Here is a 53,629-nt window from a genome sequence, read left to right on the forward strand (position 1 = left end):
CAGACAGTGGACATTCCGGAACCGGGCGAGGGCCAGGTGCTCCTGCGGCTCGAAGGCTCGGGCGTGTGCGCCTCCAGCCTGCCGCTATGGGAGGGCCGCAGCTGGTTCGAGTATCCGCAGCAGCCCGGCGCTCCGGGGCACGAGGGCTGGGGCCGCGTCGAGGCCGTGGGCGCCGGTGTCGCCGGCCTGGCGCGCGGCGACCGGGTGGCCGCCCTCAGTTATCGGGCCCACGCCGAATACGACCTCGCCGACGCCGACGCCGTGGTGCCGCTGCCTGCCTCGCTGGACGGCACGGCCGTTCCGGGCGAGGCGCTGGGCTGCGCCGCCAACATCTTCCAGCGCAGCCAGATCGAGCGCGGCCAGACGGTCGCGATCGTCGGCATCGGTTTTCTCGGCGCGCTGCTCACGCAGATGGCCGTGCACGCCGGAGCGCGCGTGATCGCGCTGTCGCGCCGGCCATTTCCGCTGGAGATCGCCCGCAGCTGCGGCGCGCAGCACGTGGTGCCGCTGGACGACCACTACAAGGTCATCGAGCAGGTCAAGGCCCTCACCGAGGGGCGCTGGTGCGAGCGCGTGATCGAGGCCACCGGCCTCGAATGGCCGCTGCAGGTGGCCAGCGAACTCACCGCGGAGCGCGGACGCCTCGTGATCGCCGGCTACCACCAGGACGGCATGCGCCAGGTGAACGTGCAACTGTGGAACTGGCGCGGCATCGACGTCATCAACGCGCACGAGCGCGATCCACGCCGGTACGTGCAGGGCATTCGCGAGGCCGTGCACATGATGCAGGACGGCGTCATCGACCCGCGCCCGCTCTACACGCACCGCCTGCCGCTCGACCGGCTGGGCGAGGCACTGGAGCTCACGCGCACGCGGCCCGACGGCTTCCTCAAGGCGCTGGTGACCGCATGACGCATGCACAACGTCTCCCCCGACTCGGTTTCCTGGGGCTGGGCTGGATCGGACAGAACCGGCTGCAGGCGCTGCTCGATGCGCGCGCCTGCGAGGTGGTCGTCGTAGCGGACCCGTCCGACGCGGTGCGCCAGCGCGCCGGTGAGCTCGCGCCCGGCGCGGCGCTGGTCAGCTCGCTCGACGAGATGCTGAAGCACCCCATCGACGGCGCGGTGATCGCCACGCCCAGTGCGCTGCATGCGGTGCAGTCGATGCGCCTGCTCGAACGCGGCATCGCGGTGTTCTGCCAGAAGCCGCTGGCGCGCACGGCCGACGAGACCACGCGCATGGTGGAGGCGGCGCGCCGTGCCGACCGGCTGCTCGGCTGCGACTTCTCCTACCGCCACACCGAGGCCATGCGCCGCGTTCGCAACTGCGTGGTCGAGGGCGAGATCGGCACGGTCTACGCCGCCGACCTGGTCTTCCACAATGCCTGGGGCCCCGACAAGTCCTGGGCGCGCGACGCCACGCTCTCGGGCGGGGGCTGCGCCATCGACCTCGGCGTGCACCTGGTCGATCTCGCCCTGTGGGTGCTGGGCTTTCCCGCCGTGCGGCGGGTGAGCAGCCGGCGCTATGCGCAAGGGCGCCTGCTCGCGCCCGGCGACAACGCCGTCGAAGACTACGCCGTGGCCCAGTTCGATGTGGATGGGGGCGCCACCGTGCGCATCGCGTGCTCCTGGAACTTCTCCGCAGGCTGCGACGCAGTCATCGAAGCGCATTTCCACGGCAGCCGCGGCGGCGCGTCGATGCGCAACCGCGGCGGCTCCTTCTACGACTTCGCCGCCGAACGCTACGCCGGCATTCACCGCACGCTGCTGGCCGAGCCGCCGGACGCCTGGGGCGGCCGCGCCATTGTCGATTGGGCGCGCCGCCTGCAGGCCGGTGCCGGCTTCGAGCCCGCGATCGAGCCGGCGGTGCAGGTGGCTTCGGTGCTCGACCAGATCTATGGCCGGTAGAAACGCGCGCTCCGTGCTGATGACTGCCGACACGGTCGGTGGTGTCTGGACCTACGCCCTCGAGTTGTCCCGCTGCCTTGCCCGTCATGGCTGGCAGGTCCACCTGGCGACCATGGGCGCACCGCTCGGTGCGCACCAGCGCGCCGAGGCACGCGCGGTGCCCCAACTGCGGGTGCACGAAAGCGCGTTCCGGCTCGAGTGGATGCCCGAGCCCTGGGAGGACCTCGAGCGCGCGGCGCGCTGGCTGCTCGCCCTCGAAGCGGAACTGTGCCCTACGGTGGTCCACCTCAACCAGTTCGTCTTCGGCGTGCTGCCCTTCAACGCACCCACGCTGCTGGTCGCGCATTCGTGCGTGCTGTCATGGTGGCGCGCCGTCCACGGCGAGCCGGCGCCGGCCACGTGGGACCGCTATCGCGACTGCGTCAGCCGCGGCCTGGCCGGCGCCGACCGCGTCGCAGCGCCCAGCCACGCCATGCTGCGCGCCCTGCAGCGCGAATACGGCTGGGACGCAGACGGCGTCGTGCTGCCGAACGGGCGCGACCCCGACGCGTTCGCGCCGGCCGCCAAGCAACCCTTCGTGCTGGCCGCCGGCCGGCTATGGGACGAAGCCAAGAACCTTGCGGCGCTGGAGGCGGTCGCACCGGGGCTGCCCTGGCCGGTGCGCGTTGCCGGTGCCTGCACGGGCCCCGACGGCTGCGTGCGCCACCCGACCTGGGTGCAGGCCCTCGGGCAGCTGCCCACGCGGGACCTGGCGCGCGAGATGGCGCGCGCCGCCATCTACGCGCTGCCCGCGCGCTACGAGCCCTTCGGCCTCTCGGTGCTGGAAGCGGCCTTGAGCGGCTGCGCCCTGGTGCTGGGAGACATCGACAGCCTGCGTGAAATCTGGGGCGACGCAGCCTGCTACGTGCCGCCGGACGACCACCAGGCCCTGCGCCGCACCCTTGCGCAGCTGATCGCCAAGCCGGCGCTGCGCGAGGGGCTGGCTGCCGCCGCCCACGCGCGCGCACTCGAGCTCACGCCGCAGCGCACCGCGCGAGCCACGCTCGCGGCCTACGCCAGCCTGCCGGCGCGCCGACCGCGTACCCCGCGCGAGGAGGAGGCATCGTGCACGTCGTGATGTTCTGCCACTCGCTGGTGTCCGACTGGAACCACGGTAACGCCCACTTCCTGCGCGGCGTGTGCAGCGAACTGCTGGCGCGCGGCCACACCCTCGCCGTCTACGAACCCCAGGACGCGTGGAGTGTGTCCAACCTCGTCGCCGAGCACGGCCAGGCGCCCCTGCGCGACGTCGCCCGCGCCTACCCGCAACTCGCGAGCCGCCGCTACGAGCTGGCCACGCTCGATCTGCACGTCGCGCTCGAAGGCGCCGATCTGGTGCTGGTGCACGAATGGAACGACCACGCGCTGGTGCGCCGCATCGGCCAGCACCGCCGCGACAACCCGCACTACCGCCTGCTGTTCCACGACACGCACCACCGCAGCGTCACCGAGCCGCAGGCCATGGCCGCCTACGACCTGCGCCACTACGACGGCGTGCTGGCCTTCGGCCGCGTCATCCGCGATCTCTACCAGCGCCACGGGTGGGCGCGCCAGGCCTGGACCTGGCACGAGGCGGCCGACACGCGCGTGTTCACGCCGCTCGCGCACGAGCCGCGCGAGGGCGACCTCGTGTGGATCGGCAACTGGGGCGACGACGAACGCACCGCCGAGCTGCACGAGTTCCTGCTCGAGCCGGTGCGCGCGCTCGGGCTGCGCGCGCGGGTGCACGGCGTGCGCTACCCCGAGCACGCCCGCGCCGCCCTGCAGGAGGCCGGCATCTCGTACGCCGGCTGGCTGCCCAACTACGAGGCGCCGCGCGTATTCGCCCGCCATGCCGTCACCGTGCACGTGCCGCGACGTCCGTATGTGCGCGCCCTGCCCGGCATCCCGACCATTCGCATGTTCGAGGCGCTGGCCTGCGGCATACCGCTGGTGTCGGCGCCCTGGAACGACTGCGAAGGGCTGTTCGAGCCGGGCGCCGACTTCCTCGTGGCGACCGACGGCGCGCACATGCGCGAGCACCTGCGCGCGCTGCTGGCCAACCCCGACCTGGCTGCGCAGCTCGCCGCCCACGGACGGCGCACCATCCTCGCGCGCCACAGCTGCGCGCACCGTGTCGATGAACTGATGGCGATCTTCGCCGAGATGGGGGCACCGCATCGCGCGGCGCAGCAGCAGACCGAAAAGGCACACAGACCATGAACATCGCATTCTTCGCGTCGAGCCTCGTCTCGGCTTACTGGAACGGTGCAGCCACCTACTACCGCGGCATCGTGCGGGCCCTGCACGAGCGCGGCCACCACGTCACCTTCTACGAACCGGACGCGTTCGGGCGCCAGCAGCACCGCGACATCGACGACCCGCCCTGGGCGCAGGTCGTGGTGTACGGCGCCGGCACCGAAGCCGAGGTGCTGCGGACGGTCGAGCAGGCGCGCGGCGCCGACCTCGTGGTCAAGGCGAGCGGCGTCGGGGTGCACGACGCGCTGCTGGAGGCGGCCGTGCTGCAGCTGCAGGGGCCGAACACGCTGGTGGCGTTCTGGGACGTCGATGCCCCGGCCACGCTCGACCGCCTGCACGGCGACGCCGCGGATCCGTTGCGGGCGCTCGTGCCGCGCTACGACCTGGTGCTGACTTACGGCGGTGGCGAGCCGGTGCGCAGCGCCTACCTGGAGCTGGGCGCGCGCGAGTGCACGCCGATCTACAACGCGCTCGACCCGAGCACGCACTTCCCCGTGGCGGCCGATGCGCGCTTCGAAGGCGCGCTGGGCTTCCTCGGCAACCGGCTGCCAGACCGCGAGGCGCGCGTCGAGGAGTTCTTCCTCGACGCGGCGCAGCGCCTGCCGCAGGCGCGCATGCTGCTGGGCGGCAGCGGCTGGCAGGACAAGGCCCTGCCGGCCAACGTGCACTACCTCGGCCACGTCTACACCGCCGACCACAACGCCTTCAACTGCACGCCGCGCGCGGTCCTCAACATCAGCCGCGAGAGCATGGCCCGCTACGGCTTCTCGCCGGCCACGCGTGTCTTCGAGGCCGCCGGCGCGGCCGCCTGCCTGATCACCGACGCCTGGGAGGGCCTGGAACAGTTCTTCGAGCCGCAGCGCGAGATGCTGGTGGCGCGCAGCGGCGAGGAAGTCGCGGCGCACGTGGCCGCGCTCGACGCCGACGCCGCACGTCGCATCGGCCAGGCCGCCTACGCGCGCGTGCTGGCCGAGCACACCTACGCACACCGCGCGGCACAGCTCGACGCACTGCTCGAAGGTCGCTCCCAGCCGCAGGAGGTGGCCGCATGAACATCGTCGTCCTGGGCCTGACCATCACCTCGTCGTGGGGCAACGGCCACGCGACCACCTACCGCGGGCTGGCGCGCGAGCTGGCCGCGCGCGGGCACCAGCTGCTGTTCCTCGAGCGCGACCAGCCGTGGTATGCACAGCACCGCGACATGCCGCGTCCGCCCTTTGGCCGCACCGAGCTGTACCAGGGGCTGGACGACCTGCAGGCGCGCTTCGCCGATGCGGTGGGCGACGCCGATCTGGTGGTGGTCGGCTCCTTCGTGCCCGAGGGCGTGCCCGTGGGCGACTGGGTCCAGCGCACGGCGCGCGGGGTCACGGCCTTCTACGACATCGACACGCCGGTCACGCTGGCGCGCCTCGCTCGTGGGGAGCACGACTACCTCGCGCCGCGCCAGATCCCCGGCTATCAGCTCTATCTGTCTTTCACCGGTGGCCCCACGCTGCAGCGGCTGGAGCGTGAGTGGGGTTCCCCGCGCGCGCGGGTCTTCGCATGCTCGGTCGATCCGACGATGTACTACCCCGAGCCGCAGGCGCCGCGCTGGGACCTGGGCTACATGGGCACCTACAGCGACGACCGCCAACCGGGCGTCGAGCGCCTGTTGCTGGAGCCGGCTCGCGCCCACCCGGACGGCCGCTTCGTGGTCGCCGGTCCGCAGTATCCGGACAGCATCGCCTGGCCTGCCAACGTCCTGTGGCAGTCGCACCTGCCGCCCAGCGAGCACCGCGACTTCTACAACCGCCAGCGCTGGACGCTGAACATCACGCGGGCCGACATGATCCAGGCCGGCTGGTCGCCGAGCGTGCGGCTGTTCGAGGCGGCGGCCTGCGGCACGCCGATCGTGAGCGACCGCTGGCGCGGCATCGAGGAGCTGCTGGAGCCGGGCCGCGAGATCGTGCTGGCCGACTCCACCGAAGACGTGCTGCGCCTGCTGCGCGATGGCCGCGAGGACGAGCGGCTGCGCATGGCCGAGCGCGCCCGCCAACGTATCCTGGCGGGGCACACGGCCGCGCACCGCGCACAGGAGCTGGAGGCGCATGCGCGCGAGCTGCTCGATGCCGGCGGACGAGGCGCGCCGGCCGACATGCATGCCGTCCACGAGGAGACCGCGCCGTGACGACCCCCTTGGGCACCCTGCGCGCCGACTCCGACGCCGCACGCGAACCCGACGTCGATGCGCTGCGCCGCGAGGTCGAGGCACGCGGCCCCTGGTTCCACAACCTGCATCTGCCGGGCGGCGTGCAGACCGCGCCCGTGCACTTCCTGCGCGGCGACTTCCCCCGCTTCAAGTGGCTGCAGATCGCCCCGCACCTGCCGCAGGAACTGCACGGCTGGCGCGTGCTCGACGTCGGCTGCAACGCGGGCTTCTACAGCTTTGAACTCGCGCGCCGTGGCGCCCAGGTGATCGCCGTCGATCACGACCCCCACTACCTCGCGCAGGCGCGCTGGGCGGCGCAGCAGTTCGGACTGAGCGAGCGCATCGAGTTCCGCCAGCAGGGCGTCTTCGAGGCCGCTGCGTCCGACGAGCAGTACGACCTCGTCTGGTTCATGGGCGTCTTCTATCACCTGCGCTATCCGCTGCTCGCGCTCGACCTGCTGGCTCGGCGTACCCGGCGGCTGCTGATGTTCCAGACCCTGACGATGCCGGGCGACAGCGTTTTCGCAGACACGCTCGACCACGACATCGAAGACCGTGAACCGCTGCTCGATGCCGGCTGGCCGAAGATGGCCTTCATCGAACACCGCTTCGCCGGCGACCCCACCAACTGGTGGGTCGCGAACCACGCGGGCTGCGAGGCCATGCTGCGCTCGGCCGGACTGCGCGTGGTGAGCCGCCCGGCCGACGAGATGTACCTGTGCGAACCTGCACCGCAGCAGTGGACCGACCGCACGCAGCTCGACGCCGTGCTGCGGGCGCTGAAAGGCGCGCAGTGAACCTGGCGCTGTGCGTCGGCCCTTTCGACATCCCCAGCGATGCCGATCTCGCGCTGCTGCGACGCGCGCTCGCGCTGGCGCCGCAGTGCGTCGTGGCGATCGCCGGCGCCTGCCTGCCGCGTTCGCCGCGGCACCCCTTCACGTGGCAAGAACGCGCAGAGCTGCTGCTGCAAGCGCTGTCCTCCGAGGAGCGCGCACGCGTCCGCATGCGGCCGCTGCGACAGTGGTGGGACCCTGCCCGTACGGCGGCCGACCTCGCGCAGTCCATCCCGGCGCAGGCGCCGGTGCTGCTGCTGCGCGGGCCGGAGGCGCCTGCACTCGAGGCCCCGCCGCACTGGCAGGAATATCCGGTCGGCGCCGACGCCGCAGCACCGAGTCCGCAGCGCCTGCGTGAACTCCTGTTCGGCGCCGGCGCGCCGGCCGCAGCGGCCGAGGGCTTGCGCGGACAGGTCCCAGCCAACGTGCATGCGTTCCTCGAACGCTGGACGCACGAGCCGGCGTTCCGGACGCTGCGTGCCGAGCATGCGCAGATCGCCGCCGAACAGGCGGCGTGGTCGGTGGCGCCCTACCCTGTGGTGCTGGTCACGGTCGACGTGGTGCTGCGCTGCGCCGGGCACGTGCTGCTGGTGCGGCGCGGGCGCTCTCCGGGCAAGGGCCTGTACGCCCTGCCGGGAGGCTTTCTCGACCCGGGCGAGACGTTGCGCGACGGCGCGCTGCGCGAACTGCTGGAGGAAACACGCTTGCCGCTGCCGCCGCATGAGCTGCACGCGGCGCTGCGCTGCGTCCGGGTGTTCGATGCCCCCGAGCGCAGCCAGCGCGGGCGCGTGATCACGCACGCGCACTACCTCGACCTCGGCGACGCTCCCCTGCCCCCGGTGAGCGGCGCCGACGATGCGGCTGCCGCCGAGTGGGTGCCGAACGACTCCTTGCCGGCGCTGGAAGACCGTTTCCTCGACGACCACTTCCACGTGCTGGAGCAGTTCCTGCCTCTGAGCCGCGTGCCGCTGCCGACCTGAGCCGCAGGCGCCGCAGCAGGTGCTCGGCTGCCGAGGCGAAGTTCTCCTACACGCCCCTGCTCCAGCGGCGCATGTCCAACGCTGAGGCTGGCCTCCAACATCCGGGTACGACTGTCACGCATCAAAGGAAGTACCCATGTTCGAGGGAGCAAAAAAGTCGCGCCTGCACACTGCCGCCGTCCTGGCCGCGCTGGTGCTCAGTGCCTGCGGAGGAGGAGGAGGAGGAGACGACGAGCCGGCAGCACCGGCGCCGCCTCCCATCGGCGGCACACCCGGCGGCACCCCGCCGCCGCCGCCACCGCCTGCTCCGGCCCCCCCGCCGCAGTCCGGCGCCGTCGCCGTCGCGGGCGACACGCAGACCGAGGCGAACCGACAGTACGAGGTGCGCGCCGCGGCCGGCACGCCCCTGGTGGCGCTCACCTTGCCGCCTGCCCCGGCGCCGGGCGACACGATCACCGTCACCGGTGTGAGCGACACCCCCTGGGAGATCGTGCAGCAGCCGGGCCAGACCATCGTCACCACCGACCTGCCGGGGGACACGGCACGCGGCGAGGTGTGGTCCGCTCCACTCGCGCCCCGGGCATGGTGGTGGCTCGCATCGAATGCCGCGGGCGACGTGCTCACGGCCGGCGAGAACCGCGGCGGACTGTTCGTCTCGGAGGATGGCGGCCAGACCTGGGCGGAACGTGTGACCGGCCAGCGCATCTGGATCAGCACCGACATGACGCCCAGCGGCGACACGATGGTGGCGCTGGCGTTCCAGGGCGACATGTTCATCTCCCGCGACTACGGTCGTACGTGGACGGTCGTGCAGCAACCCGGGTTCAGCGGCCTCGACTGGGAGTCGGTCGCCATCTCGAGCGATGGTCGCCGCATTCTTGCGAGCGCGCTGAGAAACCGGCTGTTCCTGTCGGAGGACGGCGGCACCACCTGGACCCAGCAGGCGATCGTGGGTGAGTGGCGGAGCGTAGCGATGTCGGCCGACGGCATGCGTGCGGTTGCCGTCAACCAGGGCGGATCGATCTACACCTCGGAAGACGGCGGGGTCACCTGGACCCCGCGCACCACGACAGCGGGCGACTGGTACCGCGTCGGCATGTCGGACGACGGCATGGTGCTGGCGGCTGCCGAGCGCTTCAGCGGCGGCCTGCAGATCTCGCGCGACGGCGGCCGCACCTGGACACCGGCTCTCACCGCCGATGGCAGCCGCCTGAGCGGCGCATGGACCACGACCGCAGTCTCTGGCGACGGCAGCACGATCGCGGTCTCGTCCACCGGCGGCACGCTCTACCTCTCCGAGGACGGCGGCCAGACCTTCCGCGCCCTGGACATGCCGGGCACCGACACGAACTGGCGCAGCGTGGCGTTGTCGGCGGACGGCAACTTCATGACGGCAGCCACCGGCGGCGCCGTGGAGTCGCGCGTGGAGGGCACCCTCTACACCTCGCGCAGCCACCGCACCAGCGTCGGCGAACTCGGCGCGATCGCGGGAGGGGCCGGCGATTCGGTCGAACTCGAGTACCTCGGTTCGGACCGCTTCCGGGTGCGCAGCTCCAGCGGCGGGCCGTTCACGATCCGCTGAGGCGCGGCCCGGTGCGCAGGGCGCGGGCGACGCAGGTCGCGCGCGCCCTGCAGCACGGCAGCGCTGCAGCACCACAGCATCGGGCGGCGTGTGCGAGCGATCGGGCGCCGGCTGTCTAATGGCGCCATGCTGCATCGCCGCCACGCCCTCGCCCTGATCGCGACGCCGCTCGCCGCCCTGCCGCACGCGCGAGCGACCCCGCCGCCGCCGTCACCATCACCCGGCGCCGCGCCACCTGCCTTCGAGTTGCTGGGCCATCGCGGCGCGCGAGGCCTTTTGCCCGAGAACACCCTGCCGGGCTTTGCCAAGGCGCTGGAGCTCGGCGTCAGCACGCTCGAACTCGACGCGGCAGTGACCCGCGATGGCGTGGTCGTGGTGTCGCACGACGCCCGCCTGAACCCCGACATCACGCGGGGGCCGGATGGCGCGTTCCTGGCGACGCGCGGCCCCGCCATCGCCGAGCTCACGGCCGCCGAACTCGCCCGCTACGACGTCGGTCGCATCCGCCCCGGCAGCGCCTACGCACGTGAGTTCGCACACCAGCAGCCGGTGGACGGCGCGCGCATCCCGCGCTTCGAGGAGGTGGCGGCGCTGGTGCGGCGGCAGGGCCCGGCCGACGTGCGCCTGTCGGTGGAAACGAAGGTGCATCCCCAACGGCCCCAGGACACCGTCGATGCCGAGCGCTTCACGCGGCTGGTGATCGCCGACATCCAGCGCAGCGGCCTGCAGGCGCGCTGCTCGCTGCAGTCCTTCGACTGGCGCACCCTGCAGCTGGCACGGCGCGAGGCGCCGCAGCTCGAGCGGGTCTGCCTCAGCAGCCGGCGGCCGGGCTTCGACACCCTGCGCCCCGGCTCGCCCTGGACGGCCGGGATGGCGCTGGCCGAGCACCCGTCCGTGCCGCACCTGGTGCTTGCGGCCGGCGGCCACACCTGGTCCAGCTGGCACGAAGACCTGGACGCATCGACGGTGGCGCAGGCGCATGCACTCGGGCTGCGCGTGCTGGCCTGGACGGTGAACGTGGTCGAGCGCATGGCCATGCTGATGGACATGGGGGTGGACGGGATCGTGACGGACCGCCCGGACCTGCTGCGCGCGCTGATGGCGCAGCGCGGCATGCCCCTGCCACCGCGCGCCGCCTGAGGGCGGGCGGCCGGCGCGCCCCTCTCAAGCGCGGCGCGGCTTGCGACGCCGCGCGAACCACCAGCCGGCGAGTGCCGCCAGCACCAGCAGGCCCAGCAGTGCCAACTGGGCCTGCGCGGCGTATCCGAGCACCTGCTGCAGCGCGTGCGAGAACACCCAGCCCAGGGTGGTGAAGGTGCCGGCCCACAGCGCCGCAGACACGGCGCTGAGCACCGCGAACTGCAGCGGCGGCAGCCCGGATGCGCCCAGCAGCACCGGCCCCGCCGTGCGCAGCCCATAGGCGAAGCGCACGCCCACCACGCTCGCATGGGGCCAGCGACGCACCAGCCGCCGCGCACGCACCGCCGCGCGGGCCAACCTGCGCGAGCGGGCCAGCACCGCCACGCCCTTCCAGCGGCCGAGCCAGAACATGGTTTGGTCCGAGCTCCAGGCCACCGCACAGCCCAGGGCGAACACGGCGAGTGGTTCGAAATAACCGCGCTGCGCTCCGAAGGCGCCGAGCAGCAGCACGGTCTCGCCTTCGAGCAGCAGGCCCAGGGCCAGCATCCAGTACCCGTGCTCGAGCAGCAGTTGCTGGAAATTCATGCGCGCGGTATCCGCGCGTGCTCTGCCCGCAGCCTCACAGCGGCACCTTCGCGTCGTGGACCTCGCAGCGCGGGTCGGCGCCGTAGGCCGCCGCGCCGGTAAAGCCGTTGACCACATCGACCTGCCACCACTGGCAGGCCCACGAATCGAAGCGATACGACCACACTTCGCCGGGCTGCCAGCCGCCGCTGCGCACCTGGGTCGGCGGCCCGAGTCGGCGGCGCAGTTCGTTCACCGGCAGGCCTCGCGGAACCGCGTTGAAGTTCTCCTCGGTCAGCACCTGCCGCCACCCCAGCACCCGGCCGGCCGGGTCGAGATCGACCATATAGGTGTGCAGGCCGGCCGGTCCCCGTGCGAACTCGAGTTGCCCACCACCTCCGGCGAGCGCATGAACGGCCGTGGGCCGGCCCATCAGCTCGGTGACCTGCGCCGCGGACATGCCGGCGCGCACCTCGCCAGGCCCGTACCCGGTGGCGCAGGCGGACAGCACGAGCACGAGCAGGCAGCTGGGCAGGAGGCGATAGCAGCTCGTCATGGCAGCGGAGCAGAAGCGGACATGCCGCAATCATCGCCCAGCGCGCGCGTCCTCGCCGTTCTTACGCCGCCTTGGGACTTCCGACGACGCGGGATTGCCGCGCGGGTCCTAGATTGGTGGGGTGGGCTGCCGCGGGCGCGCAGCCGTGACTCTCATTGCATGCCAAGGAGTGCACACATGCCGAAAGCCTGGAGCAACAAGCGGGAGCGCCAGTACGAGCACATCAAGGAAGGCTACGAACAGCGCGGCAAGAGCGAGGACACCGCCGAGGAGATCGCCGCGCGGACGGTCAACAAGGAACGCCGCGAAGAGGGCGAGACCAAGCAGCAGCACAAGCAGAAGCAGCACGGCGGGCACACGAAGAGCGAGCGCGCGAGCGCCAGCGGTTCGTCCGCGCGCACGCGCGACGAGCTGTACGAGGAGGCCAGGCGCAAGAACGTGCATGGCCGCTCGTCCATGAACAAGGAGCAGCTGAAGAAGGCGGTGCAGCGCTGAGCCCGGAGCGCACCGCTGCACCGATGCGCAGCGCGACAGCCGCACGCTGATGCTCCGCTCACGCCCACCCGCTTGGGCGGACGAACCCGCAGATGACAGCCGCCTGCAAGCGGGTCGCAGCAGCGCCGAACGCGTGCACCGGCTTGCGCAGCTTCGAAGAGCAGCGGCTTGCGTCGTGCCTGCTGCGCAGCCGCCCGCATCGACTTGCAAGGACGATGGTCATGACGAGCACACACCCACCGGACCTCGCCGCCCGCGCGGTACAGATCCCCGCCGGCGGTGAACTGCTGCACGGTGACCTGGAGTTGCCGGCGCAGGACGCACCGCTGGTGCTGTTTGCCCACGGCAGCGGCAGCAGCCGGCACAGCAGCCGCAACCGCATGGTGGCCCAGCGGCTGCACCGTGCGGGTATCGGCACGCTGCTGTTCGACCTGCTCACCGAACGCGAGGCGCTAGTGGATGCGCGAACCCGGAAGTACCGCTTCGACATCGACCTGCTTGCGCAGCGGATGGTCGATGCGAGCGCCTGGGCGGCCGCACGCGAGGACGCGGACCCGGTGCCGCAAGGCTTCTTCGGCGCCAGCACCGGCAGCGCGGCCGCGCTGGTGGCCGCGGCCCGACTCGGTGCGCGGGTGCAGGCCGTGGTCTCGCGTGGCGGCCGGCCGGACCTCGCCGGCGGCGCACTGACGCTGGTGACCGCCGCGACGCTGCTGATCGTCGGCGGCCAGGACCATGGCGTGCTGGCGCTGAACGAGCAGGCGTTCGAGCACCTGCACGGCGTCGGGCAGCTGGTGCTCGTCCCCGGGGCGACCCACCTGTTCGAGGAACCCGGAGCGCTGGAGCAGGTGGCCGATCTGGCGGCGCAATGGTTCGCTTCGCACCTGATGCGACCGGCGCGGTGACGCAGCGGTGACGTGCCGGTGCGAGCGAGCCTGCGGGCGCTCTGACTGGGCCGGCGCATGCGCGTCGCCAGCACGCCCCGCGAGCCGGTGTTCCGGCGGTGTACGGGCTTCGCACCCGCGCCGCGCGTAGCATCACGCCATGACCGACCCTGCCACGAGCTGCGCATGAGCCTTCATTTCCTGGATTTCGACTACAGCGAGGACGACGCCGGCAACGGCAGCTTCGACGCCATGGCGGCCGCCGATCCCGCCCGGCTGCCGGCACTGCAGGACGAAGTGCTGCGCGTGATCGCCTGGGCCGAGGACCACTTTCCGGGCGCGCGCGGACCGCTCGACGCTGGCGGCGAGTGGGACTGGGCGCTGGAGGGCGTGAGCGAGGTCGCCACCACCCTCGACCTGCAGGTGGCCGCGGGCCGGCTGCTGGCGACCGCACGCGAGACCGGCGCGCCCCGCGTGACCCTGAGCTTCACCCTGAGCGGAACGCCGCAGTTCTGCGCCGCCTTTCGCGAGGCCTTCGATGTCTCCTGAGCGCCCGGACTCGGCTGCGGTCGCGACGCCAAGGCCGCTCGTGGCCGACCTGCCGCCGCAGGCACAGTGGGTGCTGGAAGGAGCGCGCATCCTCCAGACGCAGCACGCGTGCGGGCAGATGGTCTGGCACGCCTGGGGCACCGGTGAGCCGCTGGTGCTGCTGCACGGTGGCAGCGGCAGCTGGACCCACTGGCTGCGCAACGTCGAGTCGCTCGCTGCGAGCGGCCGCACGGTGTGGGTGCCGGATCTTCCCGGCTGCGGCGACTCCGATCCGCCCCCCGAGGGCCACGACGCCGACGCGCTGGTGGAACCCCTCGCGCAAGGGCTGGGGCATCTGTTCGGGCCAGCACCCGTCGATCTGGCGGGCTTCTCGTTCGGCGGACTGTGCGCCGGGCTGCTGGCCTCGGCGCATCCGGGTCGGCTGCGGCGCCTGGTGCTGGTGGGCGCTCCGGTGCTGGCGCTCGGCGCGCGGCCGGTGCGGCTCATGGAATGGCGCCACCTGCCCACCGCGCAGGAGCGCGCCGCAGTGCACCGGGCCAACCTCGCCGCACTGATGCTGCACCACCGTGCCTCGATCACACCGCTGGCCGTGGCGCTGCACGCGGCCAACCTGGCGCGCGACCGCCTGCGCCGCCGCCGGATGGCGCGCGGCGACGCGCTGCAGCGGGCATTGCAGTCGGTGGCGCTGCCCGTCGCCGCGATCTACGGACGCGAGGACGCGCTGTACCGCGACCGCACCGAGGCGCTCGAAGCCGCGCTGCGCCAAGCGCCGGCGCTCGCTTCCATCGACTTCATTCCCGATGCGGGCCACTGGGTGCAGTTCGAAGCGCCGCAGCGCTTCGACGAGCTGCTGCTGCGCGCGTTGGCGCGCATGGCCTGAACTCCGATCCATCGGCAATGGCAGCGATGCCAGCCGCCCCGGGCGCAGGGGCGGCTCAGGCAGCCGGTCCAGGCACGAACACGTCGCTGAAGAAGTGCTCGGGTGCGAGTTGGCGCTCGTCCACGCAGGCCTTGCGCACGGCACTCACCATGACCGGCGAGCCGCAGCAATACACCTCGTGCCCCGCCAGCGATTCGAAGCTCGCGCGCACGGCGTCATCGACGCGCCCATGGAATCCGCCGAGCGCCTGCGCGTCGGCCGCGTCCTCGACGGTAGGGATGAAGCGAAAACCGGGCAGCACCTTCTGCCAGCGCTCGACCACAGACAGCAGATAGAGGCTCTCGCGCGTGCGGCCGCCCCAGACCAGCGTCACCGGCCGCGCGATCTTCTTCTTGGCGATGTCGTCCAGCAGGGATTTGACCGGCGCGAAGCCGGTGCCACCGGCCACGCAGACCATGGGCAGGCCGGCCTCTTCCCGCAGCTCGAAATGGCCGAACGGCAACTCGACCTGCAGCACGTCGCCCGCGGCGAGCGTGGGCACGATCTGCGTGAACTGCCCACCTGCGACGTGGCGGATGTGCAGCTGCAACGCATCGCTCTCGTGGGGCGGATTGGCCATCGAGTACGAGCGGCGGCTGCCGTCCGGCAGTTCGACCTGCAGGTACTGGCCCGCGGAAAAGCGGGCGCGCTGCCCCGCCGGCAGGCGCAGCTGCAGGATGCTCACGTCCTCGGCGGCACGGGTGTTGCGAAACACCTTGGCGGCGAAGCGCTTGCGTGCACCAGGCTCGATGCGCTTGTAGGCCGTGGGCACGATCTCCAGGTCGCCCAGCGGGCTGCACTGGCAGTACAGCACCTCGCCGGGCGGCGTGGCCTCGGCGGACGCTGCCGGAGAACACTGCACCTCGCCGGAGGCGACCTTGCCGGCGCAGTTGCCGCACACGCCCTTGCGGCACGAGTACGGCATCTCGATGCCGACCTTGAGGGCGGCATCGAGGATGTTCTCGCCGGGCTCGCAGGCGAATTGCAGGTCGCTGCCGGCGATGCGGATCTGGTGGGCCATGGGTGCAGAAAGGTGAAGGTGGTTGTCAGGTGAGCCCGGCGACCAGGCGCAGGCTGCGCAACAGCGCGTCCGGGCGGGCCTGGCCCGAGCCGGCAATGTCCATGGCGCTGCCGTGGCCGGTGCTGGCGAGCAGGACCTTCGAGCCGACCGAGATGGCGCTCGCGCCCTGCGGCGCGAGCAGCTTGATCGGGATGTGTCCCTGGTCGTGCAGCATGGCCACGTACAGATCGTGCGGGCGGCGCGCGTGGTCGGCCAGCAGCACGTCGGCGCCCTGCGGGTCGTCCAGCGCCATGCCCAAGGCACGCAGGCGCTGCGCCGCCGGCACGGTGCACTCCGCATCCTCGACGCCGAACAGGCGGCCCTCCGAGGCGTGCGGGTTGATGCCGAACAGGGCCACGCGCGGCTGCTCGATGCCCAGCATGCGGCAGGCGCGCATTCCGGCGAGCGTGGCCTGCACGACCAGCTCGGGCGTGAGCCGCAGCAGCGCGCTGGCCACGCTCTCGTGCAGCGTGGCGTGCACGATGCGCAGGCCGCCGCCGACCAGCATCAGGAACACGCCCGAAGTGTCTTCGCCGCACACCCGTGCAAGCAGCGAGGGGTAGCCGGTGAAGCGGATGCCCGCCTGTGCGATGGCGGTCTCGTGGTGGGGGCCGGCCACCACCGCGTCGAACTCGCCGCGGCGGCAGGCCTCGATGGCCGCGCTGGCGCTTTCCACGGCACTGGCTCCGGCCTGGGCATTCACCTCGCCGAAGCGGGCGGCTCCGGCCGCGAGCTCACCGGTGGCGCGCAGATCGATCGACGGCAGCAGCCGCTGCAGCCCGGTGGCCTGCGCCGCGCGCTCCAGCACCGAGGCCGGCCCGAACACCGCGATCCGCACCGGCGGCTGCGGCCCCAGCACGTCGATGGCCTTGAGCACGATCTCGGGTCCGATGCCGTTCGGATCGCCCACGGAGACGGCGATGCGTCGCGCCGACATCTCCGTCACAGCGGCAAGGCCATCAGCGTGTCGGTGACGGTGCTGTCGCACACCGCCACGCGCTCGGCCAGCAGCAGCTCGCCGCCCTCCTTGACGAAGCGGTCGAGGTAGACACCGGTGGCGAAGACCTCCGTCTCGCCGGTGGCCATCACGCGCGCGACGATGAAGGGCGTGCGCGCCGTCGCGCCGTGCGCATCGGCGCTGGCGACGACCGGCACCCCCAGCAGGTGGCGGTAGCGCTGGCGCTCGTAGATGTTGGCCTCGCGCAGGGCGGCTACCCGGTCTTCGAGCATGGCGCGCGTGTCGGCCCAGACGATGCCGGCGGGCAAGCCCTCGCGCTCGTTCTCCACGTGCGTGATGCGGTAGTGGCAGGCTTCGGTGAAGAAGCGCGGCCAGCGTTCCAGCGCGTCGCTGTCGATCGCCTCGGCATAGGCGGCGTTGAAGGCCATGAGGCTGAGAAGGTCCACCATGTCCGTCACACCCCCATGTGCTGGCGCCAGGCTTTCCAGAAGCCGCGCACCGAGGTCTCGGTGGCACGTCCGTCGCTGGATTCGGTGCCTTCGCCGCCCATCTCGATGATGGCTTCATGGTCCTGTGCGCCGGCGATGCCGCGCTGCACGAAGCCGCCGACGGCGCCGTCCTCCATGGAGATGAACCCCGCCGGCCCCACCAGGTTGGCCTGCTTCAGCCGCACCACCCGCTGCTCGGGCGTGTCGTCGGTGAAGCCGAGATAGGTCCAGTTCAGCTCGGAGCGGCCCTCGCCCTTGGGCAGCACCTGCCGCACCGCGAGGCAGTTCTGGATCTGCTGGAGCACGAAGCCCGGGAACACCGAGAGGATCTGCAGCGTGACGCCATCGTTCCATTCCTGGAAGCCTGCGAGCACCGAGGGATCCTTCAGGCGGTAGCGGTCGTGGTCGGAGCGCAGGCCCTGCTCCCGGTACGAGCTGTCCTTGGCCGCGGTATCGATCATGGAGTAGCTCACGTGGTTGCCACCGGAGGGGTCCACGATCACACCGCCTTTCTGCGAGAGGCGGTTCAGCTCGAAGGTGGTGAAGAACAGGTGCAGCAGGCTGGCGTGGTAGCTGTCGCGCACGTTCTCGACGTACAGCTTCCAGTCGTTGGGAAGGGCCTGGGTGAAACGGCCGATGACCTGCACCGGCTTGTGCAGCACCCGCTCGATGCGCGTGCAGATCTCCTCGCCCAGGTACTCCTCGATCGGAAGCACGTCGTCGCTGAAGCTGCCGAACACGAGGCCGCAATACACGGCGACGCGCAGCTTGCGCGGACCGTGCTCGTCTTTCGAGAAGCTCGCGGGCATGCCGCCCTGGCCCTTGACGCCCTTCTCGAAAGCGACGCCGGTCAGGTCGCCCTGCAGGCTGTAGCTCCAGGCGTGGTAGACGCACTGGAAGTTCTTGTCGGCCTTGCCCGATTTCTCCAGCGCGATCAGCGCGCCGCGGTGGGCGCAGCGGTTCTCGAAGGCGTAGATCTCACCGTCGTCGTCGCGCACCACCACCACCGGCGTCTCGCCGACGAAGGTGGTGCGGTAGCTGCCCGCTTCAGGCAGTTCGGCGTCCAGGCACAGATAGTTCCAGGTGGCGCCGTGAAAGACGCGATCCTGCTCCTGCCTCTGCACCTGCGCGTCGGCGTACACCCCATAGGGCACGCGGGTAAGCGTGTCCTTCCATTCGATCACTTGCTGCATGACGTGGCTCTCAAGGTCAATCGACGGTGACATTGGCGCTCTGGATCACCTTCTTCCACTTCTCCGATTCGGAGCGGATGAACTCGCCCGAGCGCTGCGGCGCCCAGCCGCGGACCTCGGCTCCCTGCGCCGCGAACTTCTGCTTCACGTCCGGCTGGGCGAGGGCACCGGTGAGCGCCTTGCTCGCATAGGTGATGGCCGACTGCGGCGTGCCGGGGGGCGCGACCACGCTGAAGAAGGTGACCGACTGCATCGCCGGCAGCTTCTGCTCGGCGAAGGTCGGAACCTGGGGCAGCACGTCGGAGCGCCTGTCGTCGGCCACCGCCAGAATCTTGATGCGGCCGCTCTGGTGGAACTGCGCCGAGGACGCGATGTTGTCGAAGAACACGTCCACCTGACCGCCCACCAGGTCGGCCAGCGCCGGCGCGGTGCCGCGGTAGGGGATGTGCGTCATCTTGGTGCCGGTCAGCTGCATGAACAGGTTGGCCGTGAGGTGCGAGGTAGAGCCGTTGCCCTGCGATGCGTAGCTCACCTTGTCCGGATTGGCCTTGAGATAGGCGATGAACTCCTCCACGGTGTTGGCCGGCACCTTGCTGCTCACGGCCAGCACGTTGGGTACCGTGGCCATCACGGTCACCGGCTCCCACTTGGCGGGATCGAAGGACAGCTTCTTGTACAGATGCTGGTTGATGGCGATCGGCCCGGGAGGCGAGGCGAGCAGCGTGGTGCCGTCCGCATCGGCACGCGCAACGTATTCGGCGCCGATGTTGCCGCCGGCACCGGTGCGGTTCTCGACCAGCACGCCGGCCGGATAAGCCTCCCGCATCTTCTCGGCCAGCAGGCGCGGCAGCACGTCGGCCGTTCCGCCCGCGGGATAGGGGACGACCATGCGCAGGGGCTTGTCGGGTGCCTGCGCTCCCGCCGGTGCCACGGCGGCGACGGCGGTGAAGGCGAGTGCTGCGGCCAGGGGCCGTGCCAGCTTTCGGAAGGTTGGAATCATGGGTGTCTCCGGGGTGAGGGCCGCACGGCCGCCGTATTTACATTGCGATGTCGCCAGTCTAAGAGCGATTGATTTGCATCAACGAATTCTGAATAATCTGTTCGCTTATCGAACCAACCGAAGCGCTTTCGGCTTCGGCATCGCCACTCTCCATCCGGACTCTCGCATGCAGACACCTCCGGGCGACAGCGTCGCCCTTCCCACCTTGCCCGCCGTGCCCCTCGTGGTGGACAAGGACGAACGTGAGTACGTGATGGGCCTGGAAAAGGGCCTGCTCATCATCGAGGCCTTCGGCGTGCTGCGCGGACCGGCCACGCTCACGAGGCTCGCCGAGTTCACCGGACACTCGAAGGCCTCCGTCCGCCGATCGCTGCTGACCCTGTGCCGGCTCGGCTTCGCGGTGCAGACCGGGCGCGAGTTCCAGCTCGCGCCGCGCGCCCTGCGGCTCGGCCATGCTTTCGTGGTGTCGGACCGGCTGACCCGCGTGGTGCAGCCCATCCTGGAGATGGTGAGCGAGCGCACGCGCGAATCGGCTTCCATCGCCGTGCTGGACGCGCAGGACGTGGTGTTCGTCGCACGCTCGACGCACCGGCGCAGCTTATCGACCGGCCTGGGCGCCGGAGCGCGCCTGCCGGTGTACTGCAGCGCGACCGGCCGGGTGCTGCTGTCCGGGCGGCAGCGCGAGGAAGTCGAGTTCCTGCTCAACCGCATGTCCCGTCCGGCGCTCACGCCGCACACGCGCACGGCGCTGCCCGACATCCTGGAAGCGATCGAGCGCGCCCGCTCGCAGGGATACGCCACCTGCGACGAGGAGCTCGAGCTGGGGCTGCGCTCGATCGCAGTGCCGGTCCGTTCGGCATCCGGCGAGCTGCTTGCGGCGATGAGCCTGTCGGTGGCGACCAGCCGGATGACGCTGGAGGAGGCGGTGCGCGAGCTGGTGCCGGAGCTCGAACTCGGGCGAAGGCAGCTCTCGCCGCTGCTCTGAACCGGTCCACCCGGCGGGTGCCACGAGCGCGCCGGTGGCAGCTCGTTTAAGCTCCCCGCGCCCTCCGACCGCATGCACCCCGAATCCCACACCCTCTGGCGCGCACCGCGCTGGGCCCTCGCGGTCCTGCTGGCCGTGCTCGGCACGCTCGGCCCTTTCTCCATCGACACCTACATCCCTGCGTTCGCCGGGATCGCCCGCTCGCTCGGCGCGACGCCGGTGGAGATGCAGCAGACGCTCTCGGCCTACCTGTTCGGCTTCGCGTTCATGAACCTGTTCCACGGCGCGCTGTCGGACAGCTTCGGCCGCCGGCCGGTGGTGCTGTGGGGCATTGCGGTGTTCACGATCGCGTCAGCGGGTTGCGCGCTGTCGCAGACCATCGGGCAACTGGTGTTTTTCCGCGCGCTGCAGGGCCTGTCGGCGGGCGCGGGCATCGTGGTGTCGCGCGCGGTGATCCGCGACATGTTCCCGCCGGACCAGGCGCAGAAGGTGATGAGCCAGGTCACCATCTACTTCGGCGTCGCGCCCGCGGTGGCGCCGATCGTCGGCGGCTGGCTGTTCGTGCACGCCGACTGGCACGCGATCTTCTGGTTCCTCACCGCCATCGGGGTGGTGCTGTGGATTGCCAACCAGCGGCTGCTTCCCGAGACGCTGCACCCCTCGCAGCGTCAGCCGTTTCGCGTGCGCAACCTCATGCAGGGCTACCGGGCCGTGGGAAGCAGTCCCCGGTTTCTCCTGCTCGCGCTGGCCAGCGGCATCCCCTTCAACGGCATGTTCCTCTACGTGCTGGCCGCGCCCGAGTTCCTCGGCACGCACCTGGGCCTCGAGCCGACACAGTTCTTCTGGTTTTTCGTGCTCACCATCGCGGGCATCATGGCCGGCGCCTGGCTCAGCGGCCGCCTGGCGGGGCGGACGGCGCCCAAGCGCCAGATCCGCTGGGGCTTCATCGTGATGCTGACGGTGTCGCTGCTGAATGTCGCCGCCAACGCGCTGTGGACGCCGCACGTCGGCTGGGCGCTGCTGCCGATCGCGGTGTTCGGCTTCGGCTGGTCGCTGATGGTCCCGGTGGTCACGCTGCTGGTGCTGGACCTGCACCCCGAGCGGCGCGGCCTGGCGTCGTCGCTGCAAGCGGTGGTGGGATCGACCGCCAATGGCGTCGTAGCCGGGGTGATCGCGCCCCTGGTGATGCACTCCACGCTCGCATTGGCGCTTGCATCGCTGCTGATGATGGGGGTCGGCCTGCTCGCGTGGCTGCATGTGCGCAGGCGCTGGCCGGAGATCGGTCAGCGGCCGGTGCAGCCGGCCGAGACCCTGAACTTTCCGCCCCGCCCGCAGGGGTGAGCGGGGCGCCCCCGCAGATCGCGTCGGCGAAAAAAAAAAGGGATGCAGGCCAGGCCCACATCCCTTCTTTCTTTTGAATTACCGCACCGGCGCGCCTGCCCGGAAGCAGGCGCCCTGGCCTGGGTTGTTCAGCGCACCGGCTTGTACGCGCGCTTCTTCGCGTCGCGCGGCACGAATACCTTCCCGCCGTTGCCCGGCCGGGCGAAATCGCTGTGCGGCGCCGGCTGGCCGAAGCCGCCGCCCGCAGGGCGCTTTTCCCACGGGGTCGCGCCCGGTGCACGCCGCTCGTCGCGTCGCGGCTCGCTGCCGAAATCGCCGAACCCGGCCTTGCGCCCGTAATCGCCTCGGCCGAAGTCGCCCCGGCCAGCGTCGCTGCGGCCGGCACCTTCGCGGCCAAAGCTACCGCCTCGCGCCGGGCGTCCGCCACCGAATCCGCCGCCACGCCCGGGCTTGCCGCCAAAGCCGCCCGGCTGCGGCGCCCGCGGCGCACGCTGCATCGGCTCCAGGCCGGCAATGGTGTCGGCCGTGAACGGCTGCTTGGTGTAGCCCTCGATGTCGAAGATCTTGAAGCGGTCGCGGAATTCGGCGAACGTGACGGCGAGGCCGTCCCGTCCGGCCCGGCCGGTGCGGCCGATGCGGTGGGTGTAGTCCTCGCTCTTCATCGGCAGGCCGAAGTTGAAGACGTGGGTGATCGTGGGCACGTCGATGCCGCGCGCTGCGACGTCGGTGGCCACCAGGATCTGCACCTGGCCATTGCGCAGGGCCATCAGGCGGCGATTGCGCAGTCCCTGGCTCAGCGCGCCGTGCAGCGCGACGGCCGAGAAGCCCTCCTGCTGCAGGTCGGCGGCGAGGCCATCGCACTCGATCTGCGTGCTGGCAAAAACAATCGCCTGGTCGATGCTCGTGTCGCGCAGCCAATGGTCGAGCATCTTGCGCTTGTGCTGCGCGTTGTCGGCCCAGAACAGCACCTGCTTGATGTTGGCGTGCTTTTCCTGCGGGCTGTCGATCTGCACCTTCTGGGGAGTGCGCATGACGCGTGTGGCCAGCTGCTGGATGCGCGGCGCGAACGTGGCGCTGAACATCATGGTCTGGTGGCGCGCGATGGTCAGCTGGTTGACCTCCGCCAGGTCGTCGGCGAAGCCCAGGTCGAGCATCCGGTCGGCTTCATCGACGACGAGGAACTTGACCTGGTCGAGCTTGATCTGCTGCGAGCGCTGCAGGTCGAGCAGGCGGCCCGGAGTGGCGACCACCAGATTGGCGTTCTGCAGGCGCGCGATCTGCATCTGGTAGGGCATGCCGCCCACCACGTTGGCGATGCGCAGGCCCTTGCAATGCTTGACCAGGTCGATCGCGTCGTGCGCCACCTGCTGCGCGAGCTCGCGCGTCGGGCACAGCACCAGGGCACCGGGCGCGGCGGCCTTGAAGTTGCGGGGATCGGTCGGATTGCGGCGCTTGCGCCGCGGCGGGGCCTCGCCGCGCGCAGCGGCTTCATCGACCAGGCGCTGATGTTCGGCCTGCTCCTGCGCGGCCTCGTCGGCCTGCAGCTTGAGAAGCGTGTGCAGCACGGGCAGCAGGAAGGCGGCGGTCTTGCCGCTGCCGGTCTGGCTGGAGACCATCAGGTCGATGAAGGCGGAAGACTCGCCCTCATCGGAGCTGTCCATGGCCAGCGGAATGACGTGGTCCTGCACCGCAGTCGGCTGCGAAAAGCCCAGGTCCTCGACGGCCTGGATCAGCTCGGGCGCGAGGCCCAGCTTGACGAAGCCGTTCGGCAGCGCGGGCGCCTGGTCGTCGATGGCTTCGACGGAGGACGAAATGGAAGTGATAGCAGACTCGGAAGAAGAGTCGAAAAAGGATTCGGCAGGCGCGAACGCGTCCTGCTCTCGATAAGCGTCGGTCATTGTTTTCCGTTGCGCACGCTCCCGGAGGGAACGTCCGTCGTCAATGGTTAAAGGACACCAACCATCAAACGACGTGAGCGGCCGCGGAGGCCGCCGGCTCATTCGGTGAGCCTGTGCATGAAGGCAGTGCGAGGATAGTGCCGCAGGCGTTTGCGGCGAAGCCAGCGATTATGGCACGGCTTCGCAATGACCTGGCATTGGCGAGGGTGAAACGATGTAAGGGCGGGGGGTGGCGAGCTTCGATTTCCGAACTGTGTCCGGACAGCCGGGCGCGCTGGTCTGGTTGGCTGCGAGCGTCAACACGCCTCATGGCAATGCCGCGGTCCTACGCAGGTGCCGGATGCACCGCCCGCCGCGTCCTCCTGGCCGGCAGCGCCCCCTCCTATTCGAGCCGCAGGAAATGCGATCGGTAGTGCGCGAGCTCGTCGATCGATTCGTGGGCGTCTGCCAGAGCCGTATGCGCCTGCTGCTTCTTGAAGCCCTCGCACACCTGCGGACGCCAGCGCCGCGCGAGTTCCTTGAGTGTGCTCACGTCGAGGTTGCGGTAATGGAAGAACGCCTCCAGGCGCGGCATGTACTTGACCAGGAAGCGGCGGTCCTGGCCGATGCTGTTGCCGCACATGGGCGAGGCATTCTTCGGCACGTAGCGTTCGAGAAACGCGATGAGGGCTTCCTCTGCCTCGGCTTCTCGCACCGAGGAGGCCTTCACGCGATCGATGAGCCCGCTCTTGCCGTGGGTGCCCTTGTTCCACGCGTCCATGCGGTCGAGCTGCTCGTCGCTCTGGTGGATCGCGAATACCGGACCCTCGATGCGGGGCTCGAGTTGCGGACCGGTGACGATGACGGCGATCTCGATGATGCGCTCGACCTCGGGATCGAGTCCCGTCATTTCGCAGTCGAGCCAGACCAGGTTCTGGTCGCTCTTGGCCAGTTCGGCGGCGCCCGCGGGCGCGGTGGTGTCGGTCATCGCACGATTGTCGCCCAGGGCTACACTCGCGCGGATGGATCGGTCGCTACTGCTTACCTACGCTTTCTCGCTGGCCGTGCTCGCAGGGCTGGCCGTGCGTTTCTGGCTCGCGACGCGCCAGGTCCGCCACGTCGCGGCGCACCGCGGGCAGGTGCCCGCGGCCTTCGCCGGCACGGTGTCGCTGGCGTCCCACCAGAAGGCGGCCGACTACACGATCGCCAAGTCTCGGCTGGGCCTGCTTGAAACCGCGTTCGGTGCTGCGGTGCTGCTCGGCTGGACCCTCCTCGGCGGGCTCGATGCCCTCAACGTCTGGCTGCTGCAGGCGATCGGCCCGGGAATGCTGCAACAGCTTGCGCTGCTGGCCACCTTCGCACTCATCGGCGGCCTGCTGGAGCTGCCCTTCTCCCTCTATCAGACCTTCGTGGTCGAGCAGCGCTTCGGCTTCAATCGCATGACGTTCAAGCTGTGGCTCGGCGATCTGCTGAAGACTACTGCCGTGGGCGCACTGATCGGCCTGCCCATCGCCGCTGCGATCCTCTGGATCATGGGTGCCACGGGGCCCTGGTGGTGGCTGTGGGCCTGGGCCGCGTGGATCGCGTTCAACCTGCTGCTGCTGGTGGTGTACCCGAGCGTCATCGCGCCGCTGTTCAACAAGTTCCAGCCGCTCGAGGACGAGTCGCTGAAGGCGCGCGTGACCACGCTGATGCAGCGCTGCGGCTTTGCCGCCAAGGGCCTGTTCGTGATGGACGGCAGCCGCCGCAGTGCCCACGCGAACGCGTATTTCACCGGCTTCGGAGCGGCCAAGCGGGTGGTGTTCTTCGACACGCTGCTGTCCAAGCTCAACGCGGGCGAGGTGGAGGCGGTGCTCGCCCACGAGCTCGGCCATTTCAAGTTGCGCCACATCGTCAAGCGCATGGTCGGCATGTTCGCCATGAGCCTGGCGGGGTTCGCGTTGCTCGGGTGGCTATCGACGCAGCCCTGGTTCTATACCGGCCTCGGGGTGCGCCCGAACCTGGAGGGCCCCAACAGCGCCCTCGCCCTGCTGCTGTTTGCCTTGGCGGTACCCGTCTTCAGCTTCTTCATCGCCCCGCTCTTCACACGGCTGTCGCGCAAGCACGAATTCGAGGCCGATGCCTTCGCCATGCAGCATGCGAGCGGCCGCGATCTCGGTTCGGCGCTGCTCAAGCTGTACCAGGACAACGCGTCCACCCTCACCCCGGACCCGGTGTTCGTGTCCTTCTACTATTCCCACCCGCCCGCCTCGCAACGACTCGCGCGGCTCGGCCTGGAGGCTGCATGACCATGGAATCGATGCTCAGGAAAAAAGACTGGTCCGAGGTGCAACGGCGCGCCCTCACCCCGACCGAAGTGGTGACGCGTCTGTCAGCGGCGCCTGGCTGGCAACTCAGCGGAGATGGTGCCGAGGTTGCGATCGAGAAGACGTTCCGCTTCGCCAACTACTACGAGACCATCTCCTTCGTGAACGCGGTGGCCTTCGTCGCGAATGCCCAGGACCATCACCCCGACCTGAGCGTTCACTACAGCCGCTGCGTGGTGCGCTTCAACACGCACGATGTGCAGGGCGTTTCCAGCACAGACTTTGAATGCGCCGCGCTGATCGACGCCCTGCTCACATGAGGCGCGCCGGTGGCTGAGCCGGCCGCGCTGGATGCGGGGCTGGTGGTCGCCAGCCACGGCCGACACGTATTGGTCGAGACCCCGGAGCGCGAGCGGCTGATCTGCCATCCGCGCGGCAAGAAGAGCCAGGCGGTGGTGGGTGACCGCGTACTCTGGCGTGGCAGCCACGACGAGGGAACCATCGAGAAAGTCGAGCCCCGCCGCAATCTCTTCTATCGCCAGGATGAGGTTCGCACCAAGTCCTTCGCCGCCAACCTGGACCTGGTCCTCATCCTGATTGCCGCTGATCCCGAATTTTCGGAGGTGCAGCTGACCCGTGCACTGATCGCCGCCGAGGCCGAAGGAATCGAGCCCCTGATCGCGCTCAACAAAAGCGACCTGGTCGAAGCCTTCGAACGCGCGTGGGCGCGGCTGCTGCCCTACCAGCGCATGCACTACGGCGTGATGCCGCTGTCGCTGCGCCAGTCGGGCAGCGTCGATCGCGACCACCTGCTGCCCCACCTGCACGGCAAGACCACCCTGGTGCTCGGGCCCTCGGGTGCCGGCAAGAGCACCCTGATCAACCTGCTGGTGCCGGGCGCCACGGTGCAGACGGGTGAGATCTCCCGCGCCCTGAACAGCGGACGTCACACCACCACCAGCACCACCTGGTACTGGGTGGACGCTGAACAGGGCACCGCGCTGATCGACTCGCCCGGTTTCCAGGAATTCGGGCTGCACCACATCGAGCCCACGCGGCTCGCGAGCCTGATGCCGGACCTGCGGCCACACCTGGGCACCTGCCGCTTCTACAACTGCACGCACCTGCACGAGCCTGGCTGCGCGGTGCTGGCGGCGGTCGGTGCGCAGGGCGAAGGTGCCATCAGCCCGAACCGCCACCGCATCTACGCCCAGCTGTTCGCCGAACTGTCTCAAAGCCGCTGGTGACGCCCGGCGGGGCGCCGTGGGCCCCGCCCGCGTCAGCCCAGCAGGCGGGCCATCGTGAGCAGCGCCAGCAAGACCATCCACAGCACGACCGACCGCCAGACCAGGCCGACGACGCTGCGCAGGTGTCCGACCTCGGCTTCACGGCCAGGCGTGCTTTCGCTGTCTTCGCCGGTGGCTGACGGCGGCGCCGGCGCATGCAGCGCCTGGGCCGCCGGCGACGCGTAGGCCGAGCGCAGCGCCTCGCCGCCCAGGCGGACGTTCACCGCACCCGAGGTGGCCGCGAGGACCACGCCGTCGTTGTCGTTGGGAAAGCGCTGCGCGTGGTGGCGCCAGCAATCGATCGCCTCTTCGAAGCTGCCGACCACCGCGAAGGCAATGGCGGTCAGCCGCGCCGGCACCCAGTCGATGGCATGCCAGGCCCGCACCGAGGCGGTCTGCAACGCCGGGCTCACCGGCTGCGTTTCGCGCAGGCTGCGATGCGGCCAGTAACGGATGACGAATTCGCTCATGCGATACAGCACGGCACCGGCCGGGCCCATTCCCAGCGCCGCAAGCACCGAAAACCAGGCCAGCACGCCGAAGACATGGCGGTGCGCGGCGAGCACCGAGTACTCGATGACGTGGCGCACCAGCTCGCGCCGCGGCAGGTCGCTGGCCTCGACCTGCTGCCACTGCGCGAGAAGTTCGCGCGCCTGCGCCTCGTCGGCGGTTTCCAGCGCGTCGCGGATGGAGGTGAAGTGGTGGCTGAACTGCCGGAAGCCGAGGGTGAGGTAGAGAACGACGACGCTCCACACCATGGCGAAAGGCCACCCGAGGAAAAACAGCAGCGCTGCATGGATCGCCCAGGCGGCGGCGGCCGGCACCAGCACCGCGAGCACCCAGCAGATCCATCCGTGGTGGCTTTTGCCGGCGTCGAAGTTGCTGCTGACCCACCGCGCCCAGGCCCGCAGACCGGTGTGGATCGGGTTATGCCGCGCCAGCGGTCGCACCTGCTCGATGAGCAGAGCGAACAGGATGGCGAAGAAACTCATCACTAAATGATAGCGGGCCGTAAGCACCAACTCACGCGGCCGGCGGCTCAGGCCGCGAGGAAGCGATAGAGGTTGCGCAACATGCCGGCCGTCGCACCCCAGATGAAGCGCTCGGTGCTGCCCTGCATGTAGGGCATGGAGAAGAACTCGCGCACCACGCCGCCGACCTCGATGGCGTGCCGGCGGTGGTAGGCCGGGTTCATCAGGAATGCAAGTGGCACCTCGAAGGCGTCCGCGACCTCGTGCGGATTGATCGCGAGCCGCAGTTGCGGATCGATGAGCGCCACCACGGGCGTGATGACGAAGCGCGTGCCGGTGGTGTAGGTGGGCAGTTCCCCGATCACCTCGGCGCGATCGGCCTCGAGTCCGATCTCCTCGTGTGCCTCCCGCAGTGCGGTGTGGGCCGCGTCGCGGTCGGTCGCATCGCGCTTGCCCCCCGGGAACGCGATCTGCCCGGAGTGGGTCGAGAGGTGCGTCGTGCGCTCGGTCAGCAGCAGCATGGGCTCGTCACGCATCACGACCGGCACCAGCACCGATGCCTGGGACAACTGGCGATCGGTGAAGCGGGGCTCGTCGCGCACTTCGGGCGTCCACGGCCGGGAGTCGAGAAAGCGCTGGCGCAATACATGCGGCCGCAAGGACGCGTGCGGCACCGGCGGCAGGTGAGAGTCGATGCCGATCACCGGGACGGCGCGCGGATCGAAGTGCGGCAGCTTGGTCAGCGGCACGAACTCGGGAGGTGGTGCGGGTGCGGGATCGATGGGGGGCATGCGGGCGTGAAAACAAGAAAGCCGCCGCAGCACGGAGCTGGCGACGGCCTTTTGCGCAAGAGAGCGCGGTGCGCGTTACTGAGCGACCGCCACCTTGCTAGGCAGCTTTTCCTTGATGCGGGCCGACTTGCCGCTGCGCTCGCGCAGGTAGTACAGCTTGGCGCGGCGCACGTCGCCGCGGCGCTTGATCTCGATGCTGGCGATCAGCGGGCTGTAGGTCTGGAAGGTGCGCTCGACGCCCTCGCCGCTGGAGATCTTGCGCACGGTGAAGCCGCTGTTGAGGCCACGGTTGCGCTTGGCGATCACCACGCCTTCGTAGGCCTGCACGCGCTTGCGGGTCCCTTCGACGACGTTGACGTTGACGATCACGGTGTCGCCGGGAGCGAAAGGCGGAATCTTCTTGCCGGTTTTCTCGACAAGGCGAGCAATTTCTTCTTGCTCGAGGGTCTGGATCAGGTTCATGAAAGCCTCACGTTGATCGTGTCCGCGCTGCGCTAAAGGCCCTTGCACTGAATGTGCGTGACGCACGCTCGGCAGGGCGGCCGGACAGAGGATCGGGAAAAGCCCGCGATTATAGCTGCCCCAAAAACTGCTCGTCCAGGGCGCTGAGGCGGCCCTGCGCCCGGGCGGCATCGATCAGCTCCGGGCGCAGCCGCGCGGTGGCCTCCAGGCGGCGCTCGCGGCGCCACCGCTCGATGCGACCGTGGTGGCCGGACAGCAGCGGCTCGGGCACGCGCTGGCCGTTCCACTCTTCGGGTCGGGTGTAGTGGGGGCAGTCGAGCAAGCCGTCGAGAACCGGGTTGAAGCTGTCCTCCTGGTGGCTGCCGGCGTCGTTGAGCACCCCCGGCTGCAGGCGCGCGACGGCATCGAGCAGCGCCATGGCCGCGAGTTCACCGCCGGACAACACGAAGTCTCCCAGGCTCAGTTGCACATCGACCTCGGCGTCGATGAACCGCTGGTCGATGCCTTCGTAGCGGCCACACAGCAGGACGGCGCCGCTGCCGCCCGCCTCGCGCGCAACCACGGCATGGTCCAGCCGCTGGCCGGTCGGAGAAAACAGCACGAGCGGCGCTGCGTCGTCGCGCTCGGCGCGCACAGCCGCTACGCAACGGGACAGCGGCTCGGCCATCATCACCATGCCCGGGCCTCCGCCGAAGGGGCGGTCGTCGATGCGGCGATAGGTGCCTTGCGCGAAGTCGCGCGGGTTCCACAGGCGCACATCGACCTGCCCTGAGGCGAAGGCGCGGCGCGTCACGCCGCTTTCGAGAAAGGGCCCGAACAGCTCGGGAAAGAGGGTGAGGACGTCGAAGCGCACCGCGGCACGCTCAGTAGTCAGGCTGCCAATCGGCCGTGATGCACCGCCCCGGCAGATCGACCTTGTCGATGAAGGCGGCCACGAAAGGAATCAGGCGCTCGCGCGCTTCACCCGCCTCCTCGTAGTCGAGCACAAGTACCGTCTGCGGCCCGGTGGACAACAGCTCGCGCACTCGCCCCAAGGGCTGGCCTTCGCGGTTGACGACCTCCAGGCCGATGAGATCGACCCAGTAGTACTCGTCTTCGGCCGCGGTAGGAAAGCTCGAACGTGGAATGAAGATGCGCGCGCCGCGCAGCGCCTCGGCGGCACTGCGATCTTCGACGTCCTGGGCGGTGGCGACGATGCTGTCCGAATGTTCGCGCGCTTCGCGGATGCGCAGCAGCACCGTACCGGAGAACGAGCGCGCGCCCCGCTCGCCCGGCTGGAGATACCAGCGCCTCGACGAAAAAAGCGCCTCCGGAGAGGCGCTGTGGGGCAGGACCTTGAACCAGCCCTTGATGCCCCAGGCATCGAGGATGCGCCCGACTTCGACGGCGTCCGCGGGGAGTTCCGCGGCTTCCAGCGACAGGCTCATGCCGGCGATGCGGAACTCAGGCTGCGGGCGCTGCGGCGGGGGTGGCGGCCGCGGCCTGCTTGACGAGGCGCTCGACCGTCGGGGACACCTGGGCACCGACGCCCTGCCAGTAGCTCAAGCGATCCTGCGCCACGCGCAAACCCTCTTCGCCGCCCTTTGCGGTGGGGTTGTAGAAACCGATGCGCTCGATGAAGCGGCCGTCGCGACGCACGCGCTTGTCGGCGACGACGATGTTGAAGAAGGGACGGTGCTTGGCGCCGCCGCGGGAGAGTCGGATCACGACCATGATTTATCCTTCGGGTGGTGGCTCTGCCGCATGCACTGCGCGCGCGGTAAGTTGAGCCTCTGTGTTCTTCCAGCGTCGAGACACGCGACATGGCCACCCGGCCAGCGACACGCTGAAAAGCCCGCGATTATAGCCTTCCCACTTCCATGCCCACCATCCGCCCCAGCCGCGACGAGGACGTGCCCGCCGTTGCGGCCCTCTACGCGCACCACGTGCTGCACGGCACCGGCACCTTTGAGACCGTCCCTCCAAGCATTGCCGACATGGCGGCGCGGCGGGCCGACGTCCTCGCCAAGTCGCTGCCCTACCTGGTCCTCGCCGACCAGAGCGAGGTGCTGGGCTTCGCCTACTGCCAGTGGTTCAAGCCGCGCCCCGCCTATCGCTACTCCGCCGAAGATTCGATCTATCTGCGCCACGACGCCGGCGGGCGCGGGCTGGGCCGGCGGCTGCTGTCAGCGCTGGTCGAAGGCGCCGAATCGGCGGGTCTGCGCAAGCTGATCGCGGTCATCGGTGACTCGGCGAACCACTCCTCCATCGGCGTGCACCGGGCACTCGGCTTCGAGTCGGTGGGCGTGGTGCGCTCCTGCGGCTGGAAGTTCGACCGCTGGCTGGACATCGTGCTCATGGAAAAAGCGCTTGGCCCCGGCGACCGCACGCCCCCGCCTCCCGAGAGCGCGCAATGAGAAAACGCAGCAAGACCGTGGCCGCGTGGCTGGCCTTCCTCGGCGGCCCGCTCGGGCTGCACCGCTTCTATCTGCATGGCCTGGGCGATCTGCTCGGCTGGGCGCTGCCCATCCCGACCGCCCTAGGCATCTACGGACTGCAGCGCGTGCAGGAGTTCGGCCAGGACGACGTGCTGAGCTGGTTGCTGGTGCCGCTGCTCGGATTCACCATTGCGGGCTGCGCGCTGACGGCCATCGTCTATGGCCTCACGACACCCGAACGCTGGAACGGCCGCTTCAACCCCCAGGCCGACGAGCAGGCGGCCACCGGCGTCACGAACTGGCTGACCATCGGCGCCATGGTCGCGGCGCTGATGATCGGCACGGGCGTGCTGATGGCCACCATCGCCTTCAGCTTCCAGCGCTACTTCGAATACCAGGTCGAAGAGGGCCGCAAGATCTCGCAGTGAGCCGCGCGGGGCGTCGCTGCTCTAGTACAGCGCGAGGCTGAGCCAGTACGCGCCCGCCGCCACCAGTGCACTGGCCGGGATGGTGAAGATCCATGCCCAGACGATGTTGCCGGCAACGCCCCAGCGCACGGCGCTCGCCCGCTGCGTCGAGCCGACGCCGACGATCGCTCCGGTGATCGTGTGGGTGGTGGACACCGGGATGCCCAGCGTCGTCGCGAGGAACAGCGTCAGCGCCCCGCCCGATTCGGCGCAGAAGCCGCCCACCGGCTTGAGCTTGGTGATCTTCTGCCCCATGGTCTTGACGATGCGCCAGCCGCCGAACATCGTGCCCAGCGCGATCGCCACGTAGCAGCTGACGATGACCCACGCCGGCGGGGCGGCAGCGCCGGGCGCCATGTACCCGGTGGCCAGCAGCAGCAGCCAGATGATGCCGATGGTCTTCTGCGCGTCGTTGCCGCCGTGCCCCAGGCTGTAGGCGCCGGCCGAGACCAGCTGCAGCCGGCGCGACCAGCGGTCCACCCGGCGCGGCGTCGATCGGCGAAACAGGCGCGAGACGGCCACCATCATCAGCGAACCCAGCAGGAAGCCGAGCATGGGGGACACGAAGATGAACAGCACCGTCTTGCCGATGCCCGAGGCAATGAGCGCACCGGTTCCCGCCTTGGCGATCACGGCGCCGACGATGCCGCCGATCAGGGCGTGCGACGAGCTGCTGGGGATGCCGTAGTACCAGGTGACGAGGTTCCAGGTGATCGCGCCCACCAGGGCGCCGAACACCACGTGCGTATCGACGACGTCGGGCGTCACGATGCCCTTGCCGACGGTGGCTGCCACGCTGAGATGGAAGACGAAGATGGCGACGAAGTTGAAGAAGGCGGCGAACAGCACGGCCTGCCCGGGGCGCAGCACGCCGGTGGAGACGACGGTGGCGATGGAGTTCGCCGCGTCGTGAAAGCCGTTCATGAAGTCGAACGCCAGGGCCAGCACCACCAGCAGAATCACCACCCAGAGCGCAGCCTGGGCGGCCAGAGCGGGTTCCATCGGCTCGTGCCTCCGGCGCTCAGGAATGCTCGAGGACGATGCCCTCGATCAGGTTGGCGACGTCCTCGCACTTGTCGGTGACGGTCTCGAGCAGCTCGTAGATGGCCTTGAGCTTGAGCACCTCGCGCACGTCCGGCTCCTCGCGGAACAGCCGGCTCATGGCGCTGCGCATGACGCGGTCGGCGTCGGACTCCAGGCGGTCGATCTCCTCGCAGGTCTTGAGCGCGGCCTCCGCCGTGGCCGGATCGGCCAGCCTGCCGATCAGCGCGACGGCGTCCTTGACACGCTCGCAGCATTTCACGGCCAGGTCGGTGAGGCGGTTGATCTCCTCGTTCACCGCGCGCAGGTCGTACAACGCCATCGTCTCGGCCGAGTCCTGGATCAGGTCGGCCACATCATCCATGGTGTTGATCAGCTGATGGATCTGGTCGCGGTCGATCGGCGTGATGAAGGTACGGTGGATCAGGCGGTTGATCTCGTGCGTCACGCGGTCGGCCGCGCGTTCGGCGTTGTCCACGTCGCGGTTGTACTGCTCGCGCACATGCGGATCGCTATAGTTCGCCACCAGCTGCGAGAAGGCGCGGGCCGCCTCGACGATGCGCTCGGCATGCTGGTTGAACAGTTCGAAAAAATTGCCTTCGCGCGGCAGCAGCTTGCCGAAGAACATGTCGTTGGATCTCTTTCCGGTAACCGTAGGGGGCGCGTCGTTGACTTCGGGCAGTGTACCTGCCGGGTTCACGCCGGCTGCGCCGGCACCGCTCCACCTGGACGCGCATTGCCTGGTGCTGGACAAGCCGGCGGGCCTGCTGTCGGTGCCCGGGCGCGGTCCCGACAAGCAGGACTGCCTGTGCGTGCGCGCGCAGGCGCAGTGGCCCGACGCGCTGGTGGTGCACCGGCTCGACATGGCCACGTCCGGCTTGCTGCTGCTGGCGCGTGGAGCGGCGATGCAGCGCGCGCTGTCGCGTGCGTTCGAGGCACGCCGGGTGCGCAAGCGGTATGTGGCGGTGGTGGCCGGGCGCATGCCCCCGCCGGATACCGAGGACGGCTGGGGCGAGATCGATCTTCCGCTGGGTGCCGACTGGGAGATGCGGCCGCGCCAGCGCGTCGACGCGCTGCATGGGCGCCCGAGCGTCACCCGTTGGCGCATCCTCGAGCGCTCCGCACGCAGCACGCGCGTGGAGCTCGAACCCGTCACCGGGCGCACCCACCAGCTTCGCGTGCACCTGCTGGCGCTGGGCCACCCGATCCTCGGCGACACGCTTTACGCACCAGCCGGTGCGCCGTCCGCTCCCCCGCGGCTGCTGCTGCACGCGAGCGGACTCGCACTGGACCACCCCGCCGGCGGAGCGCCGCTGCACCTGCGCTCGCCGCCACCTTTCTGACCGGCGCTGCCATCCGTGTGCTGCCACCGGAACTACGCCGCCCGCCACCGATCCCACCGCAATCGCCGCCACCGGAGCCTCCCATGACCTTGTCGCGCCAGCTTCCCCGCCGCGCCCTGTTGGCCGCTCTGGTTGCGATGCCGGCGCTGCGGCTCGGTGCCCTGGCCCAGGCGGCGCCGCGCCGCCCGACCCCCTCCCAGACCGAGGGGCCGTTCTATCCGGTGCAACTGCCCAGCGACCGTGACCACGACCTGCTGCGAACCGGCACCCGGCAGTACACCGGCGGCCAGCCAGCCTGGCTCGAAGGCGAGGTGGTCGATGTCGAAGGGCGGCCGGTTACGGGCGCAGCGGTCGAGATCTGGCAGTGCGACGAGGCGGGCCACTACCACCACCCCGGCGACGGCGGTCGGGCCAACCCCGCCTTCCAGGGGTTCGGTCGCGTCGAGGTGGACCGGCAGGGGCTCTACCGCTTTCGCACCATCCGGCCGGCGCCCTACTCGGGGCGCACGCCGCACATTCACGTCAAGGTGCGGCTCGGCTCACGAGAGCTTCTCACCACGCAGCTGTACGTCGAGGGCGAGCCGCGCAATGCACGCGATTTCCTCTGGCAGCGGCTCGCGCCGGCCGACCGGGCGCTGGTGACCGTGCCCTTCGCATCGACGTCCGACGGACTGCGGGCCCACTTCCCCATCACGCTCGCGCTCGCCTGAGCCGACTAGGATGGACGGATGTCCTCCTCCTCGCCCCTCACCATCATCACCGGCGCCTCGCGCGGCATGGGCCTGGCCATGGCCCGGCAGCTGCTGCAGGCTGGCCATGACCTGGTCTGCATCGCCCGCCACCCCGAGCCGTCGCTCGCACAGCAAGCCCAGGCGCTGCAGCGCAGCTGCGACCAGTGGGCCGACGACCTGGCCCGTCCGCACACTGCCGCGAGCCGACTCGAAGGCTGGCTCGCGCAGCGGGGCAGCATGGGCCTGAGCAGCGTCACGCTGATCAACAACGCCGGCGTCATACCCCGCGTCGCCCCCCTGGCCGAGCTTTCCGGACATGAAGTGAGCGACGCGCTGCGCGTGGACCTCGAAGCGCCCATGCTGCTGACGAGCGTATTCCTGCGCGGCACCGCCGCCTGGAAGCTGCCGCGCAAGGTGCTGAACATCTCGTCGGGCCTTGGTCGCCGGGCCATGGGCTCGCAGGCGGTGTACTGCGCGGCGAAGGCCGGCATGGACCACTTCACCCGCTGCCTCGCTCTCGAGGAAGAACGCAGCGGCAATGGCGCGCGCGTGTGCTCGCTGGCTCCCGGCGTGATCGACACGGATATGCAGGTACAACTGCGCGCGGCCGACGCCAGCAGCTTTCCGGACCGGGACAGCTTCGTCGGCCTCAAGCGCCAGGGTGCGCTCAGCACGCCTGAAGAAGCCGCGGCGCGGGTGCTGGCGTTTCTGGATCGGCCGGACTTCGGCAGCCAGCCGGTGGCGGACGTTCGCGGCTGAGAAACCACGCGTTTGCGCAGGCAGTGCGCGTCAGGCCTGCGGCCCCTGGAAGCCGCCGGCGCGCAGCGTCACCACCAGCGTGTCACGCCAGCCGCCGCCCTGCCCCATGGGCTGGATGGGCGTGGTCTCGTGGATGACACGCGCATCGTCCAGCAGCAGCAGGCTCCAGGGTTCGGCCAGCGTGAAGCGCATGCCCGCCGGCCCCTCGGCCTGGAACACCCGGGTCTCGCCGCCTCGGATGTGCTCGCGTGACACCAGGAACACCGCCACCAGATCGACCCCGTCGCGGTGCGCACCTTCGGGTGTGGGCCGGCCGATGCCGCCAGCGGTGTCGATGCGGAACTGGTGCGCCTCAGCCCACCAGCGCTGCGGACCCTTGAGTGCCGACGCGGCACGCGCCAGCGCCGCCATGAGGCGGTGCCAGGCCGCGCTGCCGGTCACCGACTCGTCCATCGGCTCGAACCAGCGCTCCATGCCTCCGTGCAGCGCGTTGTATTCGACCGGCTGCCAGTGGGCGCGGTGGGGCGCCGGCGTGAGCGTGTCGCCGTCGAGGAGAAAATTGGCATGGCGCCGGCGTCGGTAGCGGCCGCCATCCTTGAGGTAGTTGTCCGGCGGCAGGTCGTCCCATCGTGGCGCGAAGGACTGCAGCTCGTCCAGAGCGCAGCCGGCGAGTTGGCACACCCCCGCCGCACCCACCACGGCGAAGCCCTGCGCGCGCATCTGCGCATCGAGTTGCTCGGGCGGCGTGAGGGGCGGCTGCAGGATCATCGCGCGAGCTTAGCGCAGCCACGGCGCCCCTCTCCTGCACCTACAGTCTCCTGCCCGCGCGCCGGCTTGCTTCAGCCGCTGGCGCCGAGAACGTTCAGGACGTGACCTGCACGCCTTTCCAGAACGCGACGCGGCCGCGGATCATGTCGGCCTCGGGCTTGGGATCGGGGTAGTACCACGCGGCGTCGGCGTTGAGCTCGCCATCCACCAGGAGCGAGTAGTAGTTCGCCTGCCCCTTCCACGGGCAGGTGCTGCGGTGGTTGCTGAAGGTGACGTAGCGCCGGTCCAGCGCGTCTTCGGGAAAGTAGTGGTTGCCCTCGACCAGTACCGTGTCGTCGCTCTGCGCGATCACCGCGCCGTTCCATATCGCTTTCATCGCATCGTTCCTCCAGGGCAATGCCGCAGCGTATCAGCCGGGCGACTGCAGCCACTGCACGCAGAACCACCGCCGGCGGTCCAGCCACGCCGGACCGCAGCGCCAGCCCGCCTGCTCGGCCAGCGCGCGCAAACCATCGAGGGTGAACTTGTGCGAGTTCTCCGTGTGCAGGGTCTCGCCTTCCTCCATCTCGAAGCGCTGCCCCTCCAGCTCGATCGTCTGGCGACGCCGGCTGACCAGGTGCATCTCGATGCGCCGCAGCGGCGCGTTGTAGAAGGCCGCGTGGGCGAAGGCGTCCAGGTCGAACCGGGTGTTCAGCTCCCGGTTCGCGCGCGCCAGCAGGTTCAGATTGAAGGCCGCGGTCACGCCCTGCGCGTCGTTGTAGGCAGCGTGCAGCAGGTGCGGCTCCTTCACCAGGTCCACGCCCAGCAGCATGCCGCCGCCACGCAGCACGTGGGCGGCCGTCCTGAGGAAGCCGAGCGCCTGCGGCGCGGCGAAGTTGCCGAGCGTCGAGCCCGGAAAGAAGCCCACCCGGCGCACCCCCGGTTCGCTCGCAGGCAACAGCAGGCGCTGCGTGTAGTCGGCTGCGAGCGGCTGCACGTCCAGCCCCGGATAGTCGCGGCGCAATGCCGCGGCAGCGTGCTCCAGGTGCGCGGCCGAGATGTCGATGGGGCGAAAGCGCAGCGGGCGCTGCAACGCCTGCAGCAGCAACCGAACCTTCTCGCACGAACCCGCGCCGAATTCGACGATCTCGGCGCCGGGGCCGACCACCTCGGCGATCTCCCCCGCGTGCGTCTCGAGGATGGCTCGCTCGGTGCGCGTCGGGTAGTACTCGGGCAGTTCACAGATGCGGTCGAACAGGCGGGACCCCTCCGCGTCGTAGAAGTACTTGGGCGAGATCTCGCGTGGGCGCTCGGCAAAGGCCTGCAGCAGGTCGTGCGCGAAGCCGTCGTCGCGTGCGGCGGCGTGCGCGGGAAGCGTTGGCTTGGGGGACAGTGCGCGGTCGGCGGCGGCGAAGGTAGGCATGCCGGTCATGATGTCTCCCGTGCCAGGCGCAGCCCGGTGAACTGCCAGCGGGCGGCCGGCGGGAAGAAGTTGCGGTAGGTCGCGCGGGCGTGACCCGCGGGTGTCGCCAGGCTGCTGCCACGCAGCACCATCTGGCCCACCATGAACTTGCCGTTGTATTCGCCCACCGCGCCGGCGAACGGCTTGAAACCCGGGTAGGGATCGTAGGACGAGCGGGTCCACTGCCAGGCCCAGCCCGTCATCTGCTCGAGCCCAGGCGCGCCGCAGGCGGCCTCCCACTCGAACTCCGTGGGCAGGCGCGCGCCCGCCCACTGCGCATAGGCGGCGGCCTCGAAAAAGCTCAGGTGCAGCACCGGCGCCGAGGGATCCAGGGGCGTCACGCCGTCCAGGCCGAAGACCTGCCACTCGCTTGCGGGAGCACGCGGGTCGTCGGGCGCGATCCAGTAGGCCGGGGCGCGCCAGCCCTGCGCCTGTGCCTGCGTCCAGCCATCGGACAGCCACAGGCCTGGTTGCCGGTAGCCACCGTCCTCCATGAACTGCAGCCACTCGCCGCAGGTCACCAGGCGGTGCGCCAGTTCATAGGGCCGCAGCAGCGCCTGGTGCCGCGGTGTTTCGTTGTCGAAGGCGAACCCCGCTCCGTCGTGCCCGACCTCGGTTACGCCGCCGGCGAACTCAAGCCAGCGCAGGGGCGGCGTGGCAGAAGCCAGCCGCAGCGAGGCGCCGGCGCCGCGGGGCCGCCACGAAGGCAGCAAGGGGTTGCACGACAGCAGATGCAGCGCATCGGTGACGATCAGTTCCTGGTGCTGCTGCTCGTGATGCAGCCCCAGCTCGACCAGCGCAGCCGCCTGCGGCCACTGCGCCTCGTCGCAAGAGGCCACGAACGACTGCAGCGCCGCATCGACATGCGCGCGGTACGCATGCACCGTGGGCAAGTCCGGGCGTGTCAGCAGTCCGCGCTGCGGCCGCGGATGGCGCGGACCCAGCGACTCGTAATAGCTGTTGAAGAGATGGAAGAAGCGCCGGTCGAACGGGCGGTAGTCGGCCGAGTGCTCGGTGAGCACCACCGCCTCGAAGAACCAGCTGGTGTGCGCGAGATGCCACTTGGTGGGGCTGGCGTCCGGCATGGACTGCACGCACTGGTCTTCCGCGCTCAGGGATGCGGCAAGGGCGAGGCTGTGCGCGCGCACCCGTTCACACTGCGCCGCCAGTGCGGCGCGTGCGGGCCGCTGCGCGGAGCAGTCGGTGGATGGGCGGGGTGCAAGCATCGGGCGGGGCCTCCGGTGGTCGGTGCGAGGCGCCGCATGCGCGCACCCGCGGAAGCGGAAGCGCTGGCGGGACTCCGCGGGGCGCATCCTGGCGACGCAGGTTACCTCAAGCCCTGCGGGGGCGGTCGGCACTGCAGCGCGATGTAACACGCGCCGCAGGAGGACGCCAGAACGCCAGGCCCGACGGGGCGTGGCCGCTTCCGCAACAGATGACTCAGGTGCCCTCTTCGAGCACCGCCTGGCGCAACCACCCGCGGACCGTCTCCATGTGCTCGCGCTCGGTCTCCAGCGCAACGTTGAAGGCCTGCGCCATATCGGCGTGGCCGGCTTCCTCGGCCAGCTCGATCAGCAGTTCCCACCCGGCGTTGTCGCCCATCTCGATCATCAGCAGCGAGTTGAGCGCCTGGGCCACCGTGGTGCGCGGGTCCGAGATCACCTGCAGGTGGCCCATGGCCGCGACTCCGGTCACGTCGGCGCAGGGCGTCATCGCGGTAGGGTCTGCGCCAAGCCCGTCCAGGTAGCGGGTGACCATGTGGAAGTGCGACTCTTCGTCGTCGCGGATGCGCTGCAGAGCCCCCATGTCGATCATGGGCCCGCTTCCCGCTGCGCTGGCCTTGATCAGCATCGCCTCGTACAGGCGCACGCCGGTGCGCTCGTAGGCCAGGCGCTCTCCGAGCTTGTCGATCAGCACCGAGGGCTTGTTGCCCTTGAGCGTATCGACCATGGTGCTTGCGATGCCCTTGATCTTCCCGGGCACCGGCACCGAGCCGACCCGCTCGGCCTCCAGTGCGTATTGGCGGCGCAGTTCGCGCAGCTTCTCCGCGCCGCCGGGCTGCGCCGTACGGGCACCCTCCTGGCGTGCGAACTTGATCATGTCGTCGCGGCTCATGGGAGCCATGTCGAGGCCGGTACGGTTCAGGCCGGTGGCGACTTCGTTTTCCATACTGTGCTGCTCCTGTTCAAACCAAACGTCAGACGGGGCTGGTCTGGGCGGCGCCACGGACCATGTCGCGATTCAGCTCGGTGCCGGGCGTCCAGCGCCAGTCGGCCGAAACGTCCTGCGAGGGCGAGCCCTGGGAGTTGAGGTGGTTGCGGTGGGTGATGGACGCGACCGACTCGGCGTCCTCGTCCACGAAGCGCAGGCCGTCCTTGCGCAGGTTGACCTCCTCGGCCAGCACCTTGCGCACGTACTCGCGCTGGCTCGCGTACTCGATGCCGGGCGGCAGCGAGCCGTCTCCGAACAGTTCTGCGGGGTCGCGCCGCTCGACGTCCTTGAACAGTTGCATGGCTACTTGCAGGTGGCCCAGTTCGTAGTCGAGGAAGCGCTCCCACAGCGCACGCAGCGTAGGGTCGCTCTCCTGGCGCGCGCAGGCTTCGTAGTTCCACACCTCCGTCGCCTCGTGCAGCACCAGCTTCTCGAGCGGGGACTCCTCCGGGTTGAGCATCGAGCCGTAGTGCGTGATGTGCTGCGATTCGACCGAGGCGATCTCGGCATAGAGAAGCCGCGCAGCAGGGTCGGCGAAGGTCGGCCCCACCACCATGTAGTAGTCGTGGGTCTGGTATTCGCCGCCGACCAGCGTGATCGCGTGCAGCTTGGTAGCGAGCCGCGCGTCGCGCGGATAGGCCTGCATCAGGTCGTCTTCGGGAGCGCGGTGGTGCACCAGCGTCGGGCGCCCGGGTACGACGTCGGTATAGCCCTGCAGGATGTTGTTGGAGTCCTTGCCCTCGAGGCGATCGAGCAGTGCCGAATAGCGGTACAGGTGGTCGAAGTCCTCGAGCAGCCCGAAGCGATAGCCTTGCGCCATGACCGGGTCCTCCTCCAGCTTCGCCACCGACGCCGTGACCTCGATGGCCACCTGCTCGTAGGCGATGGTGGTCTCCAGCGGCGAGTGGTCCGCCGAGAGCATCCAGTTCACCGCCGTGGCCTGGTGCTGCTCGACCCGCATCAGTTGCGCCAGCGGCACGCGCGCCTTGCCGTTCATCATGCGCAACATCACCTGCTTGAGCCGCAGCGCGTCGAGCTCCACGCCATTCATGAGGATCACGCGGATGCGGCTGTAGGCGTCGTCGTCGAGCTTGCTGATCGGCTTGCGCACCAGCTCTTTCCAGGTGAATCGCTGCTTGTCCAGGGGCGTGCCCCGGTCCTTCAGGAGATTGATGGCCATGTGGTTCGTTCCTCGTGGAAAAAGGGTGAGTGAACCTGCTGGCCGGCAAACCTTGTGCCCGACGACGCCGCGCCGAGCACCGCCTGCGCGCCTACACGCCTGATCAGGCGTCATGCGCAGAGGCGACCTGCTAAGCCGCGTGCAGCCCAGGCGCGGTCAACCCCACCGCCTGTGCCAGCAGTTCGTACGAGCGGCGCTGCACGGCCGCATCCCAGCTCCAGGTGATGACGACCAGTTCCTGCAGGCCCAGTGCGTCCGCGAGTGCCTGCAGCCGTTCGCCGACTTGTTCCGCCGTCCCCACCAGCGCCTGCCGGCGCAGCCGCTGCACGTGGATCTGCTCGCCCGAGTGGTAGTCACGCTGTGCAACCTCGGGCGGCAGCAGCGGCCCGAGCGGTCCCGAAAGCCGGTCGATGCGGGCGCGCTCGCGGCTGCGGAACTGGAACCATGCCTCTTCTTCGGTATCAGCTGCCAGGGCCCAGACGCAGGCCGTGGCAGAAGGCTCCTGCAACACACCCGGGCGGAACGCCGCGCGGTACAGATCGAGCGCTTCGGCGCAGCCCTCGCCGTCGGTGATGAAGTGCGCGAACGCATAAGGCAGTCCGAGATGCGCCGCGAGTTGCGCACCGTAATCGGAACTCCCGAGCATCCACAGCTGCGGCGCGGTGGGCGCCTGCGGAAAGGCCTGCACCCCATGGGCGGGGTGGCCCGGCGGCATGCCGCTGCCGCTGACCCAGGCGTGCAGCTCCTGCACCTGACGGGGGAAGTCGACGGAGCCGCCGTGCGGCCGCAGCAGGCGCGCGGTGCGGCCGTCTCCGCCGGGCGCGCGGCCGACGCCGAGGTCGATGCGCCCGGGTGCAAGCGCATCGAGGACCCGGAACTGCTCGGCCACCTTGAACGGCGCATAGTGCGGCAGCATCACGCCGGCGCTGCCGATGCGGATGCGCTCGGTCCGCGCGGCGATGGCGGCCATCAGCACCTCGGGCGCGGTGCCCACGATGGCCGCGATGTTGTGGTGCTCGCTGAGCCAGAAGCGGTGGTAGCCCAGCGCTTCGCAGTGGCGGGCCAGATCGACGGTCAGGCGGATCGATTCGTCCTGCGGGCGGCCGACGCGGCCGACGGACTGGTCGAGAACGGAAAGCGTGAGGGCGGGCATGCACGCATTGTCGCCAGCCGCGCGGACGTCCGCCCCTGCGCTCTGTTATCCGACGCCGGCCGGGCGTGTGCGCCATGCGAGCGCCAGCGCCAGCCCCAACCCCACCAGCAGGACGGCGCCCGCACCCGCGCACACGGCCGCCAGCCAGGCCCCGGCGGGCGCGGCCTTCGCCGCCACGCCGGCCAGCGCCCAGGCTCCTGCGAGCGGATAGGCCAGCGGAGCGCGGGCGCGCCAGGTCACCCAGCCGGCCAGCAGCGTCGCGCACAGCGCCACCAGCGCCGCGAAGGCGCCGCCACGCAACGCCTCGGCGGCGCCGCCCGCGTTCGGCAGCCAGCTCGCCAGGTTCACCAGCGCCGCGGCCGTCACCCAGCCTGCGAACAAGCCGATCGGCTGACGCACGAACAACGCGACGCGCCAACGGAACGGTGCGCCGTCGCGCAGCGCGAACAGCGCGCACAAGGCGCAGGCCAGCATCGCCAGCAGGATGACGACCGTGGGCAGCGTGATGCCCTGCAGCTGCGCGACGATGGCCCACACCGCGCCCAGCAGCATGGCAGCCGCGGTCCAGGGGCCGGCGCGCCGCAGCAGCGCGTCGTGGCGGTGCGCCGGCAGCGCCTGGTAGACCGCGAAGGCGATCAACCCGAGATAGATCAGCGACCAGATGCCGAACGCCCACCCCGCCGGCGTACTGAGCGAGGGCGATTGGCCAGCGCGGCTGCCGATGTCCTCGCCGAACCCGAGCCGGTGCACCTGTGTCGCCGCGACCTGGGCGATGGAGAGCACCAGCGTCGCACCGATGCGCACTCCGTCGGGGATGCGGGGTGCGGGCGTGTTCAACGCGTTCTGCCCGGAAGCGCGTTGTGCACGGCCGTCGCCGCGATGGCCGCCTGGCCGGCCGCCACGTTGATCTGGTTCAGCCCCTGCGCCACGTCGCCTGCGGCCCAGAGGCCGGGGACGCTCGTGCGCTGGTGGGCATCGACCTCGAGCTGCCCGTCGTCGGCGGCGCGCGCGCCCAGGCCGGTGGCCAGCCCCGAGGCGTGGCGCTGGCCGAGCGCGGGGTACAGCACGTCGAACAGCAGCGTCTGGTCGTCCTCCATCGTCACCTCGACGCCTCGCTGTGCGTCGCAACGGATCGCCACCGGCAGCCCATTGGCCACCCGCACGCCAGCGTCCTCCAGGCTGCGCAGGTCTTCGCTCGCCACGGACCCGCGTGAGCCCATCGACAGCCAGGTCACCTCGTTGTCGAAGCCGGCGACGAAGCGCGCCTCGTGCAGGCCGTGCCCTTCGCGTCCGAGCACGGCAACGCGCTGGTGCTGCGTCTCGAAGCCGTCGCACACCGGGCAGTAGCGCACCTGGCCGTTGCGCAGGCCCTCCTCCAGGCCGGCGATGTCGGGTGCGACGTCCCGCGCTCCGGTGCACAGGATGACAGTGCGGGCGCGCACCAGGTCGCCTCCGAGGTCGGCTTCGAAAAGGTCGTCGGCGGTGCGCGAGAGCGAGCGCACGCGCGCGTTCCAGGGCTCTATGCCGTATCGCATGGCGTGCTCGCGCAGCCGGGCGAGCAGGGCCGTTCCTACCACGCCGTCGGGAAAGGCGAGCACGTTGCGCGTGCGCGGTATCCAGGCTGCGCGACTCTCGCCCGCATCGACCAGGGCCACGGTGCGCCGGTAGCGGGCGAGATATACGCAGGCAACCAGGCCGGCGGGGCCGCCGCCAATCACGAGGCAGTCGAGCACGGTGGGGAAGCGGGAAGTGCTCATGTCGTCCAGGGCAGTTGCTTGGCCACCATCAGCCAGAAGATCGCGAGAAACGCGAAGAAGGCGACGAAGCCCAGCGCGACCCACCACCGGAACGCCCGCCAGTACCCAGGCGGCAAGGCTGTTCCCTCCGAGGCGGCCCGCCCGGCGAGATCGCGCAGCCGCATCTGCAGGCCCACCACCGGCAGCCAGCAGGCGATCGCCAGCACGTACAACGCGACCGACCATGCCACCCACGGCGTGGACCAGGGCAGGCCCAGCCGGTGCACCATCCACGCGCCGGTGAGCGGCTGCAGCACCGCGGTGCTCGCCGTGAAGAGCCAGTCGGCCAGCACCACCTGCCGGCTCACGGCGGCCACCACGCGCACGTCGCGCTGCAGCGTGCTCACGAGCAGGTAAAAGGCCGAGCCCACGCCCGTGCCGAACAGCACGGTGGACGAGAGCACGTGCAGCCACTTGGTGGCGAGATAGGCGTCCATCAGCGGCGCAGTCTGGGCGCGGGCTCCAGAGCCCAGAGCAGGCCGAGGGCGGCAACGATCGGCAGGTTCTTGCTGATGGGGCCGTAGGGATGCAGCCAGTACTCCGGCAGGAACACGGTTATGAGGAGGGTGTAGCCGCCGATGAGGCCGAGCTGCGCGAGCCACAGCAGGCGGCGCCACCGGGACGGGCAGGCCAGGGTGAGCAGCCCCAGCACCAGATCGAGCAGCGCCGCGCCGTACAGCGCGACGGTGGCCACCCAGCCGGACAGGCCTACGCGCGCCAGCAGCGCGTAGCTGCCCTCAAGTGGGTAGAGCCCGAGCGAGACCACGGCCGTCCAGATCCAGAGGAACGCCAGCGCCACCCGCAGCACCGGCAGCCATACGTCGAGCACGGCTCGCGCGCGAACGCCTTCGGCCAGCGTGGCCGGCACGAACTCCGGCACCCCGCGCGGCGGCCGGCCGAGCAGCGCCTGGAACGCCTGCGCGGGTGCGGCATTGCCTTGCAGCAGCATGCCCGCCGTCTCGGCGTCCAGCAGGCTGCCCGGCAGGCGTCCCGCGAGACGCGCCCCCATCAGGAACAGGCCCACCGGCAGCGGCAGCACGGGCAGCGGCCCGGCGATGCGCAGCGCCCGGCGCAGCCCACGCAGGTAGTCGGCCAGTGGCATCGGGGCGGGACCGACGAAGGCGATGGTGCGCACCTCCTGCGGCGGCTGCGCCAGCAGCGCCCGGATGCCGGCGACCACATCGTCGATGAGCACGGGCTGCACCTCCATGCGCCCGGCGCGTGGCAGCGCCAGCATCGGCGCAGCCGCCATGCGGTTGAACAGGGCGGCACTGGCGCCGCCGACGCCATAGACCAGCGAGGGCTGGACCACCGCGCCGCGCAGCGGCAACGCGCGCAGCGTGTCGTCGGCGGCCCGCTTGCTGAGGTGGTAGCGGCTGTGCGCCTGCGCATCGGCGCCGAGGGCGGAGATCTGCACCACCACGCCGACGCCGGCCGCCGCACAGGCGTGGAACAGCTCGGACGGTGCGCGCTCGTGCAAGGCGGCGAAGCTCTGCCCTGGCGCCTCGCGGATGATGCCGACCGCATTCACGACGGCGTCCATGCCCTGCAGCCGGTGCTGCCACCAGCTGCGGTCCGGCACCCGGGCGAGGTCGGCCTGCAGCGCGCGCCACCGGCCCGGCGGCAGATCGAGGCGCGCCGGGTCGCGCACGGCGCAGACGAGTTCGTGGCCGTCGTGCAGCAGCGCCAGGGCCAGGGAGCGGCCGATAAAGCCCGTCGCTCCGGTGATCAGGATCCGCACGCGCACTCTCCTCGGGTGATTCGCCGCCGCCGAGTCTACGGGCGTGCCGCGCGGTTACGGCTTGCAATGACGACCCGCCGGCAGACGCGCGCGTGCCTAGACTGCGGCGATGAACCTCTGGACCAAAGCATTGCGCGAAGGGCTCGTGGCCGGCACCGTCGGTGGCCTGCTCTCGGGCGCCGCGCTCGCGCTCGCGGGCCGCCGCGAGACCGGCTATCCGGCCGCTCCCATCAACGCCGTGAGCCACTGGTTCTGGCCGGAGGCGGCGTTGCGGGCCGACCGGCCTTCGCTGCGCTACACGGTGGTCGGCTTCGCCACACACCATGCAGCCGCCGTGCTCTGGGGCACAGCCTACGCACGGGCACGCGCGGCGCTTCGGCCACACCATCCGCCCAGCCTGGCCGGCGCGGTGGCGACCTCGGCCGTCGCCGCGGTGGTCGACTACACCATGACGCCCAAGCGTTTCACGCCGGGGTACGAACACCGGTTGACCAAGTCGGCGCTGGTGACGGTCTACGCCTGTCTGGCCATCGGGCTGCTGCTCGGGGCCGAACTCGCGGAACAGGAAGACGGACCACAGCACCTTGGAAGACTCCCATGACCTTTTCTTCCTCCGGTTCACTCACCGGCAGTTCGCTGCGCAAGGCCGCAGCATGTGCGGTCGTCGCCCTGGTCGCGGGTGGCGCGCTCGCGCAAGCGAATGCACCAACGCCCGCCAGCGCCGCCGGCTCCTCGCCGAGCGCGCCGTCCGCGTCCGCCCTCGGCAACGCACAGGCCCTCGGCCAGGCCGACGCACGGTTCCGGGAAGCCCGCGAGGCCTGCCTCCGGCACCCCGAGCCGGCGCGGGCCTCGTGCCTGGAGGAAGCGCGCCAGGGCTACAACCAGGCGACCGCGGGCGCCGCGGGTAACGCGCTGCCCGCGGTGCAGACCCAGTCCGGCGCCGTGAGCGCCACCGGCCAGGCGCCGGTGGCCGTGGACCAGCGCGTCCCGGCCGTGCCTGGCGTGTCCACGCCACCGCACGCGAGCCCGCAGGCGCCGCAGGGCGAGGCGCCGTCACGCTACTAGCCGCTGGAAGCGTCGAGCCGCACGAGCGCGCCGAGCGCAACGGTCGCGGCAGCCGCCCCGGCGCGGCGCAGCCCGCCGGGGCCACCTCAGCCGCCTTCGCGGAAGAACGGATACAGGCTCATGCCTCCGTCCACCACCAGCGTGGTGCCCACGACGTAGTCGGCGAGATCGCTGCCGAGCCACACCGCGGCCTGCGCGATGTCCTGCGGCGCGCCCACCCGCGCGTAGGGGATGCGCTGGAGCAGCGCCGCGCGCGCCTCCTCGCCCTCCCAGGCGCTGCGGTTGATGTCGGTGGCGATGGCGCCCGGTGCGATCGCGTTCACCCGCACGCCCTCGCAGGCGACCTCCTGCGCCAGGCTGGCCATGAGCATGTGCAGCCCGCCCTTGGAGGCCGCGTAGTTGGCGTGCCCCGCCCAGGGAATGTGCTGGTGCACCGAGCTGATGAAGATGATCTTGCCCAGTGCCCGCGAGCGGTCCGGCTGGGGACCCTGGCGTCGAAAGCACCGCAGCGCTTCCTGGGCGCACAGGAACTGCCCGGTGAGATTCACGTCGAGCACCTTGCGCCAGTCTTCCAGGGCCATGTCGGCGAAGGAGGCGTCCCGCTGGATGCCCGCGTTGGCCACCAGCAGGTCGAGCCCTCCGAGCAGGTCCGCCGCCCGGGCGAAAAGACGCCGGCACTCCTCGGGCACGGAAATGTCGGCCTGCACCGCATGGGCGCACCCGCCCGCATCGGTGATCTCCTGCACGATCCGCTCGGCCTCCTCCTGGCCGCTGCGCCAGTTGACGATGACGCTGGCGCCCGCCGCGGCCAGACCGCGCGCCACGGCCTCCCCGATGCCCGAGCTGGCGCCGGTCACGACCGCGCGCTGACGCTGCAAAAGAGGTGGGAAGACGGGTTCGGTCATGGCGGGCGGCGATGGTGGGCTGGTCGGGCGTGGCGGGGAGCGCACATGGCGTTGTCTGTCGCCACGATACGGCTTTCGCGGCGCCGCCGGGGGCCTTGGGCGGCACCACGAAACACATAATTCGTCGAGATGGGAGATCCCCTTCGCACCAACGACGTCGCTCAGCTGGACGGCTCGCCCCGGCGGCGCTTCTATTCGGGCCCGTCCCTGCACCGCGCCGCCGCCATCGCCGACCTGCGTGCGATGGCGCACCGTCGCATGCCGCGCTTCGTGCTGGAGTACCTCGAGGGCGGCGCTGAAGACGAGGCGGGCCTCGCGCGCGACCGCCTGGCCTATGCCGACTGGCGCTTCGCTCCGCGGCAGCTGGTCGATGTCTCCGGCCGCACTCTGGAGGCAGACCTCCTCGGGCGCAGCGCCCGGCTGCCGCTGGTGATCGCGCCCACCGGGCTCAACGGCATCTTCCGCCACGGCGGCGACCTGATGCTCGCGCAGGCCGCCGCCGAGGCTGGCATTCCCTTCGTGCAGAGCACCATGTCCAACGAGCGCATGGAAGACCTTGCCCGCATCGACGGGCTGCGGCACTGGTTCCAGCTCTATGTGTTCGGGGCCGATGAGGTGTGGCAGGAACTGCTGCGCCGCGCCGACGCATGCGGCTGCGAGACACTGGTGCTGACCACCAACGCACAGATCTTCGGCAACCGCGAGTGGTCCAAGCGCACCCGTGCGAGCCGTACCCGACCCAGCGCCTCGACCGTGCTGGACGCGGCCTTGCACCCGCGCTGGATGGCAAGCACCCTGCTGGCCGGCCGCGGGCTGCCGGTGTTTCGCAACGTTCTCGACTTCATCCCGCGCGAACACCGCGGGTTCTTCGAGTCGGCCCACTGGATCCGCGAGCACCAGCCCAGCTCGCTCGACTGGGCTGACCTCGACCGCATCCGCAGGCGCTGGTCCAAGCCTTTGCTGCTCAAGGGCATCCTGCACCCCGACGACCTGCGCCGCGCGGTCGATGCGGGCGTGGACGGCGTCGTGCTGAGCAGCCACGGCGGCCGCCAGCTCGACTGGACCATCGCGCCACTGGACCTGCTCCCGCAGGCGCGCGAGATCGTGGGCGACCGGCTGGCGCTGCACGTGGCCGGCGGCCTGCGGCGTGGCACCGATTTGCTGAAGGCGCTGGCGCTGGGGGCCACGGCAGTGTGGGCCGGCCGTGCGCCGCTGTACGGCCTCTGCGCGGGCGGCACGCAGGGCGTGCGTCGCGCGCTGGACATCCTGCACAAGGAAGCGCTCGATGCGATGGGCCTGCTGGGCGCCGCGTCGCTGGCCGACCTCTCGGACGGTTCGCTGCTGCAGCGCATGCGGTGATCCGGCGCGGGCCGACAACCACGGATGCTGCTGGCCGCTAAGCTGCGGTCATGCGAGCTCCCAGTGCGCCGGCCCGGTTTGTCGAGGACAACGCCGCCTTCGGCCGGGGCCTTGCGCGCGCTTTCGCCGGTGCCACGATCTTCGGCCTGCCCCTCTTCATGACCATGGAGATGTGGTCCCTCGGCGAGTACGTGCCGTCCTGGAAGGTCGCGCTGCTGCTGGTGCTGTTCTTCCCCCTGCTGGTGGCCCTGTCCTGGCACGCGGGATTCGAGCGCACCTTCCGATGGCGTGACGATGTGGTGGACGCACTCGTGGCCTATGCCGTGGGCTTTACCACCTCGGCCCTGGCCCTCTGGCTGATCGGGGCCTTGAATGCCGAAACCGCGTGGCGCGGAGCGCTCGGACAGGTCAGCCTCCAGGCGGTTCCGGCCAGCATCGGCGCCTTGCTGGCACAGTCGCAGCTCGGCGAGCGCCAGGCTGGCCAGCCGCAGCGCGGAGGTGTCGCCCGTTATGGCAGCGACCTCTTCATCATGGCGATCGGGGCCCTCTTCCTGTCCTTCAATCTGGCGCCCACCGAGGAGATGCTGCTGATCGCGATGCGCATCGGGCCCGCTCGGGCGATGCTGCTGGTAGCGGTGTCGCTGGCGGCGATGCACGCCTTCGTCTACGGTGCCGAGTTCCGCTCGCGTCCCCACCCGGGTGCGCCTGCGTCGGCGACCCTCCTCTTCCTGCGCTTCACCGTGGTCGGCTACGCGACCTGCCTGGTGCTGAGCGCCTGGATGCTGTGGACCTTCGGGCGCCTCGAAGGCCTGCCCTTAGCGGCGGCAGTGCAGGTGACGGTCGTGCTGGGTTTCCCGGCAGCCGTAGGCGCCGCCTCGGCGCGGCTGATTCTCTGAGGCAGGCGCATGGGACGCGAAGAGTCTTCGTCCGGCGCCGGTGAAGAGGCCGCGCCTTCGTTTCTGGAATGGGCGGTCGCCGTGCTTGGCCTGCTGACGGTGCTCGCGACCCTTCTGCTGCTCGGCTGGGAGGCTCTGCGGGCCGAGCAAGGTCCTCCCGTGCCGATGTTCAGCGTGACCCGCATCGAGCAGCAGTCACCGGCCCAGTACCTGGTGCGGCTGGAGGTGCGCAACACCGGGCCGCAGACCGCCGCCTCGCTGTTCTTCTCGGGCGAGCTCCAGCAGGGCGAGCAGGTGCTCGAGCGCAGCACCGGGATGCTGGACTACCTGCCGCCCGGCGCCACCCGCGAGGCCGCCCTGGTCTTCAGCCGCGATCCGCGCGGGCTGCAGCTCGCGCTGCGGGCCGAAGGCTGGCAGCGGCCCTGAGGTGCCGCGTGGTGCGCCACCGCAGGACGCTGCGTGAGGTGCGGCCCGAGCCTTCCGCTCTTGCGCCGCGCCGGAGGAACCCGGCACCAGCGCTTGCGTTCAGCCGCCGTGGCGACGATCGTGGCGATGCGGCCATGCATTGCGCCACACACGGTACGGTCACGATGCCGACCGACCCTCCCGCTCCTGCAGCGCACGCCACATCACCTTGCCGCTGCCGCTCTTGGGCAGTGACGGCGCGAATTCGACGATGCGCGGCGCCTTGTAGACGGCCATGTGCTCGCGGCACCAGGCGATGATCTGCTGCTCGCTCACCGTGCCGGCATGGCCGGGGCGCAGCACGACGACGGCCTTGACGGTTTCGCCGCGATAGCTGTCATGGGCCGCGATGACGCAGGCCTCCTGGACCGCGGGGTGGCGGAACATCAGTGCCTCCACCTCGGCCGGCCAGACCTTGAAGCCCGAGGCGTTGATCATCCGCTTGAGGCGGTCGGTGATGAAGAAATAGCCGTCCTCGTCGGTGCGGCCGAGGTCGCCCGAGCGGAAAAATCGCTTGCCGTCGATATCGACGAAGGCCTCCGCCGTGGCCTGCGGGTTGCGCCAGTAGCCCTCGAACACCATGGGGCCGTGGATCACGATCTCGCCCTGCTCGCCGGGCGGCAGCTCGCGAAGCGTCTCGGGATCGACCACTCGCGCGTCGCAGCCGACGAAGGGAATGCCCAGGCACTGCTGCTTGGTGGCGTCGGGCGGGTTGCTGTGCGAGGGCGCGGCCGTCTCGGTCAGGCCGTAGCCTTCGGCATAGTTCAGGCCGAACTGCTCCCACAGGCGCTGCGCCACGGCCTGCGGCATGGCGGCCCCGCCGCCGCCGATGGACACCAGGCTGGAGAGGTCCCACTGGTCGAAGCGGGGACTGGCCAGCAGGTCGATCACCATGGTGGGGATGTTGGTCCAGTGGGTGACGCGGTGGCGCGAGATCAGCTGGCCGGCGAGATCGCGGTACCAGCGCGGCATGACCACGAGCGTGGCGCCGCTGTAGATGCCGGTGTGCATGACGCACACCATGCCGGTGATGTGGAACATCGGCACCACCAGCAAGGCCACGCTCTCGGCCGTCACGGTGCCCCACAGCGCACCGGCGATCGTGTTGTGCATGAGGCTGGCGTGGGTGTGCATGCAACCCTTGGGCAGCCCCGTGGTGCCGCTGGTGTACGGCAGTGCCGCCAGGTCCGACGGGCCGGCCGCCGGCGCCGGCAGGGGCAGGTGGTTGTCGAGGGCGGCGTCCCAGGAGCTCACCTCGCCGTCCTGCAGCGTCGGCAGCGGGTGGCACGTGAGCAGCCAGTCGTGCCACGCGGCCGGGACCGTGTCCGCGGCATGCCGGGCGTCCAACGCGTCGGTGAACTGCGTCACCACCAGATGCCGCAGGCGCTGCCCGCGCGGCAACGCATCGCTGGCGCGCGCCACCTCGGGCGCGAGGTCGCCCGTGGTGATGGCCACCTGCACCTCGGGGTCGGTGATGTAGTGCGCGATCTCCTGCGCGCGGTTCATGGGGTTGACCGGCACGACCACCGCGTCGCAGCGCAGGATGGCGAAGTGCGCCACTACCAGCTGCGGACAGTTCTGCATGTCGAGCAGCACGCGGTCGCCACGGCGCACTCCGAGCCCATGCAGATGTGCCGCGAGGCGTTCGGCCTGCGCATGCAGTTGCGAATAGGTGAGGTGGCGATCGAAGAAGACGAGCGCCGCCTTGTCCGGATAGCGCCTGGCGCTGATGGACAGGTTGTCCCAGAGGGACGTCTGCGGGGCAACGAGCGAATAGGGAAGGCGCTTGGGCCAGAAGGAGTGATGCGGGCGCGACAAGGCGGTGTCTCGGCAGCTGCGGAAGCCACCAAGCGTAGGCCAGGACTGCGCGCCCACCGCCTAGGGAATCCCCCGCACGCCCCCGCGCAGCATTGCCGATGCGGCGGCCACTCGCCGCGCAATGCCGCGCACTACACCGCGCACCCGCAACGGCGCAGGTGCGCCGGTGTGCTTTCAGCGCCGATGCCCCGGTGTTTCAGCCCCGGTGTTTCAGCGCCGGTGTTTCAGCGCCGGTGTTTCAGCGCATGAAGAGCTTGCTGAACAGGATGCCCGCGACGAACGCGACACCCAGTGCGGCCAGCGGGTTCTCGCGCACCTGCTCGCGCGCCATGGTGCCGTATTCCTCCTGCATTCCCATCATGCGTTCGCTGCTGGAGCCGAGCGTCTGCTCCAGGCGATCGACCGCTTCGTGCGCCGCTTGGGCGACGCGCTTGACGGGGTTGTCACCGCCGCCGCTGCCGGACTGCGAGGAGCTGCCCTGGCC

Annotated in this window: 60 protein-coding genes (2 of these 60 running past the window's edge); 29 read left to right on the forward strand and 31 right to left on the reverse strand. The window is 70.3% G+C overall.

Translation table 11 applies throughout. The annotated features are described in order from the left end of the window. The 10 genes from WG922_RS03025 to WG922_RS03070 form a co-directional block, all read left to right on the forward strand. Nucleotides 1–912 carry the 3' portion of an MDR/zinc-dependent alcohol dehydrogenase-like family protein gene (locus WG922_RS03025; protein WP_340280591.1) on the forward strand. The gene continues 42 nt to the left of window position 1, outside the view, so 912 of the gene's 954 nt are visible here — the last part of the coding sequence; its start codon lies beyond the left edge, outside the window; the stop codon is at nt 910–912. After that, nucleotides 909–1,907: a Gfo/Idh/MocA family protein gene (locus tag WG922_RS03030; RefSeq protein WP_340280592.1), complete on the forward strand. Its 999-nt coding sequence runs from the start codon at nt 909–911 to the stop codon at nt 1,905–1,907. Before WG922_RS03025 ends, WG922_RS03030 begins: the two co-directional genes overlap by 4 nt. A 19-nt stretch (nt 1,908–1,926) precedes the next feature. Continuing rightward, the gene (locus WG922_RS03035) at nt 1,927–3,024 is read left to right on the forward strand and encodes a glycosyltransferase (protein WP_340281159.1); all 1,098 of its coding nucleotides are present in this window, start codon (nt 1,927–1,929) and stop codon (nt 3,022–3,024) included. Then, on the forward strand, nt 3,012–4,148 hold the full coding sequence (locus WG922_RS03040) for a CgeB family protein (protein ID WP_340280594.1): 1,137 nt from the start codon (nt 3,012–3,014) through the stop codon (nt 4,146–4,148). Before WG922_RS03035 ends, WG922_RS03040 begins: the two co-directional genes overlap by 13 nt. Next, a complete protein-coding gene (locus WG922_RS03045; protein WP_340280596.1) occupies nt 4,145–5,236 on the forward strand; it encodes a CgeB family protein in 1,092 nt (363 codons plus the stop codon). The genes WG922_RS03040 and WG922_RS03045 overlap by 4 nt, the downstream gene beginning before the upstream one ends. Further along, the gene (locus WG922_RS03050; RefSeq protein ID WP_340280598.1) at nt 5,233–6,351 is read left to right on the forward strand and encodes a CgeB family protein; all 1,119 of its coding nucleotides are present in this window, start codon (nt 5,233–5,235) and stop codon (nt 6,349–6,351) included. Before WG922_RS03045 ends, WG922_RS03050 begins: the two co-directional genes overlap by 4 nt. Then, nucleotides 6,348–7,169 (forward strand): TIGR04290 family methyltransferase, encoded by an 822-nt coding sequence (locus WG922_RS03055; RefSeq protein ID WP_340280599.1) that lies wholly within the window; start codon nt 6,348–6,350, stop codon nt 7,167–7,169. Before WG922_RS03050 ends, WG922_RS03055 begins: the two co-directional genes overlap by 4 nt. After that, complete coding sequence (locus WG922_RS03060) at nt 7,166–8,185, forward strand: NUDIX domain-containing protein (protein ID WP_340280600.1); 1,020 nt, start codon at nt 7,166–7,168, stop codon at nt 8,183–8,185. The genes WG922_RS03055 and WG922_RS03060 overlap by 4 nt, the downstream gene beginning before the upstream one ends. A 136-nt stretch (nt 8,186–8,321) precedes the next feature. Next, the gene (locus WG922_RS03065; protein ID WP_340280601.1) at nt 8,322–9,767 is read left to right on the forward strand and encodes a WD40/YVTN/BNR-like repeat-containing protein; all 1,446 of its coding nucleotides are present in this window, start codon (nt 8,322–8,324) and stop codon (nt 9,765–9,767) included. A gap of 126 nt (nt 9,768–9,893) precedes the next feature. Beyond that, nucleotides 9,894–10,907 (forward strand): glycerophosphodiester phosphodiesterase, encoded by a 1,014-nt coding sequence (locus WG922_RS03070; RefSeq protein ID WP_340280602.1) that lies wholly within the window; start codon nt 9,894–9,896, stop codon nt 10,905–10,907. A gap of 24 nt (nt 10,908–10,931) precedes the next feature. Here the strand turns inward: WG922_RS03070 and WG922_RS03075 are convergent, their stop codons facing one another. Together WG922_RS03075 and WG922_RS03080 are read right to left on the reverse strand one after the other, a co-directional pair. Beyond that, nucleotides 10,932–11,492: a DedA family protein gene (locus WG922_RS03075; RefSeq protein WP_340280603.1), complete on the reverse strand. Its 561-nt coding sequence runs from the start codon at nt 11,490–11,492 to the stop codon at nt 10,932–10,934. Nucleotides 11,493–11,526: 34 nt separating this feature from the next. Further along, nucleotides 11,527–12,027 carry a hypothetical protein gene (locus WG922_RS03080; RefSeq protein ID WP_340280605.1) on the reverse strand — a complete coding sequence of 167 codons (501 nt, stop codon included), beginning with the start codon at nt 12,025–12,027 and terminating at the stop codon, nt 11,527–11,529. A 177-nt stretch (nt 12,028–12,204) separates the two neighbouring features. On the opposite strand from WG922_RS03080, the gene WG922_RS03085 reads away from it, so the two are divergent. The 4 genes from WG922_RS03085 (at nt 12,205) to WG922_RS03100 (ending at nt 14,832) form a co-directional block, all read left to right on the forward strand. Continuing rightward, on the forward strand, nt 12,205–12,522 hold the full coding sequence (locus tag WG922_RS03085) for a plasmid stabilization protein (protein WP_340280606.1): 318 nt from the start codon (nt 12,205–12,207) through the stop codon (nt 12,520–12,522). A 221-nt stretch (nt 12,523–12,743) separates the two neighbouring features. Continuing rightward, nucleotides 12,744–13,424, forward strand: a complete 681-nt coding sequence (locus tag WG922_RS03090) for a dienelactone hydrolase family protein (RefSeq protein ID WP_340280607.1) — start codon at nt 12,744–12,746, stop codon at nt 13,422–13,424. Nucleotides 13,425–13,589: 165 nt separating this feature from the next. Then, nucleotides 13,590–13,952: a hypothetical protein gene (locus WG922_RS03095; RefSeq protein WP_340280608.1), complete on the forward strand. Its 363-nt coding sequence runs from the start codon at nt 13,590–13,592 to the stop codon at nt 13,950–13,952. Continuing rightward, nucleotides 13,942–14,832 carry an alpha/beta fold hydrolase gene (locus tag WG922_RS03100; protein WP_340280609.1) on the forward strand — a complete coding sequence of 297 codons (891 nt, stop codon included), beginning with the start codon at nt 13,942–13,944 and terminating at the stop codon, nt 14,830–14,832. Before WG922_RS03095 ends, WG922_RS03100 begins: the two co-directional genes overlap by 11 nt. A 55-nt stretch (nt 14,833–14,887) precedes the next feature. Here the strand turns inward: WG922_RS03100 and WG922_RS03105 are convergent, their stop codons facing one another. Genes WG922_RS03105 through WG922_RS03125 form a run of 5 tightly spaced genes read right to left on the reverse strand, consistent with a single transcriptional unit; the run spans nt 14,888 to nt 19,570 of the window. After that, entirely contained in the window at nt 14,888–15,892 is a 1,005-nt protein-coding gene (locus WG922_RS03105) for an FAD-binding oxidoreductase (protein WP_340280610.1), read from the reverse strand. A gap of 25 nt (nt 15,893–15,917) precedes the next feature. Beyond that, nucleotides 15,918–16,868, reverse strand: coding sequence for a PdxA family dehydrogenase (locus tag WG922_RS03110; protein ID WP_340280611.1), 951 nt, complete (start codon nt 16,866–16,868; stop codon nt 15,918–15,920). A 5-nt stretch (nt 16,869–16,873) separates the two neighbouring features. After that, nucleotides 16,874–17,338 carry an aromatic-ring-hydroxylating dioxygenase subunit beta gene (locus tag WG922_RS03115; RefSeq protein ID WP_340280612.1) on the reverse strand — a complete coding sequence of 155 codons (465 nt, stop codon included), beginning with the start codon at nt 17,336–17,338 and terminating at the stop codon, nt 16,874–16,876. Between the two features lie 5 nt (nt 17,339–17,343). After that, a complete protein-coding gene (locus tag WG922_RS03120) occupies nt 17,344–18,570 on the reverse strand; it encodes an aromatic ring-hydroxylating dioxygenase subunit alpha (protein ID WP_340280613.1) in 1,227 nt (408 codons plus the stop codon). Nucleotides 18,571–18,586: 16 nt separating this feature from the next. Beyond that, nucleotides 18,587–19,570 (reverse strand): Bug family tripartite tricarboxylate transporter substrate binding protein, encoded by a 984-nt coding sequence (locus WG922_RS03125; RefSeq protein WP_340280614.1) that lies wholly within the window; start codon nt 19,568–19,570, stop codon nt 18,587–18,589. Between the two features lie 166 nt (nt 19,571–19,736). On the opposite strand from WG922_RS03125, the gene WG922_RS03130 reads away from it, so the two are divergent. Further along, nucleotides 19,737–20,555 carry an IclR family transcriptional regulator domain-containing protein gene (locus tag WG922_RS03130; protein WP_340280616.1) on the forward strand — a complete coding sequence of 273 codons (819 nt, stop codon included), beginning with the start codon at nt 19,737–19,739 and terminating at the stop codon, nt 20,553–20,555. Nucleotides 20,556–20,627: 72 nt separating this feature from the next. Continuing rightward, nucleotides 20,628–21,896, forward strand: a complete 1,269-nt coding sequence (locus WG922_RS03135; RefSeq protein WP_340280617.1) for a multidrug effflux MFS transporter — start codon at nt 20,628–20,630, stop codon at nt 21,894–21,896. A gap of 128 nt (nt 21,897–22,024) precedes the next feature. Here WG922_RS03135 and WG922_RS03140 read toward each other — a convergent pair whose 3' ends face one another. Then, a complete protein-coding gene (locus WG922_RS03140) occupies nt 22,025–23,794 on the reverse strand; it encodes a DEAD/DEAH box helicase (protein ID WP_340280618.1) in 1,770 nt (589 codons plus the stop codon). Between the two features lie 382 nt (nt 23,795–24,176). Next, a complete protein-coding gene (gene orn / locus WG922_RS03145; RefSeq protein ID WP_340280619.1) occupies nt 24,177–24,761 on the reverse strand; it encodes an oligoribonuclease in 585 nt (194 codons plus the stop codon). 34 nt (nt 24,762–24,795) lie between these two features. Here orn and WG922_RS03150 point away from each other — a divergent pair, with 34 nt between their 5' ends. From WG922_RS03150 to rsgA, 3 genes are read left to right on the forward strand one after another with little or no spacing between them, the layout of a single operon-like run. Further along, nucleotides 24,796–26,061 (forward strand): M48 family metallopeptidase, encoded by a 1,266-nt coding sequence (locus WG922_RS03150; protein ID WP_340280620.1) that lies wholly within the window; start codon nt 24,796–24,798, stop codon nt 26,059–26,061. Then, the gene (locus tag WG922_RS03155) at nt 26,058–26,399 is read left to right on the forward strand and encodes a 4a-hydroxytetrahydrobiopterin dehydratase (protein WP_340280621.1); all 342 of its coding nucleotides are present in this window, start codon (nt 26,058–26,060) and stop codon (nt 26,397–26,399) included. Before WG922_RS03150 ends, WG922_RS03155 begins: the two co-directional genes overlap by 4 nt. A gap of 9 nt (nt 26,400–26,408) precedes the next feature. Beyond that, nucleotides 26,409–27,326 carry a ribosome small subunit-dependent GTPase A gene (gene rsgA, locus WG922_RS03160; RefSeq protein ID WP_340280623.1) on the forward strand — a complete coding sequence of 306 codons (918 nt, stop codon included), beginning with the start codon at nt 26,409–26,411 and terminating at the stop codon, nt 27,324–27,326. A 32-nt stretch (nt 27,327–27,358) separates the two neighbouring features. Here rsgA and WG922_RS03165 read toward each other — a convergent pair whose 3' ends face one another. The 6 genes from WG922_RS03165 to rpsP form a co-directional block, all read right to left on the reverse strand. Next, entirely contained in the window at nt 27,359–28,357 is a 999-nt protein-coding gene (locus WG922_RS03165; RefSeq protein ID WP_340280624.1) for a CobD/CbiB family protein, read from the reverse strand. A 47-nt stretch (nt 28,358–28,404) separates the two neighbouring features. Beyond that, nucleotides 28,405–29,127 carry a CoA pyrophosphatase gene (locus WG922_RS03170; RefSeq protein ID WP_340280625.1) on the reverse strand — a complete coding sequence of 241 codons (723 nt, stop codon included), beginning with the start codon at nt 29,125–29,127 and terminating at the stop codon, nt 28,405–28,407. Nucleotides 29,128–29,202: 75 nt separating this feature from the next. Continuing rightward, nucleotides 29,203–29,589 (reverse strand): 50S ribosomal protein L19, encoded by a 387-nt coding sequence (gene rplS, locus WG922_RS03175; protein ID WP_340280627.1) that lies wholly within the window; start codon nt 29,587–29,589, stop codon nt 29,203–29,205. 109 nt (nt 29,590–29,698) lie between these two features. After that, on the reverse strand, nt 29,699–30,442 hold the full coding sequence (gene trmD, locus WG922_RS03180) for a tRNA (guanosine(37)-N1)-methyltransferase TrmD (RefSeq protein ID WP_340280628.1): 744 nt from the start codon (nt 30,440–30,442) through the stop codon (nt 29,699–29,701). A gap of 10 nt (nt 30,443–30,452) precedes the next feature. Next, a complete protein-coding gene (gene rimM / locus WG922_RS03185; protein WP_340280629.1) occupies nt 30,453–31,016 on the reverse strand; it encodes a ribosome maturation factor RimM in 564 nt (187 codons plus the stop codon). A gap of 16 nt (nt 31,017–31,032) precedes the next feature. Beyond that, nucleotides 31,033–31,302 carry a 30S ribosomal protein S16 gene (gene rpsP, locus WG922_RS03190; RefSeq protein WP_340280630.1) on the reverse strand — a complete coding sequence of 90 codons (270 nt, stop codon included), beginning with the start codon at nt 31,300–31,302 and terminating at the stop codon, nt 31,033–31,035. Between the two features lie 146 nt (nt 31,303–31,448). Between rpsP and WG922_RS03195 the strand changes: the two genes are divergently transcribed. After that, on the forward strand, nt 31,449–31,985 hold the full coding sequence (locus WG922_RS03195) for a GNAT family N-acetyltransferase (protein ID WP_340280631.1): 537 nt from the start codon (nt 31,449–31,451) through the stop codon (nt 31,983–31,985). After that, nucleotides 31,982–32,434 (forward strand): hypothetical protein, encoded by a 453-nt coding sequence (locus WG922_RS03200; RefSeq protein WP_340280632.1) that lies wholly within the window; start codon nt 31,982–31,984, stop codon nt 32,432–32,434. The genes WG922_RS03195 and WG922_RS03200 overlap by 4 nt, the downstream gene beginning before the upstream one ends. Nucleotides 32,435–32,455: 21 nt before the next feature. Here WG922_RS03200 and WG922_RS03205 read toward each other — a convergent pair whose 3' ends face one another. After that, on the reverse strand, nt 32,456–33,475 hold the full coding sequence (locus WG922_RS03205) for an inorganic phosphate transporter (RefSeq protein ID WP_340280633.1): 1,020 nt from the start codon (nt 33,473–33,475) through the stop codon (nt 32,456–32,458). 19 nt (nt 33,476–33,494) lie between these two features. Then, the gene (locus WG922_RS03210; protein WP_340280635.1) at nt 33,495–34,142 is read right to left on the reverse strand and encodes a DUF47 domain-containing protein; all 648 of its coding nucleotides are present in this window, start codon (nt 34,140–34,142) and stop codon (nt 33,495–33,497) included. Between WG922_RS03210 and WG922_RS03215 the strand changes: the two genes are divergently transcribed. From WG922_RS03215 to WG922_RS03225, 3 genes are all read left to right on the forward strand, one after another. Further along, nucleotides 34,141–34,857, forward strand: coding sequence for an RluA family pseudouridine synthase (locus WG922_RS03215; RefSeq protein ID WP_340280636.1), 717 nt, complete (start codon nt 34,141–34,143; stop codon nt 34,855–34,857). The two genes, WG922_RS03210 and WG922_RS03215, sit on opposite strands and share 2 nt — an antisense overlap. A gap of 83 nt (nt 34,858–34,940) precedes the next feature. After that, nucleotides 34,941–35,567, forward strand: coding sequence for a protocatechuate 3,4-dioxygenase (locus WG922_RS03220; protein WP_340280638.1), 627 nt, complete (start codon nt 34,941–34,943; stop codon nt 35,565–35,567). 18 nt (nt 35,568–35,585) lie between these two features. Next, nucleotides 35,586–36,347 carry an SDR family NAD(P)-dependent oxidoreductase gene (locus tag WG922_RS03225; protein ID WP_340280640.1) on the forward strand — a complete coding sequence of 254 codons (762 nt, stop codon included), beginning with the start codon at nt 35,586–35,588 and terminating at the stop codon, nt 36,345–36,347. Between the two features lie 30 nt (nt 36,348–36,377). On the opposite strand, the gene WG922_RS03230 is transcribed toward WG922_RS03225, so the two are convergent. From WG922_RS03230 to WG922_RS03280, 11 genes are all read right to left on the reverse strand, one after another. Continuing rightward, nucleotides 36,378–37,115, reverse strand: coding sequence for a 2OG-Fe dioxygenase family protein (locus WG922_RS03230; RefSeq protein ID WP_340280641.1), 738 nt, complete (start codon nt 37,113–37,115; stop codon nt 36,378–36,380). A 94-nt stretch (nt 37,116–37,209) separates the two neighbouring features. Beyond that, the gene (locus WG922_RS03235; protein ID WP_340280642.1) at nt 37,210–37,491 is read right to left on the reverse strand and encodes a DUF427 domain-containing protein; all 282 of its coding nucleotides are present in this window, start codon (nt 37,489–37,491) and stop codon (nt 37,210–37,212) included. A 33-nt stretch (nt 37,492–37,524) separates the two neighbouring features. Further along, complete coding sequence (gene egtD, locus WG922_RS03240) at nt 37,525–38,517, reverse strand: L-histidine N(alpha)-methyltransferase (protein ID WP_340281160.1); 993 nt, start codon at nt 38,515–38,517, stop codon at nt 37,525–37,527. A gap of 5 nt (nt 38,518–38,522) precedes the next feature. Beyond that, nucleotides 38,523–39,782 (reverse strand): ergothioneine biosynthesis protein EgtB, encoded by a 1,260-nt coding sequence (egtB, locus tag WG922_RS03245; protein ID WP_340280643.1) that lies wholly within the window; start codon nt 39,780–39,782, stop codon nt 38,523–38,525. 214 nt (nt 39,783–39,996) lie between these two features. After that, entirely contained in the window at nt 39,997–40,725 is a 729-nt protein-coding gene (locus WG922_RS03250) for a ferritin-like domain-containing protein (protein WP_340280645.1), read from the reverse strand. A gap of 28 nt (nt 40,726–40,753) precedes the next feature. Beyond that, a complete protein-coding gene (locus WG922_RS03255; RefSeq protein WP_340280646.1) occupies nt 40,754–41,947 on the reverse strand; it encodes a hypothetical protein in 1,194 nt (397 codons plus the stop codon). 130 nt (nt 41,948–42,077) lie between these two features. Next, nucleotides 42,078–43,100 (reverse strand): LLM class flavin-dependent oxidoreductase, encoded by a 1,023-nt coding sequence (locus WG922_RS03260; protein WP_340280647.1) that lies wholly within the window; start codon nt 43,098–43,100, stop codon nt 42,078–42,080. 45 nt (nt 43,101–43,145) lie between these two features. After that, the gene (locus tag WG922_RS03265) at nt 43,146–43,937 is read right to left on the reverse strand and encodes a hypothetical protein (protein ID WP_340280649.1); all 792 of its coding nucleotides are present in this window, start codon (nt 43,935–43,937) and stop codon (nt 43,146–43,148) included. Beyond that, a complete protein-coding gene (locus WG922_RS03270; RefSeq protein ID WP_340280651.1) occupies nt 43,934–44,857 on the reverse strand; it encodes an NAD(P)/FAD-dependent oxidoreductase in 924 nt (307 codons plus the stop codon). The genes WG922_RS03265 and WG922_RS03270 overlap by 4 nt, the downstream gene beginning before the upstream one ends. Continuing rightward, complete coding sequence (locus WG922_RS03275; RefSeq protein WP_340280652.1) at nt 44,854–45,333, reverse strand: DUF2269 family protein; 480 nt, start codon at nt 45,331–45,333, stop codon at nt 44,854–44,856. Before WG922_RS03275 ends, WG922_RS03270 begins: the two co-directional genes overlap by 4 nt. After that, nucleotides 45,333–46,637 (reverse strand): SDR family oxidoreductase, encoded by a 1,305-nt coding sequence (locus tag WG922_RS03280; RefSeq protein ID WP_340280653.1) that lies wholly within the window; start codon nt 46,635–46,637, stop codon nt 45,333–45,335. Before WG922_RS03280 ends, WG922_RS03275 begins: the two co-directional genes overlap by 1 nt. Nucleotides 46,638–46,746: 109 nt before the next feature. Here WG922_RS03280 and WG922_RS03285 point away from each other — a divergent pair, with 109 nt between their 5' ends. Both WG922_RS03285 and WG922_RS03290 read left to right on the forward strand, forming a co-directional pair. Then, entirely contained in the window at nt 46,747–47,238 is a 492-nt protein-coding gene (locus WG922_RS03285; RefSeq protein ID WP_340280655.1) for a hypothetical protein, read from the forward strand. Then, nucleotides 47,235–47,702, forward strand: coding sequence for a hypothetical protein (locus tag WG922_RS03290; protein ID WP_340280657.1), 468 nt, complete (start codon nt 47,235–47,237; stop codon nt 47,700–47,702). The genes WG922_RS03285 and WG922_RS03290 overlap by 4 nt, the downstream gene beginning before the upstream one ends. Nucleotides 47,703–47,788: 86 nt before the next feature. Here the strand turns inward: WG922_RS03290 and WG922_RS03295 are convergent, their stop codons facing one another. Continuing rightward, entirely contained in the window at nt 47,789–48,607 is an 819-nt protein-coding gene (locus WG922_RS03295; RefSeq protein WP_340280658.1) for a glucose 1-dehydrogenase, read from the reverse strand. 129 nt (nt 48,608–48,736) lie between these two features. Between WG922_RS03295 and WG922_RS03300 the strand changes: the two genes are divergently transcribed. From WG922_RS03300 to WG922_RS03310, 3 genes are read left to right on the forward strand one after another with little or no spacing between them, the layout of a single operon-like run. Further along, on the forward strand, nt 48,737–49,966 hold the full coding sequence (locus WG922_RS03300) for an alpha-hydroxy acid oxidase (RefSeq protein WP_340280659.1): 1,230 nt from the start codon (nt 48,737–48,739) through the stop codon (nt 49,964–49,966). A gap of 50 nt (nt 49,967–50,016) precedes the next feature. Beyond that, nucleotides 50,017–50,862 carry a TIGR02587 family membrane protein gene (locus tag WG922_RS03305; RefSeq protein WP_340280661.1) on the forward strand — a complete coding sequence of 282 codons (846 nt, stop codon included), beginning with the start codon at nt 50,017–50,019 and terminating at the stop codon, nt 50,860–50,862. Nucleotides 50,863–50,871: 9 nt separating this feature from the next. After that, nucleotides 50,872–51,288, forward strand: a complete 417-nt coding sequence (locus WG922_RS03310; RefSeq protein ID WP_340280663.1) for a hypothetical protein — start codon at nt 50,872–50,874, stop codon at nt 51,286–51,288. A 159-nt stretch (nt 51,289–51,447) separates the two neighbouring features. Here WG922_RS03310 and WG922_RS03315 read toward each other — a convergent pair whose 3' ends face one another. Together WG922_RS03315 and WG922_RS03320 are read right to left on the reverse strand one after the other, a co-directional pair. After that, complete coding sequence (locus WG922_RS03315; protein WP_340280665.1) at nt 51,448–53,145, reverse strand: long-chain fatty acid--CoA ligase; 1,698 nt, start codon at nt 53,143–53,145, stop codon at nt 51,448–51,450. A 238-nt stretch (nt 53,146–53,383) separates the two neighbouring features. Continuing rightward, nucleotides 53,384–53,629: the 3' portion of a hypothetical protein gene (locus tag WG922_RS03320; protein WP_340280666.1), read on the reverse strand. It continues 129 nt past the right edge of the window; only the last 246 of its 375 coding nucleotides appear in the window; its start codon lies off the right edge, out of view; its stop codon occupies nt 53,384–53,386.

Source organism: Ramlibacter sp. AN1015, from assembly GCF_037726105.1.
Classification (GTDB): Bacteria; Pseudomonadota; Gammaproteobacteria; order Burkholderiales; family Burkholderiaceae_C; genus Ramlibacter.

Bases quoted from the DNA above. Each gene is read 5' to 3' on its own strand.
- WG922_RS03030 (WP_340280592.1), top strand. From the start codon at position 909: ATGACGCATGCACAACGTCTCCCCCGACTCGGTTTCCTGGGGCTGGGC.
- WG922_RS03035 (WP_340281159.1), top strand. From the start codon at position 1,927: ATGACTGCCGACACGGTCGGTGGTGTCTGGACCTACGCCCTCGAGTTG.
- WG922_RS03045 (WP_340280596.1), top strand. From the start codon at position 4,145: ATGAACATCGCATTCTTCGCGTCGAGCCTCGTCTCGGCTTACTGGAAC.
- WG922_RS03050 (WP_340280598.1), top strand. From the start codon at position 5,233: ATGAACATCGTCGTCCTGGGCCTGACCATCACCTCGTCGTGGGGCAAC.
- WG922_RS03065 (WP_340280601.1), top strand. From the start codon at position 8,322: ATGTTCGAGGGAGCAAAAAAGTCGCGCCTGCACACTGCCGCCGTCCTG.
- WG922_RS03070 (WP_340280602.1), top strand. From the start codon at position 9,894: ATGCTGCATCGCCGCCACGCCCTCGCCCTGATCGCGACGCCGCTCGCC.
- WG922_RS03075 (WP_340280603.1), bottom strand. From the start codon at position 11,492: ATGAATTTCCAGCAACTGCTGCTCGAGCACGGGTACTGGATGCTGGCC.
- WG922_RS03080 (WP_340280605.1), bottom strand. From the start codon at position 12,027: ATGACGAGCTGCTATCGCCTCCTGCCCAGCTGCCTGCTCGTGCTCGTG.
- WG922_RS03085 (WP_340280606.1), top strand. From the start codon at position 12,205: ATGCCGAAAGCCTGGAGCAACAAGCGGGAGCGCCAGTACGAGCACATC.
- WG922_RS03090 (WP_340280607.1), top strand. From the start codon at position 12,744: ATGACGAGCACACACCCACCGGACCTCGCCGCCCGCGCGGTACAGATC.
- WG922_RS03095 (WP_340280608.1), top strand. From the start codon at position 13,590: ATGAGCCTTCATTTCCTGGATTTCGACTACAGCGAGGACGACGCCGGC.
- WG922_RS03100 (WP_340280609.1), top strand. From the start codon at position 13,942: ATGTCTCCTGAGCGCCCGGACTCGGCTGCGGTCGCGACGCCAAGGCCG.
- WG922_RS03105 (WP_340280610.1), bottom strand. From the start codon at position 15,892: ATGGCCCACCAGATCCGCATCGCCGGCAGCGACCTGCAATTCGCCTGC.
- WG922_RS03110 (WP_340280611.1), bottom strand. From the start codon at position 16,868: ATGTCGGCGCGACGCATCGCCGTCTCCGTGGGCGATCCGAACGGCATC.
- WG922_RS03115 (WP_340280612.1), bottom strand. From the start codon at position 17,338: ATGGTGGACCTTCTCAGCCTCATGGCCTTCAACGCCGCCTATGCCGAG.
- WG922_RS03120 (WP_340280613.1), bottom strand. From the start codon at position 18,570: ATGCAGCAAGTGATCGAATGGAAGGACACGCTTACCCGCGTGCCCTAT.
- WG922_RS03125 (WP_340280614.1), bottom strand. From the start codon at position 19,570: ATGATTCCAACCTTCCGAAAGCTGGCACGGCCCCTGGCCGCAGCACTC.
- WG922_RS03130 (WP_340280616.1), top strand. From the start codon at position 19,737: ATGCAGACACCTCCGGGCGACAGCGTCGCCCTTCCCACCTTGCCCGCC.
- WG922_RS03135 (WP_340280617.1), top strand. From the start codon at position 20,628: ATGCACCCCGAATCCCACACCCTCTGGCGCGCACCGCGCTGGGCCCTC.
- WG922_RS03140 (WP_340280618.1), bottom strand. From the start codon at position 23,794: ATGACCGACGCTTATCGAGAGCAGGACGCGTTCGCGCCTGCCGAATCC.
- orn (WP_340280619.1), bottom strand. From the start codon at position 24,761: ATGACCGACACCACCGCGCCCGCGGGCGCCGCCGAACTGGCCAAGAGC.
- WG922_RS03150 (WP_340280620.1), top strand. From the start codon at position 24,796: ATGGATCGGTCGCTACTGCTTACCTACGCTTTCTCGCTGGCCGTGCTC.
- WG922_RS03155 (WP_340280621.1), top strand. From the start codon at position 26,058: ATGACCATGGAATCGATGCTCAGGAAAAAAGACTGGTCCGAGGTGCAA.
- WG922_RS03165 (WP_340280624.1), bottom strand. From the start codon at position 28,357: ATGAGTTTCTTCGCCATCCTGTTCGCTCTGCTCATCGAGCAGGTGCGA.
- WG922_RS03170 (WP_340280625.1), bottom strand. From the start codon at position 29,127: ATGCCCCCCATCGATCCCGCACCCGCACCACCTCCCGAGTTCGTGCCG.
- rplS (WP_340280627.1), bottom strand. From the start codon at position 29,589: ATGAACCTGATCCAGACCCTCGAGCAAGAAGAAATTGCTCGCCTTGTC.
- rimM (WP_340280629.1), bottom strand. From the start codon at position 31,016: ATGAGCCTGTCGCTGGAAGCCGCGGAACTCCCCGCGGACGCCGTCGAA.
- rpsP (WP_340280630.1), bottom strand. From the start codon at position 31,302: ATGGTCGTGATCCGACTCTCCCGCGGCGGCGCCAAGCACCGTCCCTTC.
- WG922_RS03195 (WP_340280631.1), top strand. From the start codon at position 31,449: ATGCCCACCATCCGCCCCAGCCGCGACGAGGACGTGCCCGCCGTTGCG.
- WG922_RS03200 (WP_340280632.1), top strand. From the start codon at position 31,982: ATGAGAAAACGCAGCAAGACCGTGGCCGCGTGGCTGGCCTTCCTCGGC.
- WG922_RS03205 (WP_340280633.1), bottom strand. From the start codon at position 33,475: ATGGAACCCGCTCTGGCCGCCCAGGCTGCGCTCTGGGTGGTGATTCTG.
- WG922_RS03215 (WP_340280636.1), top strand. From the start codon at position 34,141: ATGTCGTTGGATCTCTTTCCGGTAACCGTAGGGGGCGCGTCGTTGACT.
- WG922_RS03210 (WP_340280635.1), bottom strand. From the start codon at position 34,142: ATGTTCTTCGGCAAGCTGCTGCCGCGCGAAGGCAATTTTTTCGAACTG.
- WG922_RS03220 (WP_340280638.1), top strand. From the start codon at position 34,941: ATGACCTTGTCGCGCCAGCTTCCCCGCCGCGCCCTGTTGGCCGCTCTG.
- WG922_RS03225 (WP_340280640.1), top strand. From the start codon at position 35,586: ATGTCCTCCTCCTCGCCCCTCACCATCATCACCGGCGCCTCGCGCGGC.
- WG922_RS03230 (WP_340280641.1), bottom strand. From the start codon at position 37,115: ATGATCCTGCAGCCGCCCCTCACGCCGCCCGAGCAACTCGATGCGCAG.
- WG922_RS03235 (WP_340280642.1), bottom strand. From the start codon at position 37,491: ATGAAAGCGATATGGAACGGCGCGGTGATCGCGCAGAGCGACGACACG.
- egtD (WP_340281160.1), bottom strand. From the start codon at position 38,517: ATGCCTACCTTCGCCGCCGCCGACCGCGCACTGTCCCCCAAGCCAACG.
- egtB (WP_340280643.1), bottom strand. From the start codon at position 39,782: ATGCTTGCACCCCGCCCATCCACCGACTGCTCCGCGCAGCGGCCCGCA.
- WG922_RS03250 (WP_340280645.1), bottom strand. From the start codon at position 40,725: ATGGAAAACGAAGTCGCCACCGGCCTGAACCGTACCGGCCTCGACATG.
- WG922_RS03255 (WP_340280646.1), bottom strand. From the start codon at position 41,947: ATGGCCATCAATCTCCTGAAGGACCGGGGCACGCCCCTGGACAAGCAG.
- WG922_RS03260 (WP_340280647.1), bottom strand. From the start codon at position 43,100: ATGCCCGCCCTCACGCTTTCCGTTCTCGACCAGTCCGTCGGCCGCGTC.
- WG922_RS03270 (WP_340280651.1), bottom strand. From the start codon at position 44,857: ATGAGCACTTCCCGCTTCCCCACCGTGCTCGACTGCCTCGTGATTGGC.
- WG922_RS03275 (WP_340280652.1), bottom strand. From the start codon at position 45,333: ATGGACGCCTATCTCGCCACCAAGTGGCTGCACGTGCTCTCGTCCACC.
- WG922_RS03285 (WP_340280655.1), top strand. From the start codon at position 46,747: ATGAACCTCTGGACCAAAGCATTGCGCGAAGGGCTCGTGGCCGGCACC.
- WG922_RS03290 (WP_340280657.1), top strand. From the start codon at position 47,235: ATGACCTTTTCTTCCTCCGGTTCACTCACCGGCAGTTCGCTGCGCAAG.
- WG922_RS03295 (WP_340280658.1), bottom strand. From the start codon at position 48,607: ATGACCGAACCCGTCTTCCCACCTCTTTTGCAGCGTCAGCGCGCGGTC.
- WG922_RS03300 (WP_340280659.1), top strand. From the start codon at position 48,737: ATGGGAGATCCCCTTCGCACCAACGACGTCGCTCAGCTGGACGGCTCG.
- WG922_RS03305 (WP_340280661.1), top strand. From the start codon at position 50,017: ATGCGAGCTCCCAGTGCGCCGGCCCGGTTTGTCGAGGACAACGCCGCC.
- WG922_RS03310 (WP_340280663.1), top strand. From the start codon at position 50,872: ATGGGACGCGAAGAGTCTTCGTCCGGCGCCGGTGAAGAGGCCGCGCCT.